At 40.4% G+C, this 56,591-nt stretch carries 46 protein-coding genes; 30 read left to right on the forward strand and 16 right to left on the reverse strand.

Features of this window, described 5'->3' with window-relative positions:
* The 3 genes from IQ31_RS22890 to IQ31_RS22900 all read right to left on the reverse strand — a co-directional run.
* Positions 1–654 (reverse strand): hypothetical protein (locus IQ31_RS22890; RefSeq protein ID WP_208734353.1); only part of this gene is annotated, 654 nt, incomplete at its 3' end.
* 119 nt (positions 655–773) lie between these two features.
* Complete coding sequence (locus IQ31_RS22895) at positions 774–1,499, reverse strand: YebC/PmpR family DNA-binding transcriptional regulator (RefSeq protein ID WP_075994546.1); 726 nt, start codon at positions 1,497–1,499, stop codon at positions 774–776.
* Positions 1,500–1,501: 2 nt separating this feature from the next.
* Positions 1,502–2,449, reverse strand: a complete 948-nt coding sequence (locus IQ31_RS22900; protein WP_145330317.1) for an NAD-dependent epimerase/dehydratase family protein — start codon at positions 2,447–2,449, stop codon at positions 1,502–1,504.
* 576 nt (positions 2,450–3,025) lie between these two features.
* On the opposite strand from IQ31_RS22900, the gene IQ31_RS22905 reads away from it, so the two are divergent.
* Complete coding sequence (locus tag IQ31_RS22905) at positions 3,026–4,015, forward strand: aspartate-semialdehyde dehydrogenase (protein WP_088163260.1); 990 nt, start codon at positions 3,026–3,028, stop codon at positions 4,013–4,015.
* Positions 4,016–4,138: 123 nt separating this feature from the next.
* On the opposite strand, the gene def is transcribed toward IQ31_RS22905, so the two are convergent.
* Positions 4,139–5,365 (reverse strand): peptide deformylase, encoded by a 1,227-nt coding sequence (gene def, locus IQ31_RS22910; protein WP_145330319.1) that lies wholly within the window; start codon positions 5,363–5,365, stop codon positions 4,139–4,141.
* Positions 5,366–5,687: 322 nt separating this feature from the next.
* On the opposite strand from def, the gene ruvX reads away from it, so the two are divergent.
* On the forward strand, positions 5,688–6,101 hold the full coding sequence (gene ruvX / locus IQ31_RS22915; RefSeq protein WP_070561409.1) for a Holliday junction resolvase RuvX: 414 nt from the start codon (positions 5,688–5,690) through the stop codon (positions 6,099–6,101).
* A gap of 48 nt (positions 6,102–6,149) precedes the next feature.
* Positions 6,150–6,578, forward strand: a complete 429-nt coding sequence (gene ybeY / locus IQ31_RS22920) for an rRNA maturation RNase YbeY (protein ID WP_075994544.1) — start codon at positions 6,150–6,152, stop codon at positions 6,576–6,578.
* Positions 6,579–6,719: 141 nt separating this feature from the next.
* On the opposite strand, the gene IQ31_RS22925 is transcribed toward ybeY, so the two are convergent.
* Complete coding sequence (locus IQ31_RS22925; RefSeq protein WP_075994543.1) at positions 6,720–7,139, reverse strand: nucleoside-diphosphate kinase; 420 nt, start codon at positions 7,137–7,139, stop codon at positions 6,720–6,722.
* A 279-nt stretch (positions 7,140–7,418) separates the two neighbouring features.
* On the opposite strand from IQ31_RS22925, the gene IQ31_RS22930 reads away from it, so the two are divergent.
* From IQ31_RS22930 to galK, 5 genes are all read left to right on the forward strand, one after another.
* A complete protein-coding gene (locus IQ31_RS22930; RefSeq protein ID WP_088163256.1) occupies positions 7,419–8,267 on the forward strand; it encodes a 4-hydroxy-3-methylbut-2-enyl diphosphate reductase in 849 nt (282 codons plus the stop codon).
* 81 nt (positions 8,268–8,348) lie between these two features.
* Positions 8,349–9,383, forward strand: coding sequence for a ferrochelatase (gene hemH, locus IQ31_RS22935; protein WP_088163255.1), 1,035 nt, complete (start codon positions 8,349–8,351; stop codon positions 9,381–9,383).
* Between the two features lie 12 nt (positions 9,384–9,395).
* Positions 9,396–10,670, forward strand: coding sequence for a metallophosphoesterase (locus tag IQ31_RS22940; RefSeq protein ID WP_088163254.1), 1,275 nt, complete (start codon positions 9,396–9,398; stop codon positions 10,668–10,670).
* 68 nt (positions 10,671–10,738) lie between these two features.
* A complete protein-coding gene (locus IQ31_RS22945) occupies positions 10,739–11,788 on the forward strand; it encodes a UDP-glucose--hexose-1-phosphate uridylyltransferase (RefSeq protein WP_145330321.1) in 1,050 nt (349 codons plus the stop codon).
* 1 nt (position 11,789) lies between these two features.
* The gene (galK, locus tag IQ31_RS22950) at positions 11,790–12,941 is read left to right on the forward strand and encodes a galactokinase (protein WP_145330323.1); all 1,152 of its coding nucleotides are present in this window, start codon (positions 11,790–11,792) and stop codon (positions 12,939–12,941) included.
* Positions 12,942–13,030: 89 nt separating this feature from the next.
* Here galK and IQ31_RS22955 read toward each other — a convergent pair whose 3' ends face one another.
* The 5 genes from IQ31_RS22955 to IQ31_RS22975 form a co-directional block, all read right to left on the reverse strand.
* The gene (locus IQ31_RS22955; protein ID WP_145330326.1) at positions 13,031–14,221 is read right to left on the reverse strand and encodes a trans-sulfuration enzyme family protein; all 1,191 of its coding nucleotides are present in this window, start codon (positions 14,219–14,221) and stop codon (positions 13,031–13,033) included.
* A 201-nt stretch (positions 14,222–14,422) separates the two neighbouring features.
* Positions 14,423–17,758, reverse strand: coding sequence for a transcription-repair coupling factor (gene mfd, locus IQ31_RS22960; RefSeq protein ID WP_145330328.1), 3,336 nt, complete (start codon positions 17,756–17,758; stop codon positions 14,423–14,425).
* A gap of 292 nt (positions 17,759–18,050) precedes the next feature.
* On the reverse strand, positions 18,051–18,635 hold the full coding sequence (locus IQ31_RS22965; protein ID WP_075994535.1) for a hypothetical protein: 585 nt from the start codon (positions 18,633–18,635) through the stop codon (positions 18,051–18,053).
* A gap of 137 nt (positions 18,636–18,772) precedes the next feature.
* Positions 18,773–20,065 carry an HAD-IB family phosphatase gene (locus tag IQ31_RS22970; RefSeq protein WP_088163251.1) on the reverse strand — a complete coding sequence of 431 codons (1,293 nt, stop codon included), beginning with the start codon at positions 20,063–20,065 and terminating at the stop codon, positions 18,773–18,775.
* 109 nt (positions 20,066–20,174) lie between these two features.
* A complete protein-coding gene (locus tag IQ31_RS22975; RefSeq protein WP_145330330.1) occupies positions 20,175–21,146 on the reverse strand; it encodes an NAD-dependent epimerase/dehydratase family protein in 972 nt (323 codons plus the stop codon).
* A 189-nt stretch (positions 21,147–21,335) separates the two neighbouring features.
* Between IQ31_RS22975 and IQ31_RS22980 the strand changes: the two genes are divergently transcribed.
* Together IQ31_RS22980 and IQ31_RS22985 are read left to right on the forward strand one after the other, a co-directional pair.
* Positions 21,336–22,523 carry a formimidoylglutamase gene (locus IQ31_RS22980; protein WP_120335149.1) on the forward strand — a complete coding sequence of 396 codons (1,188 nt, stop codon included), beginning with the start codon at positions 21,336–21,338 and terminating at the stop codon, positions 22,521–22,523.
* A gap of 204 nt (positions 22,524–22,727) precedes the next feature.
* On the forward strand, positions 22,728–24,050 hold the full coding sequence (locus IQ31_RS22985) for a DNA recombination protein RmuC (protein WP_145330332.1): 1,323 nt from the start codon (positions 22,728–22,730) through the stop codon (positions 24,048–24,050).
* A gap of 90 nt (positions 24,051–24,140) precedes the next feature.
* On the opposite strand, the gene IQ31_RS22990 is transcribed toward IQ31_RS22985, so the two are convergent.
* A complete protein-coding gene (locus tag IQ31_RS22990; protein WP_075994530.1) occupies positions 24,141–25,217 on the reverse strand; it encodes a DUF4407 domain-containing protein in 1,077 nt (358 codons plus the stop codon).
* A gap of 170 nt (positions 25,218–25,387) precedes the next feature.
* On the opposite strand from IQ31_RS22990, the gene IQ31_RS22995 reads away from it, so the two are divergent.
* Together IQ31_RS22995 and IQ31_RS28005 are read left to right on the forward strand one after the other, a co-directional pair.
* Positions 25,388–27,499 (forward strand): M3 family metallopeptidase, encoded by a 2,112-nt coding sequence (locus tag IQ31_RS22995; protein ID WP_075994529.1) that lies wholly within the window; start codon positions 25,388–25,390, stop codon positions 27,497–27,499.
* 256 nt (positions 27,500–27,755) lie between these two features.
* A complete protein-coding gene (locus IQ31_RS28005; protein ID WP_228280105.1) occupies positions 27,756–27,947 on the forward strand; it encodes a hypothetical protein in 192 nt (63 codons plus the stop codon).
* A gap of 139 nt (positions 27,948–28,086) precedes the next feature.
* On the opposite strand, the gene IQ31_RS23005 is transcribed toward IQ31_RS28005, so the two are convergent.
* Entirely contained in the window at positions 28,087–28,560 is a 474-nt protein-coding gene (locus IQ31_RS23005) for a UDP binding domain-containing protein (protein WP_244294565.1), read from the reverse strand.
* An 80-nt stretch (positions 28,561–28,640) separates the two neighbouring features.
* Between IQ31_RS23005 and dnaG the strand changes: the two genes are divergently transcribed.
* Genes dnaG through IQ31_RS23020 form a run of 3 tightly spaced genes read left to right on the forward strand, consistent with a single transcriptional unit; the run spans position 28,641 to position 32,068 of the window.
* Positions 28,641–30,644 carry a DNA primase gene (gene dnaG / locus IQ31_RS23010; RefSeq protein ID WP_145330334.1) on the forward strand — a complete coding sequence of 668 codons (2,004 nt, stop codon included), beginning with the start codon at positions 28,641–28,643 and terminating at the stop codon, positions 30,642–30,644.
* Between the two features lie 8 nt (positions 30,645–30,652).
* On the forward strand, positions 30,653–31,009 hold the full coding sequence (locus IQ31_RS23015; protein WP_145330336.1) for a YraN family protein: 357 nt from the start codon (positions 30,653–30,655) through the stop codon (positions 31,007–31,009).
* A gap of 30 nt (positions 31,010–31,039) precedes the next feature.
* Positions 31,040–32,068 carry a glutaminyl-peptide cyclotransferase gene (locus IQ31_RS23020; RefSeq protein ID WP_075994525.1) on the forward strand — a complete coding sequence of 343 codons (1,029 nt, stop codon included), beginning with the start codon at positions 31,040–31,042 and terminating at the stop codon, positions 32,066–32,068.
* A 486-nt stretch (positions 32,069–32,554) separates the two neighbouring features.
* Here IQ31_RS23020 and IQ31_RS23025 read toward each other — a convergent pair whose 3' ends face one another.
* Positions 32,555–33,562: a Kelch repeat-containing protein gene (locus tag IQ31_RS23025; RefSeq protein ID WP_145330338.1), complete on the reverse strand. Its 1,008-nt coding sequence runs from the start codon at positions 33,560–33,562 to the stop codon at positions 32,555–32,557.
* A 3-nt stretch (positions 33,563–33,565) separates the two neighbouring features.
* A complete protein-coding gene (locus IQ31_RS23030) occupies positions 33,566–34,933 on the reverse strand; it encodes a DUF4270 family protein (RefSeq protein ID WP_145330340.1) in 1,368 nt (455 codons plus the stop codon).
* A 119-nt stretch (positions 34,934–35,052) separates the two neighbouring features.
* Here IQ31_RS23030 and IQ31_RS23035 point away from each other — a divergent pair, with 119 nt between their 5' ends.
* Both IQ31_RS23035 and IQ31_RS23040 read left to right on the forward strand, forming a co-directional pair.
* Entirely contained in the window at positions 35,053–36,489 is a 1,437-nt protein-coding gene (locus IQ31_RS23035) for a sensor histidine kinase (RefSeq protein ID WP_145330342.1), read from the forward strand.
* Between the two features lie 63 nt (positions 36,490–36,552).
* A complete protein-coding gene (locus IQ31_RS23040) occupies positions 36,553–37,227 on the forward strand; it encodes a response regulator transcription factor (protein ID WP_145330344.1) in 675 nt (224 codons plus the stop codon).
* Between the two features lie 41 nt (positions 37,228–37,268).
* Here the strand turns inward: IQ31_RS23040 and IQ31_RS23045 are convergent, their stop codons facing one another.
* Positions 37,269–40,010 carry a TonB-dependent receptor gene (locus IQ31_RS23045; RefSeq protein ID WP_145330346.1) on the reverse strand — a complete coding sequence of 914 codons (2,742 nt, stop codon included), beginning with the start codon at positions 40,008–40,010 and terminating at the stop codon, positions 37,269–37,271.
* 217 nt (positions 40,011–40,227) lie between these two features.
* Here IQ31_RS23045 and IQ31_RS23050 point away from each other — a divergent pair, with 217 nt between their 5' ends.
* Positions 40,228–40,770, forward strand: coding sequence for a TetR/AcrR family transcriptional regulator (locus IQ31_RS23050; protein WP_145330348.1), 543 nt, complete (start codon positions 40,228–40,230; stop codon positions 40,768–40,770).
* A 540-nt stretch (positions 40,771–41,310) separates the two neighbouring features.
* Positions 41,311–43,017 carry a glycoside hydrolase family 3 protein gene (locus tag IQ31_RS23055; protein WP_145330350.1) on the forward strand — a complete coding sequence of 569 codons (1,707 nt, stop codon included), beginning with the start codon at positions 41,311–41,313 and terminating at the stop codon, positions 43,015–43,017.
* A gap of 92 nt (positions 43,018–43,109) precedes the next feature.
* On the opposite strand, the gene IQ31_RS23060 is transcribed toward IQ31_RS23055, so the two are convergent.
* Positions 43,110–44,657 (reverse strand): glycoside hydrolase family 10-like protein, encoded by a 1,548-nt coding sequence (locus tag IQ31_RS23060; RefSeq protein WP_145330352.1) that lies wholly within the window; start codon positions 44,655–44,657, stop codon positions 43,110–43,112.
* Between the two features lie 215 nt (positions 44,658–44,872).
* Between IQ31_RS23060 and IQ31_RS23065 the strand changes: the two genes are divergently transcribed.
* From IQ31_RS23065 to IQ31_RS23110, 11 genes are all read left to right on the forward strand, one after another.
* A complete protein-coding gene (locus tag IQ31_RS23065; RefSeq protein ID WP_145330354.1) occupies positions 44,873–46,300 on the forward strand; it encodes an L-serine ammonia-lyase in 1,428 nt (475 codons plus the stop codon).
* 76 nt (positions 46,301–46,376) lie between these two features.
* Positions 46,377–47,189, forward strand: a complete 813-nt coding sequence (locus tag IQ31_RS23070; protein WP_145330356.1) for an MBL fold metallo-hydrolase — start codon at positions 46,377–46,379, stop codon at positions 47,187–47,189.
* Positions 47,190–47,249: 60 nt separating this feature from the next.
* Positions 47,250–47,423: a hypothetical protein gene (locus tag IQ31_RS27440; RefSeq protein ID WP_158638959.1), complete on the forward strand. Its 174-nt coding sequence runs from the start codon at positions 47,250–47,252 to the stop codon at positions 47,421–47,423.
* Between the two features lie 154 nt (positions 47,424–47,577).
* Positions 47,578–48,294: a DUF4198 domain-containing protein gene (locus tag IQ31_RS23075; protein WP_145330358.1), complete on the forward strand. Its 717-nt coding sequence runs from the start codon at positions 47,578–47,580 to the stop codon at positions 48,292–48,294.
* 133 nt (positions 48,295–48,427) lie between these two features.
* A complete protein-coding gene (locus IQ31_RS23080; protein WP_145330360.1) occupies positions 48,428–50,833 on the forward strand; it encodes a TonB-dependent siderophore receptor in 2,406 nt (801 codons plus the stop codon).
* 29 nt (positions 50,834–50,862) lie between these two features.
* On the forward strand, positions 50,863–51,195 hold the full coding sequence (locus IQ31_RS23085) for a hypothetical protein (RefSeq protein WP_145330362.1): 333 nt from the start codon (positions 50,863–50,865) through the stop codon (positions 51,193–51,195).
* A gap of 10 nt (positions 51,196–51,205) precedes the next feature.
* Positions 51,206–51,484 carry a hypothetical protein gene (locus IQ31_RS23090; RefSeq protein ID WP_145330364.1) on the forward strand — a complete coding sequence of 93 codons (279 nt, stop codon included), beginning with the start codon at positions 51,206–51,208 and terminating at the stop codon, positions 51,482–51,484.
* A 6-nt stretch (positions 51,485–51,490) separates the two neighbouring features.
* The gene (locus tag IQ31_RS23095; protein WP_145330366.1) at positions 51,491–53,134 is read left to right on the forward strand and encodes a PepSY-associated TM helix domain-containing protein; all 1,644 of its coding nucleotides are present in this window, start codon (positions 51,491–51,493) and stop codon (positions 53,132–53,134) included.
* A 434-nt stretch (positions 53,135–53,568) separates the two neighbouring features.
* A complete protein-coding gene (locus tag IQ31_RS23100; RefSeq protein ID WP_145330368.1) occupies positions 53,569–54,351 on the forward strand; it encodes a hypothetical protein in 783 nt (260 codons plus the stop codon).
* A 137-nt stretch (positions 54,352–54,488) separates the two neighbouring features.
* Positions 54,489–54,905 (forward strand): ATP-binding protein, encoded by a 417-nt coding sequence (locus IQ31_RS23105; RefSeq protein WP_145330370.1) that lies wholly within the window; start codon positions 54,489–54,491, stop codon positions 54,903–54,905.
* A 38-nt stretch (positions 54,906–54,943) separates the two neighbouring features.
* Positions 54,944–56,569: an ISL3 family transposase gene (locus IQ31_RS23110; protein WP_145328944.1), complete on the forward strand. Its 1,626-nt coding sequence runs from the start codon at positions 54,944–54,946 to the stop codon at positions 56,567–56,569.
* Positions 56,570–56,591: the final 22 nt, after the last annotated feature.

Here is a 56,591-nt window from a genome sequence, read left to right on the forward strand (position 1 = left end):
AGTTTCCGTTTTGGTTACTCCAGCTTTGAACCTTGGTTTGAAGCCCGTCGGTTTTGGAGCAGAGTTTGTTGTCTCGTCGGTCTTTTCGTCGGATGCCGATGTGCTTGCGGCAGCGTCAGGAGCTTTGGTTACTCCAGCTTTGAACCTCGGTTTGAAGCTCGTCGGTTTTGGAGCGGCTGTTGTTGCTTCGTCGGTTTTTTCTTCGGATGCAGATGTGCTTGCGGCCACATCAGGAGCTTTGGTTACACCAGCTTTGAACCTTGGTTTGAATCCTGTGGGTATTGAATCAGGAGTGGATTCCGCTGAATCAGTTATTTCCTTTTTGGATGTTGCCTTGACTTCATCTTCTACGGCCGTAGGAGGTGCCTTGAATCGCGGTTTAAAGCCTGCTGGTTTTGCCGTATGAATACTGGAGGTCTCGGATGCTGTATCAGCGATAACCTGCTTTACAATAGGTTTTGCAATGACAGTTTCCTCCTCTGCTAGATGGAAACTTTTTCGGAGCTTGTTGAACCAAAACTTTTTACTGTGGTCAAAACTCTTTTCCCCCATAGCAGAATAATGTGCTTTGAACTCTTCAAATAAAGGTCCATCTGCAGCTTGTAAAGCTTTTAAATCAATTTTCTTTTTTATGAAAAATTCTTCAAAAGTCATCCTGTTATGAGTTTAATATAGTCTATTACAAATGTAGTAATTTTTCTGACGCAGCTGGGAGGCCTAAAATAAAAAAGAGCGACTAGCGCTCTTTTTTATTGTTTTATAGGTTCAATAGCTTAAGCCATGTTATGGTAAACTGCTTGAACATCGTCATCTTCTTCGATTTTATCGATCATCTTCAACACATCAGCAGCTTGTTCTTCTGTAATATCTGAATGCGATAAAGCAATACGTTCCAATTTCGCAGATGTTACTTCAATTCCCTTTTCTTCGAGTAATTTTTGCATATTACCAAAGTCTTCGAAGGAAGTTTGAACGACAGCAATATCATTGCCTTCTTCATCAGCTTCTACGTACAATTCTTCTAAGCCTCCATCGATCAACTCTAATTCAAGCTCTTCTAGGTCCAGTTCGTCTGTTGCAGCAAAACGGAAAATGGATTTACGATTGAAAATAAAATCCAATGATCCTGTTTTCCCCAATGAACCACCTGCTTTTGTAAAATAGCTACGGATGTTTCCTACGGTGCGGTTGGTATTATCTGTTGCAGTTTCAATTAAAACAGGTACACCATGCGGGCCATAGCCTTCGTATACATACTCTTCGTAACCTTTTGAATCTTTTTCTGAAGCACGTTTGATTGCGGCTTCGATACGATCCTTGGGCATATTTACTGCCTTGGCATTGTGTATTGCAGTACGAAGTCTCGAGTTAGTTTCAGGGTGAGGGCCGCTTTCTTTAACCGCCATGGCGATTTCTTTACCTAAACGTGTAAATTGAACGGCCATTTTGGCCCAGCGTTTGAATTTCCGCTCTTTTCTGAATTCGAAAGCTCTTCCCATTGTTATATTTTGTTTTTAAGATTTTCAATCATGTCGACTGTCATCTTCTGGATGTCAAATTCCGGCGTCCAGTTCCAGTCTTTTCTTGCATAAGAATCATCTAGACTAGCAGGCCATGAATCGGCAATCTGTTGTCTTGGATCGTTCTCGATGTAAGAGATTGCAAAATTAGGAAGAATTTTTTTAATTTCTTGTGCAAGTTCTTTTGGAGTAAATGTAATACCACCAAGGTTATAACTGTGGCGAATGCTTAAGCTTTCTTTCGGTGCATCCATTAATTCGAGTGTACCACGGATGGCATCCTCCATATATAACATGGGTAATGCTGTGTTTTCAGATAAGAAACAGGCGTATGTCCCGGTTTTCAATGCTTCATAAAAAATATCGACTGCATAATCTGTCGTTCCACCTCCTGGTTCAGTTTTCCAGGAAATGATACCCGGATAACGGACACTACGAATATCCAGGCCACGGTGTTCTTGATACCATTCAATAAGACGCTCACCTGCAAGCTTGCTGATGCCATAAATCGTGTTGGGATCCATGACGCAATATTGTTCGGTATTTGTTTTCGGAGAGTGTGGCCCAAAAACAGCAATAGAGCTTGGCCAGAATATCTTGGAGACTTTATAGTTCACGGCTAGATCAAGAACATTCAATAAACCATTCATATTCAATTCCCAAGCCTTTTCAGGGTATTTCTCGCCTGTAGCCGAAAGCATGGCAGCTAGTAGATATACTTGAGTAGGTTTGTATTGTTGAAATAATGTCTCGAGTCCATTTTTGTCAAGAACATTAGCGATTTCGAAATTCTCGTCAGGGCTTTTAATCTGCGGTTCTCTAATGTCAGTGGTTACAACATTCTCTGCACCAAATTTTTTGCGCAAGGCAATAGCTAATTCTGTGCCGATCTGGCCATTTGCACCAATGATAATAATGCTTTCTTTCATTTGTAAGTTTTATTTTATGAAGCTCCCGCTTTCACTATATTGAGGATCTATACTCAAGAATATAAATGAATCGCTTCGCTCGTTTCTTCCTATCGATATAATAGGATCTAGCCTGACATAATTTACGTTTCATCATGTAATGAAAAATGAAATTTCAACCATGGCGGTTTATGATGCAAATATAAAGGCTTTTCAGTATCTATCAACTTTGTGGCCTTTTAGGAAGTAGGGAAAAAATGCTAATTTTTAGACTCTTGGGACTGTTTTTATGAGATTTTAAACTGTTTCAATCGTTTGTTCTTTTTTTTTGAATAAGCAGCGAAAATTTTTATTTTTTTTGAATTGCTTTAATCCTGATTTTTAGCAATAGTTATGAGATGCACGGATTCCTTTTTTAGCAATTATGGAGGAAAAATTCTTAATGTTGTGATATTTTTAGCAGAGGGAGTAATATTTTGTTATTTTAATAGTGGAATTAGGGAATATTTTTTAAATTTGAAGAATTCATTCTTCGAGAATCAACTAAAAACAAAATCAAATAACAATTTTATATACACAATTTAAACACAGACAAAAATGAAAGTGGCAGTAGTCGGCGCAACAGGCCTTGTAGGTACTGAGATGCTAACCGTGTTGGCGGCGCGAAATTTCCCAGTAACAGAATTAATTCCAGTAGCTTCAGAGCGTAGTAAGGGTAAGGAAATTGAATTCAAGGGAAAGAAGTATAAGGTGGTTACACCATCTGAGGCTATTGCTTTGAAACCTGATGTTGCGTTATTTTCTGCGGGTGGTGATACCTCGAAAGAATTCGCCCCTAAATTTGCTGAAGCTGGAATTACAGTGATCGACAATTCTTCGGCATGGCGTATGGACCCAACGAAAAAGTTGGTTGTTCCAGAAGTAAATGGCGATGTGTTATCTGCTGAAGACAAAATTATTGCAAACCCGAATTGTTCAACCATACAAATGGTGGTGGCTTTAAAGCCATTACATGATAAATATAAAATCAAACGTGTTGTAGTTTCTACTTACCAATCTGTAACAGGTACTGGTGTTAAGGCCGTTAACCAGTTAATGGATGAGCGTGCCGGAAAAGATGGTGAAAAAGCTTATCCTTATCAGATTGATTTGAACGTTATTCCGCATATTGATGTTTTCCAAGAAAATGGATACACGAAAGAGGAAATGAAGATGATTTTGGAAACAAATAAAATCATGCGTGATGACTCTATTAAAGTAACTGCAACGACAGTGCGTATTCCGGTTATGGGAGGACACTCTGAATCATTGAATATTGAATTTGAAAATGACTTTGATTTGAATGATGTACGTGCAGCTTTAGCGGCGCAAAGTGGCTGTATTGTTGTTGATGACCCTGCGTCACTACAATATCCAATGCCAAAGGATGCGCACGGCAGAGATGAGGTTTTTGTAGGACGTATCCGTCGTGATGAATCTCAACCAAATACCCTTAACATGTGGGTAGTAGCAGATAACTTACGTAAAGGCGCTGCAACAAATGCAGTTCAGGTAGCGGAGTTATTGGCCGAAAAAGGATTGATCTAACTCAAGTAGATTCCATAATAAATATTGAGCCCCCACGAATTCGTTCATGGGGGCTCTTTTTGTCCTATCGTCAAATCACAATTTATATACTTATGATTTGACCCTTGATACAGGGGCTAGAAATTATGGCGTCAACGTTGTGGGTTGGATAGAAAATTCAATCTTGTCATTCAACGGCGCATAGGCTTCTTTGCTTTGCTCTTCCAGTCGATCTGGAAATAGAATGCCGAAAAGATGATCCGTTTCGTGCTGAAAAATAACCGCAGTAAAACCCTCGATATTTTCTTCGATAACTTTACCTTCTTTATTGATGTATTGTAAGCGGATAGCATAACTCCGTAATACATCCTCTTTACGATTAGGGATAGAAAGACAGCCTTCGGCGCCTTTACGTTTCAGTTTGGAGCGCCATAGAATTTTAGGATTTACATAAAATTCAAATGGTTGATCTGGTTTGTCAAATCGCTGTACCCAGATTAGATTTTTATTTATACCGATTTGTGGCGCTGCGATGCCTACACCGGGGTGATTGGGATCACGTACAGTCGCGAACATTCTTTTGGAAAGTGACTCAATCAATGGGTCGTTGTATTTGACATCACTGCTTGTAGCTTTTAAAACTTTCAGATCTTTATCGTCTGTTGTTTGCAATACGCGAAGAATTGCATTTTCATCTCCTGATAAAATGATTTTCTTGTCGGCAGCACTGAACTCCTGTCCTGCATTAAGGTTGACTGGTCTTTCATTCTTTGACTTATGAAATGCTTTTTCTCCGGCCATAATTTTTGTTTCTAAATTGTTCTCAACTGGTGGGACTGGGCAACGGTAGCCATTGCTATAAGCGCAATACGGATTATAGGCTTTGTTAAAGTCTATCTCAACATTGTTTCCTTTAATGTCGTCTGTTGATAAATCAATATACCGGCCCCCACTATAGCTTTCCTGACCATTTGTTAAATCTAAAAATGGTAAAAATAAATGGTTTTTGTATGCTGGATTTTGAAATAATGCGACACTTTGGTAGACATTTAACGTATGTTGCTTTCCATGAAGAGTAAAGGTAATGATGGCGTAACGTTTGTACTCGTTGCTTGTGCCATCGTAGGTTGGCATGCGGAATACCGGTTCGTTAAATAAAACTTCAATTTTGGCGTTGACTTTATAGCCCGCATCTACGGGAAAGTAATCCAAAAACGCTACTTGATCTGATTTCAATGGACCATATTGTTCTTTCGCCAATTCAGTGGCTTTTTTTTCACGAAGAGCGATAATTTGTTGCTCATATTTACTTTGAGCATGCGTATTTAAGCATAAGGCCAAAAGGAAACTGGCAATAAGTGTTTTTTTCATTTGTTTAAATATTTATTCTTCCGATTTCGCACAGCCAAATGCTGCATCGCCTTTGGTGTTGCCTTGATCAATGTGCCTATAGGGCAATTCTATTGGCCCGCTATGATCAGATCGAATTCGGTGATCTATTGCCTCAAAAAGCAAGTTGGCTTGTCGTTGTTAAATAGTCTATCAAAGTTATAGTTTTTTTTGGTTAAAAGATCAAAATTAAAAGATCAAAAACGAGAAGAGGATGTATTAGAAAGCGGAGTCCAATTGAAATATTAAATCTTCCTGTGTAATACTCAGGACTACTTTGTATTTTTGTGAAAAATATATATCCATGAGATTGATGGCCTTTGATTACGGTACAAAACGAATAGGGGTTGCGGTGACCGATCCAATGCAAATTATTGCTACAGCATTGACGACAGTACATCCGCAGGATATCTGGACATACTTAGCTGATTATTTACAGACAGAACAGGTGGAAACCTTTGTTGTAGGCAAGCCACGGCAGCTGGATGGGACAGACTCTGAATCCGCACAGCATGTTGTCGGTTTTATTCGGAAACTGAAGAAGACTTACCCCACGATTGCTGTCGCCGAAATAGATGAGCGTTTTACTTCTAAAATGGCTTCTGCAGCGATTGCACAAAGTGGGAAAAAAAAGAAGGACCGTCAACAAAAAGGACTGATTGATACCGTGTCTGCAACGATCATTTTGCAAAGCTACATGGATAGCCGTAATTTTTAGATGCACATCGACTGATAAGTCAAACAAAAATGAATAAAAAATAGAAGGATGAAGAGCATATTATTTTTTACCGAGGATACGGATTTCAAATTAAAGGAAAAAGGAAAGATTCGTCAATGGATTGCTGATGCCATCAAATCCGAAGGATTTAAACGTGTGGGCGAATTGAGCTTTATCCTTTGCTCGGATGCCTACTTACTAGAGATCAATAAGCAGTATTTAAATCACGATACCTATACTGATATCGTTACCTTTGATTCTTCCGAATATGATGACACCATCGCTGGCGATATTTTTATCAGCGTGGAACGTATTCAGGAGAATGCTGAGAAATTTAAGGTTGATGTGCGTGATGAGCTTCATCGGGTTATTATTCATGGCGTCATGCACCTGTGTGGCTATCCGGATAAAAAGCCGGCAGATAAAGCCAAGATGACCGCCAAGGAAGATGAGTATCTAGGTAAAAGAAACTTTTAACATACTCCATCTTACGCTTATTAAGGCCAACAGTTCGGTGAACCGGTTGCGGGTTCTACTTTACTCGAGAGTGAGAAGGAAACAACATAAAAAAAGCGCTTTACAATTTGTAAAGCGCTTTTTTTATGTTGTTTCTAACGACTAGAATCTTTCAAATTGAGAGAAGAAGAAGTTTCCTTCGATAGCAGCATTCTCATCTGAATCCGATCCATGGATAGCGTTTGCGTCAATAGATTTAGCATATTTGTTACGGATTGTACCTTCAGCTGCATCAGCAGGATTAGTCGCGCCGATCAACGTACGGAAATCTTCAACAGCATTATCTTTTTCCAAGATTGCAGCAACGATAGGACCTGAAGTCATAAATTTTACCAACTCACCATAGAAAGGACGCTCTTTGTGTACTGCATAGAATGCACCAGCCGTCTCTTGAGAAAGTTGGATGTATTTCATTGCAATGATTTTAAAACCACCAGCAATGATATCGTTTAAGATTGCACCGATGTGACCGTTCGCTACTGCGTCAGGTTTGATCATCGTAAAAGTTCTGTTAGTTGCCATTATTTTAATTTTTTTGCAAAATTAGATAAATTGCTTTTCATATGCAATATCATTACGCTTCATATAGACACAATTATTGATAAGCCAACTGGCTGATGCAACCCTTATCGCTAAATCTTATACGCCTCGAAAATATGTTTATATTGAAATAGACGTTTCGCATGCTCCTAATCAGCTGTTTTTTCTAGATATGTAACAAGGCTTTGTATCCGGCCGTTTATAGAAAAGTAAAAAAACAATTGATCTAAGTTCAATACGAATATGTAACTTTGTGATATTATGGCATTAAATCTAACAGTAGACATCGATAAAGATTCAGGCTTTTGCTTTGGAGTGGTATACGCTATTGATATGGCGGAGGAGATCTTGGAGGAAGAGGGATATCTTTATTGTTTGGGAGATATTGTTCATAATGATGAGGAAGTTGCTCGATTGAAAGCAAAAGGCTTACGTATTATCGATCATGCCGCTCTGCCAACGTTAAGCAATGAAAAGGTATTGATCCGTGCCCACGGTGAAGCCCCAGAGACTTATCGTGTTGCTTTGGAAAATAACATAACCTTGATAGATGCCTCTTGTCCAGTGGTGCTCAAACTGCAGAACCGTATAAAAACTTCGTTCGATCAAGAGGAGAAAATTCTAATCTTTGGTAAGCATGGACATGCTGAAGTGATCGGTTTGCAGGGGCAGACAAATAATGAAGCGTTAGTTTTTCAGGATATTACCGAATTGGATCAGGTCGAATTGCCCGCCTCATTTACGCTATATAGCCAAACAACAAAAAGTGTAGATAAATTTTATGCGATCAAAGATGAACTGATCAAGCGCGGGTATGAAGTAAAGGCCAATGATACCATCTGTCGACAAGTTTCCAATCGATACGAAGATCTTGGCGCTTTTGCCAGACAATACGATAAAATCGTCTTTGTATCGGGCAAGAAATCCTCCAATGGAAAGGTGCTGTTTGAAGTTTGTCAAAACGCCAATCCCGCTAGTTATTTTATTTCTGATCCAGCAGAATTAGATGCTTCGGTCTTTGCTGAAAACGATCGTATTGGTATCTGTGGCGCTACTTCTACGCCAATGTGGTTGATGAAAGACGTAAAAGCAAGTTTAGAAGCATTATAAGCACAATTACCCGTCACAGATATTTCATAATTCCGCGGTTTAGATCCCGAGTGCATTCTTTTTTGCGTAGCTTTGTAAGCTATGAGCAATAAAGGCAAAAAAGGTATTCTTTTAGTACAATTGGGTACACCTGATAGTCCCACTACTCCAGATGTAAAAAAGTATTTAACGGAGTTCTTAATGGATCCACGCGTCATTGATATTCCTTATTTTCAACGAACCTTATTGGTAAAGGGAATCATTGCACGTACCCGTGCTCCCAAATCTGCAAAAGTATACGAAACGATCTGGGATAAAGAAACGGGATCACCTTTGATGCATTACAGTATTTTGCAACGTGATCTGCTTCAAGAAGCATTGGGGGAAGAATACCATGTCGAATTAGCGATGCGTTACCAAAACCCATCGATTGAGGCTGCATTGAAAAATATGGAAGGTCTATTTTTGGAGTCCATTCGCGTAATCCCTTTATTTCCACAGTACGCTTCAGCAACATCGGGCTCGGTTATTGATCGTGTCATGGAGCTAATCCGCAAATGGAATTATCTACCGGAAATCAGTTTCGTAAGCAATTTCTGTACTGACGATTTGATGGCAGAAACTTATGCAGATCATGCCCGCAGGCACGATTTGGAAAGCTTTGACCATTTTGTTTTTAGCTATCATGGCCTTCCTGTGCGGCAGCTAGGCAAAGTGGATCCGACAGGTCAACTTAAATGTCCCGAAGCAGGCTGTGATTCCTGTAAAACGACAGCCAATTCATACTGCTATCTCTCGCAATGTTATGCAACTACACGGACGATAGCTGCAAAGCTTGGTTTAAAAAAAGAACAATATTCGCTTTGCTTTCAATCCCGGTTAGGTAAAGAGCCCTGGATACAGCCGTATACCTCGGATTTGTTGCACGACCTTGCCGCGAAAGGTTATAAGAAGTTATTAATTTTCAGTCCTGCTTTTGTAGCGGATTGTATCGAGACCATTGATGAAATTGGCGTGGAATATGCTAATGAATTTAAGCACTTAGGTGGAGAAGAGGTTTGTTTGGTAGAAAGTCTTAATGATGATCCCAAATGGATCGAGTCTTTAAAACAATTGGCACTCAATGCCAAAAACTAAAATAGGTAAATGATGTTGTTCGTAAACGCGTGTGTATTACTCATATTGGATTTTTATATTTTCTTTGCCCTTCGCGCAACGAAGATCAAATTTCCCAAAACAAAAGTATTTTCCATCCTCTGGTGGTCTTATTCTGTTTTACTGCTATTGGGAGTTTTTATCTCAGCACAATATAGTATTCCTTTAATCGTACGGTCGGTTATTTTAGTCGCCTTTTTTCTGACTGCCGCATCAAAGATATTTTTCTTTTTGATTTTGTTGATTGATGATATCCGACGCGGTGGTGTGTGGTTAAAACGGCTGTTTACAAAAAAGAGATCTATTGAGGATTTAGTTGAAGATGCCGGAGACCCTTTACCGGAGAATCCGGTGAAAGGGATTAGCCGATCCGAGTTTTTGACCAAAGCTGGTATTCTAGTTGGTGCCTCACCCTTGATACCATTGAGCTGGGGTATTATTTCAGGAGCCTATGACTATCGTGTAAGGAGAGTGCCCTTGTATTTGCCAAATTTGCCTAAAGCATTCCATGGAATGACCATCGCGCAGATTTCAGATGTGCACTCGGGATCTTTCTACAATAAAAAGGCTGTCAACGGTGGTATTGATATGCTTTTAAAGGAAAAAGCTGATGTGACTTTTTTTACCGGTGATATTGTGAATGCCCAAGCTTCTGAAATGCGCGGCTATCAAGATATTTTTGCTCGTGTGAAATCTGATTTAGGTGTGTTTTCTACATTAGGTAACCACGACTATGGTGACTATTATTATGGTAAAGAAGATTCTCCTGCAAAACGCAAGAACCTCAAGGATGTGATCGATGTTCATAAAATCATGGGCTGGGATCTGTTAATGGATGAAAATCGTAAGATTAAGGTTGACGGTGAAGAGCTTTGTATTGTCGGGGTTCAGAATTGGGGGACAGGTCGTTTTCCGAAACATGGTGATATCAAGAAAGCGTTAATGGGTACCGAAGAGCAACCTGTTAAGTTGCTGTTATCTCACGACCCCTCGCATTGGCGGGCTCAGGTATTGGATACCGACGTGGATGTGATGTTTGCCGGACATACCCACGGTATGCAATTTGGCGTAAGATCCGAGATGTTGCAATGGAGTCCAGTACAATATATCTATAAGGAATGGGCAGGGCTATATCGTGAACAACAGAACAAACGATTATATGTGAATGTCGGCTATGGTTTTTTGGGTTATCCAGGACGCGTTGGAATTCTGCCTGAAATTACCATATTCGAATTGCTAAAAGCGCATGACCCAAAGTTTAAAGCCTAAAAAATCCCCTTTGACTTTTGAGTTAATATAGCTATAATTGTGTATTCTGTACACCAGTTATACATAACATGCAATCAACTTTAAACTTTGGGGACTCTCCCCACACACGTGTTAATATTCTTACCGGGGAAAAAGTACTTGTGTCTCCGCATCGTAGTAAAAGACCATGGCAAGGGCAAGTGGAGGATCTCCCCGGGGATAATAGACCCGAATATGATCCACAATGCTATTTGTGTCCGACAAATAAACGAGCAGATGGTGATGTCAATCCAGATTATAAAGAAAGTTTTGTCTTCGTGAACGATTTCTCGGCTTTATTAAAAGATACAAGCCAACAGGAATTTAATGAGGATGAATTATTTGTCGCAGAGACCGAAAGAGGGATCTGTAAGGTAATTGCATTCACACCACGCCACGATCTTACACTACCCGAAATGGATCAGGCCGCAATCAAATCGGTGGTTGATCTTTGGCAAAAGGAATTTGTCGAACTCTCCAAGGTTGACTGGATTAAATACATTCAAATTTTCGAAAATAAAGGCGCGATTATGGGCTGTAGTAACCCACATCCCCACGGACAGATCTGGTCACAAAATCATTTGCCAGTAGAAATCCAAAAAGAATGCGTTCAGCAACAGCTATATTTCAACAAATATCAACGTACAATCCTGTCAGACTATGTTAAAGCGGAGTTGAGAAAAGAGGAACGCATTATTGACGAAAATGATTCTTTTGTTTCTCTAGTCCCTTTTTGGGCTGCCTGGCCTTACGAAACGATGATTGTCAGCAAACGATCTATCCAAAACATTGCCGGGTTTGACGAGAAGGAGAAGACGGATTTTGCCGCTATCCTCAAGTTATTGACGACGCGATATGACAATCTCTTCAAAACATCCTTTCCCTATTCTGCAGGAATGCATCAGGCCCCGGTAAATGATGGTGATCACCCAGAGTGGCATTGGCATATGCACTTCTATCCACCATTGTTACGTTCTGCTACCGTTAAAAAGTTTATGGTGGGTTATGAGATGCTAGCAAATCCACAACGTGATATCACACCGGAAGTTGCCGCAGAACAGTTGCGAAATTGTTCGACAGTACATTATAAAGCTAAATAAGATGATAACAAAAGATACAATTGTAAACAAATTTAAAGAACTCTACCAGGAGGAACCTCTTGTCGTTACTTCCCCCGGACGGATTAATATTATTGGAGAACATACGGATTATAACGATGGATTTGTATTGCCTGCTGCAATTGATAAAGCAATATACGTTGCTGTAAGTAAGCGATCGGATGATAACATTGTGCTTTATGCGGAAGATTATAAAGAACGTCATGAGGTAAAACTAGCAGATATTGCAATCTCAGAAAAACATTGGCCAAACTATATTCTCGGTGTAGTTGATCAGTATCAGAAACGTGGGGCAACGCTAGGTGGATTCAACCTGTATATCGATGGCGATGTACCATTGGGGGCCGGATTATCGTCTTCAGCGGCCGTTGAGTGTGCCGTTACCTTGGCGCTCAGCGAACTGTTCGATTTACAGGTCGAACGACTTGATATTCCACAGATTGCACAAAAGGCCGAACATACCTATGCTGGTGTGATGTGTGGTATTATGGATCAGTTTGCTTCAGCTTTTGGTAAAGAGAAAAATGTCATCAAACTGGATTGCCGTAGTTTGGGTTTCGAGTATGTGCCACTTGATCTTAAGGGTTATGAAGTTGTGTTATTGAATACAAACGTAAAACATTCATTAGCTTCTACAGCTTACAATACACGTCGTGAACAATGCGAACAGGCGTCTGCATGGGTACAGGAAAAATACCCGGAAGTCAAGAACCTACGTGATGTAACCATAGCGATGCTTGATGAATTGGTGAAAGATAAAGATGCCGATATTTATGCGAAAGCTAGTTTTGTGGTCCGTGAAAATGAACGCGTAGAGAAATCTTGTGATGCACTACGTTCAGGAGATGTTGTTCAGCTTGGACAGTATATTTTTCAGAGCCATGAGGGGTTAAGTAAAGTGTATGAAGTCAGTTGCCCGGAACTGGATTATTTAGTGGATTACGTCAAGCAATTTCCTGAGGTGATCGGTGCCCGAATGATGGGCGGCGGTTTCGGTGGCTGTACGATCAATATCGTCAAAGAAGGTGTATTACCTTCAATTTTACCAACACTCGAAAAAGAATACAAACAGAAATTTGATAAAGAACTTTCGGTTATTCAGGTCAGGATTGCCGATGGTACCCGCGTACTTTGATAAAAAAGTAGGTACAGTAAGGGGAATAGCATGTTCATGCTATTCCCCTTATTTTTTGTCTTTTTTGATAACGACTTACTACACAAGTCCTAGTTAAGCTGGTCTAATGCCTGTTTTAAGTCGGCGATTAGATCATCGGCATGTTCGATTCCAACAGAGATGCGCAACATGCCTAGCGTGATTCCGGAAGCTTCTTTCTGTTCCTTCGTATGATGACCGCCCCACATACTCGCGGGGTGTACAATAAGCGATTCGACCCCTCCCAAACTGGCCGCGTTGATAAATATATGCAGCCCATTGATGAGTTTCTGTGCATTTAAAAATGCCTCTTCTTCATCTTTACCGTTGACATCGATGCAAAGCATACCGGAGAAACCGTTCATTTGTTGGGCCGCGAGCTCATGTTGTGGGTGATTGGGTAATCCAGGATAACTGACTTTTTTTATTTTTGGATGTTGATCCAGAAATTCGGCTAGCTTCAGCGCATTTGTATTGATCTGTTTGACGCGTAGACTTAATGTTTTCAATCCCCGTAATAGTAACCAGGAATCAAGCGGTGCAAGTGATGCTCCCAAAGCGACGGATCGTTTCCATACGCTGGCGATATAGTGCTGCGTACCGCAGACGATACCCGCGGTGAGGTCGCTGTGTCCGCCCAAATATTTCGTGGCGCTGTGGACAACGACGTCTATTCCAAAATCTGTCGGTGTTTGGTTGATAGGGGAGGCAAATGTATTATCGACCATACTCTGGATTCCATGTTTTCTGGCAAGCTCTCCGAGTGCTTTTAAATCGCTAATGTTGAGGTTTGGATTCGATGGAGTCTCTATATAAATCAGTTTGGTATTTGTTTGAATAGCCTTTTCAAAAGCTGAAACATCTGTTTGATCCACAGCCGTAACCGTGATGCCATAATCTGTTAGGAACTCTTTAAAGAAAATAGCTGTTCCGGAATAATGTGCATGTTGGGCGACAATATGATCGCCCGATCTAACGATGGCCAATATGGCTGTACTGATCGCTGCCATACCTGTTGCAAATACAAGTGCATCCTCCGTTTTTTCCAATTTTGCTAGGATGGACGCTACTTGGCTATTCGTTGGGTTGCCATGGCGATGATAAAAATAAGGATGTTTCGGTTCGGTAGCAGCCTTGATGTATTCCGTTGGGTCAGGATCTGCAATGTATGTGGATGTCTGATAGATTGGAGTAGTTACTGCAGATGTCTGGTTGAATTGCTGTCCTTCATGGACGAGTATCGTTTCGGTATTGGTAGCCATACTAATAATATTGATTGATGCTTGTATCGCCTTAAGAATCCATAACTCGATCTTGTCGAATCTTTGATCGTAAGGAACCCTTAGCTCGTTTGAAAGCACTGTTGGTGCTAACAGCTCGAAGAAGGTTTGTCTTGTATATCAAATATAAATAAAATCTACTCAATATGTAGATTTTATTTATATCGGATGCATCAATATATCTTACAACATTTCTCTCAGCAGGCTCAATGCATACCCAATGGTATTCACATTGTTTAATGCTAAACGAAGCTGGCCTTTGACTTCTTTGAGGTTGCTGATCTCCGGATGGCTTTGTACAAAGGACAGTACTCGGCCGAATTGATCAGATTCAAAGTAGCTCGACTTGGGGTTATTGACAAAATAACCTTTCAGTGTATGCTTTTTATAGGCTATTTTTTCGAATCCGATCGTTTTGCCAAACCACTGTAAACGGAGTGTATTGAATAATTCAAAGACTTCTCGTGGGATAGGGCCAAAGCGATCTTCAAGTTCTTTTTCAAACGCTGCCAATTGCTGCTCGTTTTCCAATTTAGAGAGTTCCGTATACAGATTATATCGTTCAGTGATATTGGTTACATATTCATCCGGGATCAATACCTCGAGGTCGGTGTCAATCTGTGTAAAGGACACATATTTTCGTTCTTTCTCATCAGCGAATACTGCTGAAAACTCATCCTCTTTCAGTTCCTGAATAGCTTCGTCCAAGATTTTATGATACATCTCGAAACCGATCTCGGCAATAAATCCCGACTGTTCGCCACCTAATAGGTTTCCCGAGCCACGTATATCCAAATCGCGCATGGCAACATTAAATCCAGAGCCGAGTTCAGAGAATTCTTCTATCGCAGAAAGTCGTTTATAGGCTTCCGACGTTAAAGTCGACAATGGTGGACTCAGTAGATAACAGAAGGCCTTTTTATTAGAGCGACCGACCCGACCCCGCATTTGGTGCAGGTCACTCAGTCCGAACATATGTGCATGATTAATAATAATCGTATTCGCGTTTGGAATATCAAGACCCGCTTCAATAATTGTTGTTGCGATTAAGACATCGAAATCGTGATTGATAAACTTAAGCATCACATCCTCGAGCTCATCACCCTCCAATTGGCCATGTGCAACACCGACCCGTGCTCCTGGAACCAGCTTGCGAATCAAATTGCCCAGCTGCGGAAGATCTGCGACCCGATTATGGATAAAGAATACCTGTCCACCACGATCAAGTTCGTAACTGACGGCCTCTCCGATCAGTGTTTCATTGAAAACGTGGAGTTCGGTCTGTACAGGCTGCCGGTTGGGTGGTGGGGTCGAGATGATACTCAGATCGCGGGCGCCCATCAATGAAAAGTGCAATGTTCTTGGAATTGGCGTTGCTGTCAATGTCAGTGAGTCTACATTCGCACGCATGACCTTCAATTTTTCCTTTACTGCAACCCCAAACTTTTGTTCCTCATCAATAATCATTAGACCAAGATCTTTGAACTTGACATCTTTGCTAACAAGGCGATGGGTGCCAATGATAATGTCTATTTTTCCTTCAGCGAGCCTGGCTAAGGTATCTTTGATCTGTTTGCTCGTTTTGAAACGATTAATATAGTCGATCGTGCATGGAAGGCCCTTTAGGCGCTCCGAAAATGTCCGGTAGTGCTGTAATGCAAGAATTGTCGTCGGTACCAGGACAGCAACTTGTTTACTGTCTGCTACAGCTTTGAAGGCTGCACGGATGGCAACCTCCGTTTTTCCGAAGCCAACATCCCCACAGATCAATCGGTCCATCGGATGCGGCGATTCCATATCCTTTTTTACATCGGCAGTAGCCTTTTCCTGATCAGGTGTATCCTCATAGATAAAGGAGGCCTCCAGTTCATTCTGTAAGTAGCTATCCGGTGAGAACGCATTTCCATGCTGGGCCTTTCGTTTGGCATAAAGCATGATCAGGTCGCGCGCAATATCCTTAACTTTTTTCTTGGTCGTCTTTTTGAGTTTGTCCCAAGCATCGGTACCCAGTTTATTCATTTTGGGAACAGTACCCTCTTTTCCGGAATATTTGGAGATACGGTTTAAGGAGTTGATGTTCACATACAAAAGATCGTTGTCTGCATAGATCAGGCGGATCATTTCCTGAGATTTACCGTTGACGTCCACTTTTTCCAAACCACCGTAGCGGCCGACACCGTGGTCAATATGGGTAATGAAGTCACCAGGTTTAAGATCCCGTAGATCTTTGAGCGTAATTGCCTGCGAACGCTCGTAAGCCTTCTTGCGTTTATATTTATAATAGCGGTCAAATATTTGGTGATCAGTATAACAAGCAAACTTTAAACTGTCGTCTCTAAAACCTTCGCGTAAAGCTTTATGAATTGGAATAAAGGTCGCTGATTTATCGAGATCTTCTAGAATCGTATAGATACGTTCGACCTGTTTGGTTGAATCTGAAAAGATCAGATTCTGGATCCGCTGGCCCTCATTCTCCTTGAAATTATGGATTAAGAGATTAAAATCCTTATTGAACGAAGGTTGCGGGTGGATATCGAACTTGAGTGTTACCTCAGCTTTATAAAAGAACTGTTTGCCGAATTCGATGATAGGGAACTCAAAGAATAAGGCATTGAGATTCTTCTCATCTGTAAACTCATAGGCTGGGTTATGCCATTCGGGATTATCCTTTTTCTGCTTATCTGTTAGCCCCGCCCATAATTTTTCCGCTTTTTTTAACCCATCTTTTACAATATCTAACGTAAATTGAGCGTCTTTGATCCAGATCGTAGCGTCCTGATCTACATATTCCAATAAGGAAATGTGTTGGGATGTCAGGAATTTCGCTTGGACATTCGGTACAATGGTTACTTTGTGGATTTTTTTGACAGACAGCTGGGACTCAATGTCAAATGTACGTATGCTTTCGATGTCATCGCCAAAGAATTCAATACGGTATGGGAGGTCATTCGAAAAAGAGAAGATATCTACAATGCCACCGCGTATCGCAAATTGCCCCGGTTCATACACAAAGTCTACACGTTCGAAATCATATTCGATCAAAAATTCGTTGATGAAATCAATACTTAGAGCGGTGTTTTCTGTTATTTCCAACGTATTTTTATCCAGATCGTTGCGGTTGATCACTTTCTCAGCAATAGCCTCCGGATAAGTCACAACCATTTTCGGTAATTCCGAAGTATGGTTGAGTGAACTTAAAGTCTCCGCACGTTGCAATACATTGGCAGAGTCAGTTTGTGTAAAATCAAAAGCTTTGCGATAAGACGAAGGGAAAAAAAGAACTTGCTTATCCAACAGGCTTTCCAGATCACTTAAAAAATAAGAAGCGTCTTCATGAGTTGGTAAAATAAAGACCATTGGACGTTCCTGTAAGTTGTAAGAAGATACGGCTATGAACGCATCCGAAGATCCAATAAGCCCTTTCAGCTGAATCTTTGGGTTTTTGGATTGTATAGCCTTGGTAAGCGACTGGACAGATTCGCTTTGGCTGTATTTTTCTAATATTTCTTGAATTCCCACGAGCAAAAATTTCGAATAATTGCGAATTTAACGAAATAGTATCAAGTATTGGGTATGAAGTACTAAATTTTTTGGTAAAAAAATGGCTGAATCCCTCATTAAGAAGGGCATGACTTTGGAGAACTCAAAAGCTATAACAGATTGATCTGTGCAGGAGTTTATTTCGCGAGGTAAAAGGTGTAGGCAAAAGCGAGCAACACCAATAATGTGGCCAAGTAAATTAATTTATATTGCTCGTAAGCTGTAACATGAAAGGATCCAATTTTAACGCGGTTTTTGCTATTTCTCATGACTAATTTAGGTCGAGGTCAATCTTCTGTTCACTAATATAGCTTTTAAGTGTTGTATTACCAAAAGCATCCAGTGTATTTTGAAAATCTTCCCGATAGTCAAACTGAAAGTCCTCATGAAGTTTACTGTATTTACCCACCGCATGCTTTATGCGCCCTGTTATATATTTATGCAATTTGTGGGCGGCAGACTGATAGGAGGAGTCGAAAAGCCTGTCGTAATCAGCAATGGTTCTCTTCAGGATATAGCATCTAAATTCTACTTCACTGATTTTGTCCTTGGTGACTTTTTCGTGTTCATTCACTAAACCGCTTGCTTGTTTCACCAGCTTGCTAAGTGCAATAAAATGACTGTGTTGTGGCGTATTGCCAATTTGACTTAAACCAATATCGAACAATTGCGCCAGTTGCTTTCGTAGTTTTTCAATACGTTCCTCTAAATCGTCCGCATTTTCCAGTAATTGGAAATGCAATTGTTTGATCAGCATTTTGTCCTTGCTTATCAGGCGTACAAGGAGTTTGTCTTTTTCCTTCTGAGGTAGGTCAAGTACAGCTTTTTTTAATTCGGCATCTTGATGTAAGGACATAATCTATGTTTTAGTATAAAAAGAGTTGTTGAGCGAAAAGTCAGGCACACTGCAAGTGTGCCTGAATAAATTTCTCGTTTTATAAGCCGGAATTTAAGCAGGCAATAGCTGCCGCCCATATTTACCGCCGCTTGCTATTAATACAATATTCTGAACTTAATTGTATTGTCGATCTGTTTGAGTTGTTTCAATAGATCTTTATCATATTCACCTTGTATATCGGTTACAGCATAGCCAATATCACTTTTTGTCATCAGAAATTGGGCAACGATATTGATGTTATTTTGGGCATAGACCTTATTGATCTGCGCCATAATTCCGGGAACGTTTTGGTGGATATGCAATAATCTCGTTACCTGTTTTACTTTTGGTAAAATCAGATTTGGGAAGTTGCGACTTAAATAAGTATCACCATTGTTGATAAAATCGGCCATCCGGCGAGGTATAAACTCGGAATTTTTCTTTTTATTTTTCTTATCATCAAAAACGACAATACCTTTAGCATTGCAGATATCCTTATTGATATGCCCTCTGATATCACCCAAATATCCGATCGTTTTTAATTTGTCAGCATGTTGGAGTTGCTCATCACTGATATCGATATTGTCCCCCAATAGAAGCATCCCTACATCTTTCACATACTTTTCTTCGAAGGTATCTTTTGTGCGGATAGAAAAACCGTCTCTTTTTAAGATATGAGCCGCTATTTCTGGTACATCACCCACGATCAAACAAAGGATACGGTTTTTAGGATAGGATATTGCACGGGGCAGATCATTTACATATAGGAACTCATCAAAACTAGGTGTGATGAAGTCTGCTTTCTCAGTGACACTTTTACGTTGGATATTCTCTGTAAATGCAAAGAATTTTTCAATTAATCCCGATTCTTTCAGTTGAAAATCTGAATAACCGTCACCAATGCCAAATAGTCTTCCTTCAATATTTAACTGTTTTAATAATTGCACTTTTCCACCTTCATTTGATAATGGATTCTCTTCATCAAAACCGATGATATTACCTTCTTCATCAAATCTGAATGTATTGGCATAGATATTTTCAGTCTTGATATGATATGGTGTAACAACAGGAGTAATAAACTCCTTAAAACCTCCTGAAACAATCCATGCGGTGTCGGCGTGTTTTTTGAAAAATTCACGATTTCGGGAAAAAGAGGTTGAAACCTTTTTCTTAAGATGTGAAACAAGTTTATCCAGATGAGATTTATTGGCATTTAAGAGTTTTACGCGACCAGCCAAAGCCTCACGGAAAGATAGTTTACCCTCCATGGCAAGATTGGTGTACCGCTCAATTTCGTGATAGATAGATTCGCGATCCGGATGGTTCTCAAGGGAGATCCGTGCAAGTTCATCAAGTGCCTCTACTTGCGTAAATGTACTATCAAAATCAATGATGTAATAGTTTTTCATCTTGTTATTTTTTTATGAAACGATCGTGAGCAATAGCGCTGAATGCTGATCTCCGATATCGGTAGGTTTCCGACGGTTTCAAGGTTTGGTTGTTTGTTATGTTATAGTTTTACTGTTTGTTATATAAATCTGCAATTTCCTTTAGCGTTTGTTCCAAAGGTCGATAACTGTGGTTTAGAAGTTCCTGGATTTTAGCGTTGGAATACTGCAATTTGGCACTTGAAGCTGCCGCTGTTTCCTTTGTCAATGTCGTATCCGATTTTTTAAATACGGAAAGCATGCTGGAAACAGTAGAGGCAATTTGGAGTAAGGTTTCAGAAACTTCGATTGTCGGTTCAGGCCTATTCATTAATACACTTGCCACGCTCAGCAGATCCTTGTTGCTTATATTGAGATGATTGATGATATAGCGCTCAGCCGTAATATCATCTCTTTCCATCAATTGAATCATGATCGCAGCAACGTCTTCAACGTCAACAACGCCGACACTTCCTTTCGGGTAAAATCGTAGACCTTTATTGATCATCGAAAAAATAGCTCCAGAGCCTTTCTCGTTTGCCGAAGCACCTAAAATTACTGAGGGGTTGACAATAACTGCACTTAAACCTTCGGTGATGCCACGCCAGACCTCCATCTCCGCCTGATATTTTGATAACGAATAGTTCGATGTCAATGAATTGTGTTCCCAATGGTCTTTCTCGGAAACCGGAAGGTTGTCTCGATTTGTCCCTAAAGCTGCGATCGAGCTGACATGAAGTAGGCGAATACCCTTTTCAAGGCAAAGATTGACCAGATTTGTCGTTCCTTCCACGTTCACTTTAAAGAGTGCCTTAGCGTCTTTCTTTTGGTAGGAAACCAATGCTGCACAATGGAATACTTTAGTAACCCCATCAAGAGCATCTTCTAATTCAAAATAATTGTTGATATCAGCGTCGATCCATTGAACCAACGAAGACGATAACAACGAGGCCGGAATAGTCGATTGAGCTCTTTTGATGGCAATGACGTCAATTCCTTGGTCTATCAACTGTCTGATTAGTGTAGACCCTAAAAAACCTGTTCCTCCAGTTATTAATATCACTTGATAAAGATACTGTTAAAAATAATGTTTTCAAAAGTTAGTTAATAAATGGATATTTGTGTGAATTGCATCCTGAAAACCTTCATGCTTTCGCGGGTATCAAACGCCATGAAAGCCAAGGTAGATTCTTTCAGTCCAATTAAAACAGTCGTTTTCAGAACAAATAGGAAATTTTACAAATTATAGCTTATGTCATCACTGTCCGTATTCTTTAGCCCGATTTCAATTACAGGTTTTGCTCCTGAGCATGGGTTCTTGAGTTCTCAACTAGGAAACATTATTCAAGCCTATGAAATAGATTTTCCGAGCTGGGAAGTGGATAAACAGCCTCAATTGGCTATTGTCGGTGTGGAGGAAGACCGTGCATCCATGAATAATAACGGAACGGATAAGGCGCCGGATGCAGTACGAAAACATCTCTATGCGCTATATCAGGGCGATTATAAGATGAATATCGTTGATTTGGGAAATATCAAAGCCGGCAATACAATTCAAGATACCTATATCGCTTTAAAATCTGTCGTCGAGGAACTGGTCAAAGAAAATATTCTTCCGATTATCATTGGTGGTGGACAGGACCTTACCTATGCACAATATTTGGGGTATCAAAACTTAGAGCGAAAGATAGAGCTGGCAATTATAGATGCTCGTTTTGACCTTGATGAGGAAAATGCTGAAAATGTAAGCCTGAATTCCCGATCTTATGTGAACCATATTATCTTGCACCAGCCAGACTATTTATTCAATTTAAATGCCATAGCCTATCAAACCTATCTCGTAAGTAAAGAGTCTATCAATATGTATGATAAACTATTTTTTAATGCAACACGAGTCGGTATGATTGCCGGTAAAATGGACCAATCAGAGCCTTTGATCCGAGCAGCGGATTTAATTAGTTTTGACATAGGAGCCATTCGGGCCTCTGAAGCACCTGGAAATGCCAATGCAATGCCCAATGGTTTATTTGGCGATGAAGCTTGTCAACTCGCCCGCTATGCCGGGATGTCGGATAAATGTTCTTCCATCGGTTTTTATGAATTCAATCCAACATTTGATCCAATGGAGCAGACGGCTATGTTGGTCTCCCAAATGATCTGGTGCTTTATTGATGGTTACTATAACCGCAAACAAGATACGCCACTGTACCCCAAATCATCTTATATCATTTATCGCACGACACTGGAAAATGAAGAGCATGAATTGGTCTTTGTGAAAAGTAAAAAATCAGACCGCTGGTGGATTCAAGTGCCTTATTTTGGATCTAAATCAGTCAATGAACGCTATTACCTCGTGCCTTGCCGTTATGAAGACTACCAATTGGCTGTTTCAGGTGAAATGCCTGATCTATGGTGGAAAACACACCAAAAGTTACAATAATGTACCACTAAGTGGGGCATTGGTATTACGCCTTACCATAGAGAAGTGTGTAATACATCGTGCAAACTGATAACAGATTGGAGTTATCTGTTTTTTAGTCGTGCCGATTCATTAAGATTGAGACGTTATAGGTTTAGTTAAATGCAGTGATGGCAAAATAGACCTGCTCAGGTAAGCATACACCATCTTCAGAAAATACAAATCATGGAAATATTTTTCTTTGCGGGAATCGTATTGTTATTGGTCATTTTGATCGTATTGGTACTAAAAAAGAATACCGATACCAGTACCGGTCCCGCGTACAATAAAGAGGTTGAAACACTAAAAATTGAACTTGCTAGATCGCAACAGCGGGAACAAAGTTTGCTGGAAGAACGTCTTATGCTAAAAAATGAATTGGATAAGGAACGGGAGAATCTTCTGGTCGCAGAGCGGTCTTTAGAGAGTACACGTTCTTTTTATGAGGCGCAGCTCGATAAATTTCAGGAACAGAAGAATGAAATCGCAGAGATTAAACGACAATTCAACAATGAGTTTCAGGTTATTGCCAATAAAATATTGGAAGAGAAGACACAAAAGTTTACAGAGACCAATCATCGTTCCCTGGGCTTGATCTTGGATCCATTGAAGGAAAAAATCAAATTGTTTGAAGAGAAAGTCGATAAAAATTACAATCAAGAGGCCGCGGAAAGAAATTCTTTAAAGGGAGTTGTCCTTCAGCTGGTCGAACAGAGTCTTAAAATTAAAGACGAAGCCAATAGCTTAACCAAGGCATTAAAAGGGGATACCAAAAAGCAGGGCAATTGGGGTGAGGTAATTTTAGAGCGGGTTTTGGAGCGTTCGGGACTTATGCGCGATCGCGAATTTAGATTACAGGTCTCTTTGATGGATGCCGAAGGAAGAAGAATGCAACCCGACGCGATTATCGACCTTCCTGAAGATAAACATCTGATTGTAGATTCAAAAGTTTCGCTGATTGCCTACGAACGTTGGGTCAATGCTGAGACGGATGAGGACCGCGCAATTTTCGCAAAACAACATGTACAGTCTGTGGAAAATCACGTGAAAGAACTTTCCGCAAAAAACTATCACGAGTTATATGGTATAGAATCGCCAGAATTTGTATTGCTGTTTATGCCGATTGAATCTGCATTGAGTATGTCCGTCGCTGAAAAACCGGATCTATTCAGCGATGCTTGGGATCGTAAGGTTGTCATCGTTAGCCCTTCGACATTGTTGGCGACATTGCGTACTATCGCCAGTATCTGGAAGCAGGAACGTCAGACCAGGAATGTAATTGAAATAGCGAAAGAAGCAGGGAGCCTTTACGATAAGTTTGTGAGCTTTCTGAACGATATGGAACAGGTGCAAAATCAGTTGGAGCGCGCATTAAAAAGCCATGAAGATGCAACTAAAAAGCTCTCTACAGGCGCTGGGAACGTGATCGGAAAAGTGGAGAAATTAAAACGTTTAGGAGCCAAAGCAAATAAACAGATCGATTCCAAATTTTTAGATGCGGAAGATTAACAAAAACGGGCTTGCCGAAAGGTAAGCCCGTTTTTAATTTTTAACCGTGCAAAGCAAAGCCTGTTCTGCTAACTTATGCTAAAAGTTTTGCTAAAGCTCTTTCATCCGCTTATTGATGGAAACATCCACATACGTATCCTTTAAACGATCTACAGCTTCTTTTTGAACAGTGACATTGCTGTCTGATTCGTAATCATGAATAGTCCTTTGGTTTTGGACTTCGTTGTCATAAGGATCCTTTCCTGCCAAGAGCTTGACGATTACCGGAAGACATTCGAGGAAGACAAAAAGCAGCGCAATAAAAAACACAGCATTTGCATTGGATTCGTTGACCTTTCCATTGGCATCGTACCTTAGATTGCCCAGAGCAGAGTTGCGGTCTGCAAAACCAGCGACATTGACAGCGCTGTCCAAAGAAGCGTTGGATAAGACTTTTTGGTCCAATATCCCTTCAAATTTCTGTTTCTGACGTATTGCGTTTTGTTGGGTCGTTATCTTGTTCCGTAAAGTGTCCAAATAGCCCTCTTTTTTCTTCAGCTCTTCTTCTTTCATTTTGGCATAAGGGCCATAGCCCATGACACCGGATGTTTCAGTTGTTTTGTTACCGAATATCTCGTAATTCAATTTTGTACGGTCATTTTTAATACTGGCTTCTAATGAATCACGTTCGACCGTAATCGCTTTTAAAAGCGAAACTTCATTGGCATATTTCTTATTGAACGTACTGTTGAGCGTGTCGATTTTAGCGCGTTGATCGGCGAGAAAACGTACACGGAGGTTTTCTCGAATCTCTTTATCGAAGATTTTTAACTCCAACGGCCTAGAGATAACCAAACCAATCAAAATTGCCAATAAAATTCGAGGAAGAGCCTGCATAAGCTGCATAAGGCCGCTTTTTGATTTATTTATACTGAGTACAATATAGCGATCCATATTGAATATCGCTAAACCCCAAATGATGCCAAATACAATGGCCAAAAGCCAGTCAAATGCCCCTCCACTAAATACGAAATACATGGCATAGCCACCCGAAAGGCTGGCAAACAATCCCGTAAAAAAAATAGTAGCACCTATGGCTGTGTACTTACTATGCTCTTCCGGATATTTTTCAAGAGTTTCTTGATGTACCCCCGCACATCTCCAAAAGAAACGGTTAATATCGCTCATTAAAATATTTTTACCCAAATTGACAGATTATTTTTAACAAGGTTTATGAATAAGTTTTTGTTTTACAATACGATGACTGTTTTTATGTTCCTCTGCAACCCCTTTCCAAGAAGGCGGACCATTTGCCTAATTTTATTATCTTTGAAAAAAATCAGGAATAATCAGATAATATGAAGAAAAGACAACTTTTGCCATTTTTTGCGATAGTGGCAACTGCATTTGTTGGTTGTGAGGAAAAAAAAGTGATGACAGATAATCCTCTTTTATTGGCTTACGAAACCCCATTTAATGTACCACCTTTTGACAAGATTAAAACAGAGCATTTTAGGCCAGCTTTTGATGAAGCGATAAAAGTACACAATTTGGAAATTGACACGATAGTCAACAATTCGGATAAAGCAACATTTCAAAATACGATAGTCGCCCTGGAAAATGCAGGTGGATTATTGAAGAATGTATCTACTGTATTTTATAATCTAAATAGTGCCAATACAAATGACAGTATTCAGGCGATAGCAAAAGATTTGGCTCCCATCTTATCGAGTCATTCTGATGAAATTTCGATGAATACCAAACTATTTGACCGTATCAAAACAGTTTGGAGCAGTCGAAATACACTTGGATTAGACGAACAGGACAATAAACTGTTGGAGGAAACCTATAAGAGTTTTGTACGTTCCGGAGCGAATTTAAAGGATGCTGATAAGGAAAAAATGAAAAAAATTAATGCTGAGCTTTCAACATTAACAACGCAATTCGGACAAAATTTGCTTGCTGAAACCAATGCTTATACACTGGTCGTTGATTCTGCTAGCCAATTGGAAGGCTTGCCTGAATCGTTGAAAACGGCAGCAGCTGAAGAAGCCATAGCAAAAGGAAAGAAGGATAAGTGGGTGTTTACTTTACAGAATCCTTCCATTATGCCCTTTCTTCAATATGCAAAAAATCGTGAACTGAGAAAGCAACTTTGGGAGGCTTATCAGCTACGCGGTAATCAAGATAACACCAACGATAACAAGGCGATCATTCAAAAAATTGTAAACCTACGCCTTCAAAAAGCAAAATTATTGGGTTATTCTTCACATGCGGCCTATGTACTAGAGGAATCAATGGCGAAGAATCCGACCAATGTCTATGCACTGTTAAATAAACTTTGGACTCCAGCGCTCGCTAAAGCAAAGGGTGAAGAAGCAGATATAGCAAAGGAAATAAAGGCTGAAGGAGGTAATTTTGCTGTGGCGCCTTACGATTGGAGATATTATACAGAAATTATTCGCAAAAAACGTTTCGCATTGAATGAGGACGAAATTAAACCTTATTTGAGTCTTCCTGCAGTTCGTGAAGGTGCGTTTGCTGTAGCCAATAAATTATATGGTTTGACGTTCGTAGCCTTAAACAATGTACCAACTTACCATAAAGATGTGGAAGTGTATGAAGTTAAAGACAAAGACGGTTCACATTTAGGTCTGCTATATGCCGATTTCTTCCCACGTGAGTCAAAACGAGGGGGAGCCTGGATGACTTCTTACCGTAACCAGTCGACAAAAGATGGCAAACGTGTTGCACCAGTAATTTCCATCGTATGCAATTTCACAAAACCAGTGGGAAAAAATCCTGCCTTGTTGACATTTGATGAAGCGACTACTTTATTCCATGAGTTTGGACATGCTCTGCATGGTCTTCTTTCCAATGTGAGATACCGCTCTATGGCCGGAACTTCTGTACCCCGTGACTTTGTTGAATTACCTTCACAAGTGATGGAAAATTGGGCAGCAGATCCTGAGGTGTTAAGAACATATGCTAAGCATTATAAGACCAAAGAAGCAATGCCAGATTCATTGATTCAAAAAATGGAAAAGGCCGGTACCTTTGATCAAGGATTTGCAACGGTTGAATACCTTTCTGCCGCGTTGTTAGACATGGATTATCATGCTACCACAAAAGAAATTTCAAAAGACATTAATGGCTTTGAAAAAACAGCAATGAAAAAGATAGGTATTATTGATGCTATTATTCCGCGCTATAGAAGTACATATTTTCAACATATCTTCGCTGGTGGATATTCTGCAGGTTATTATGCCTATATCTGGTCTGAAGTATTGGATTCAGATGCCTTCGCAGCTTTCAAGGAAAAATCATTGTATGATCAAGTGACAGCGGATTCTTTCCGTAAAAATATCCTTGAAAAAGGAGGTACTGATGATCCTGCTAAAATGTACCGTACATTTAGAGGTGCAGATCCAGATCCAAAATATCTATTGAAAAAGAGAGGTTTGAACTAATGCTCTCTAATTAAAAAAAGGCGATATAGAAATATATCGCCTTTTTTTTGTTCAGGTACTTGTTATTCTAAAAACTATTCTTACATTTGAATATTATTTATAATGAGTCTAAATAAATGTAGATAGTATGTGTGACACAAAAATTCTAAGCCAAAGAGGAGATACCCATATTAGTGTTTGCCATAAGTGTCAAACATATTATATCTGGCAACAAAGTTTTGTACTGACATTTACGAGGAATAAATTCTTCGATTTCTTGAATATTACGAAAAGTAATGGTGATGAGCTCTTTTTTAGCACATTCCCAGATGGTGAATTTCGGTTGATTATGAAAACACCTTATCCAGATATCGTATTTTCATTTGATGAAGAACAATGGCAGAATTTCAGGGATGCACTCCAAGAATCTTATTACATGAATGAGTTTTATGGAATGCTGAATAATTAAGATAAAAAGTCCTGTTGCATCGCTTGTGTTTCATCTCTCTTTCCTTACGCGTTGACAACAGGCACAAACAAAACCCTCAGTTATAGTCGCATACACTTATGCGACTATATGCTGAGGGTTCTTTTTAGCTATATATTGATTACTCGCCTATCGCGTAATATTTAAAATCAAGGTCTTCAAGTTCCTTACGGTTCAATAGTTTACGGCCATCGAACACAAATGCAGGTTTTTTCATATGCTCCTTAATTTTGGCCCAATCATAATGCTTAAATTCATCCCATTCAGTCAATACTGCAATTGCATGTGCATCATTGCAAGCCTCATAGGCGGTATTGACAACCTTTACCAAAGCTCGGTTTTCTTCCGAAGAGCGCGTATTCAGATAATCTAGGTCGGCATAGATGCGTTCAGCAGACACTTTGGGGGCATAGACCGTGATTTCAGCTTGTTCACTCAATAGATAATCTGCAACATAAATCGCTGCAGATTCACGCGTATCATTGATGTCTTTTTTGAATGCCCAGCCTAAGAATGCAATCTTTTTGCCTGATACAGTATTATACAATGTTTGGATAATGTTATCTGCAAATCGCTGTTTTTGATAATCATTCATCAAAATCACTTGATCCCAATACCATTTCGTAGTGGAGATACAAAAGATTTATTCTAATTTTACATTAAAAAAGAAACGGTTTGATAAAGCAGGAAGTTATTGATAAAGTACTGGAAACAGCACGGATAGAAGAGGTGGTGGGGGACTTCGTTGATTTAAAGAAACGGGGAACTTCTCTGATTGGAAATTGTCCTTTTCACCATGAAAAGACGCCCTCCTTCCACGTTTCAGTTGCAAAGGGTATCTATAAGTGTTTTGGTTGTGGTGTTGGTGGAGATTCCCTTAAATTCGTCATGGAACTGGAAAAGTTCTCTTACCCGGAAGCGATCCGTTATTTAGCCGATAAATATTCGATTCAAATTGAAGAAATCGAGCGTTCTCCGGCCCAGCTTGCTGCGCAGGATAAACGGGAAAGTCTATATGTCCTAAGTGCTTGGGCCAGTAAATTCTTTGCCGAACAACTCTTAAAAACTGAAATGGGTCAAGTCATCGGACTCAACTATTTCAAGGAGCGTGGCTACCGGGAGGATATCATCAAAAAATTTGAATTGGGCTATTCGCCTGAAGAATGGACTGCATTGGTCGATAAAGCACAGGTAGCTGGTTTTCACCCAGATTATTTGGCTGCAAGTGGTTTGGCTATTGAACGTGATGATAAATCTTTATATGATCGTTTCCGTGGCCGGGTCATGTTTCCGATTCATAACCTGACAGGGCGTGTAATTGGCTTTGGTGGTCGGACACTAAAGACGGATAAAAAGGTCGCCAAATATGTAAACTCTCCCGAAAGCGAAATCTACCATAAATCCGATGTGCTGTATGGATTGAATTTTGCCAAAAAAGCAATTATGGAAGAGGATAATTGCTACTTGGTAGAGGGCTATGCCGATGTTCTTTCGGTACATCAAGCTGGAGTCGAAAATGTTGTTTCCTCCTCGGGAACGTCTTTGACAACAGGTCAGATCAAGCTTATTTCCAGATTTACAAAGAATGTGACCATACTTTATGATGGGGATGAAGCAGGGATCAAAGCCTCCCTACGCGGTACAGATATGCTGCTCGAAGAAGGCTTAAACGTTAAAGTGCTGCTTTTTCCCGACGGTAATGATCCCGACTCTTATGTTCAAAAGTTTGGTGCCACGGCTTTTAAAGATTATGTCAAATCCAATCAGCAGGACTTTATTTTCTACAAAACGAATATTCTGCTTCGCGATGCCAATAACGATCCAATAAAAAGGGCTTCGGTAATCCGTGATGTCGTCGAGAGTATTGCATTGATTCCCGATGAAATTAAGGTTTCTGTTTTTATCCGGGAATGTAGCAGCCTTTTGGATATCGAAGAGCGCATTCTATTGGCTGAACTCAACAAGATTAGGCTCAATAGAGCAAAGAAGGCGGATAAGGATGCCGCTCGTAAACCGCAGAGCCCGCCGCCTAATGCAGGGATGCCACCTTTTGGGATGGATGGTCCACCTCCGGATTTCTTCATGACAGATGATGAAAGAGGGGGAGTAGCTCCTATGGAGAATGTCGAACAACCGGTACAACTGACTTCGGAAATTCTTCAGGAACGAGAGATTGTCCGTATTCTAATCAACTATGGGGATTATCTGGCAACCTGGGAAGGTGATGGGGATATTCCCGTTGCAGGACTGCTACTGGGAAATATCAGCGACATCGAATTTAAGGATAAAGCTGCGGCCTATATTTTAAAAGTCTATAGAGATGCTGCAGAAAAATACGAAATTCCAGATGCCAAGCAGTTTTATTCGAATTCGGATACAACTATATCCGATTTGGCGATTAATAGTGTTGCCAGCAAATATTCGCTCAGCGAAAATTGGAATGACGATAAGCGTAAAATTTATGTAACGCAAGAATATGAGCATTTAAAACAACTCGTTGTTACAGCGATTTATCGGATTAAGAAACGTAAGATTGAGGCGGAAATGCATCATATTCGTGAAGAAATGAAACATGAACAAGATGTGGCAAACCTAGAAGTCCTTATTTTTAAATATCAGAAACTTAAAGAAGCCGAACGGCTCTTGGGAGGCTTTCTGGGAAATACGATTGTTAAGTAATACTTGATATGGCCAAGCATCTTGAAACGGGCGAATGGGGTGAGCAAATGGCCATGGAATACCTCGTGGAGCAAGGCTATAAAATAGTGTTAAGAAATTGGCGATTTAAGAATTTAGAAGTAGATTTGATTGTCGTGGACAGGGATACCTTGGTATTCGTTGAAGTAAAAACACGGTCGGGAACGGATTTCGGCGAACCCTACGAATTTGTAGATCGCAAAAAACAGCGATTGCTAATTCGTGCAGCACAGGCTTATATCCTTAAAACAGGTTATGTCGGTGAAGTCAGATTTGATGTTGTCGCAATAACAAGATCCCCCAAAACAGTACTCAACCATATCAAAGATGCGTTTTGGGATAGCTAAGGATACGTACTTATAAATAATTATACATAGATGAGAAAAATCACTTATTTTATGGCAATTGCAGCGCTAGCTTTTGCTTCTTGTAAGTCAAAAAAATCAAGTTTGGAATTTGCATCCCCTGGAGCAAATCAAGCTGTTTTAAAAGGTGCTCAAGTCCAGTTGAAATTGAAATTTGAATCAGTATCAATGGACTCTGTCGCTTATTTTGTCGATGATAAACATGTGGGGTCATCAACTGATACTACGGCAATTACGGTAGATACCAAAGACATGGCCTATGGTACACGTAATATTTCCGCTTTGGTATACAATGCTGGAAAACCCGATTCTGTTTCAAGTACATTTTATGTTGTACCTGAAAATGCGAAGAACTATGGTTTTGAGGTTGTCAACAAATACCCGCACGATACAACAGCTTTCACACAAGGGCTACAGTTTGCTGATGGTATTCTCTACGAATCTAATGGCCGTTATGGTGAGTCAAACTTGAGAAAGGTCGACCTAAAAACAGGTAAAGTACTCAAGGAAATCAAATTTGATGAAAAGACTTTTGCCGAAGGAATGACATTGGTAGGTAATAAGTTATTTATGTTAACGTGGCAACAAGGAGAAGGATATGTCTTTGATAAAAACTCTTTTGTAAAGGAAAGTTCCTTTAAATATGAAAATAGTAAAGAAGGTTGGGGCTTGACCTACGACGGGCAGCATTTGATAAAGTCTGATGGATCCAATAAATTATTCTTTTTAGATGCAACGACCGGTAAGGAGCTAAACGCTATCGGAGTTTACGATGAAGCTGGACCAGTGGATGAACTTAATGAACTGGAATATATAGACGGTAAAGTCTACGCAAATGTCTATCAAAAAGATGTTATTGTTATAATCAATCCGCAAACAGGAGCGGTAGAAGGACGGATTAATCTTGTGGGTATCTATGAGCATACTTCCGCTTATGACAATGAATTGAATGGAATTGCTTACGACCAAGCTGGAAAGCGTCTCTTTATAACAGGGAAGTTATGGAATACATTATTCGAGATCAAGACAGTTGAAAAATAAACGAACTTCAGATCTTGAACCTTCTTTGTGAGGGCGACAGTATTGCACATTCGAATAAAATGGAAACCTTGTCAGAATTATCTGACAAGGTTTTTTATTGCGTCCCCTCCCCATTCTTCTTTGAAGTATGGATGTTATCGTGTGAGGTTTTCAATTCCATCTTTTTTATAATTGCGGCCCGGGGCTGAGACAGATCGCTTTTAAAACTATATCAGAAGTTTTTAAAACTGCATGGAGAGAATGAAACATTATGACGAGCAGATCTCTCGTCAGGTGCGCTTCAATTAATGAAGAACAAGGGAGTTGTCCTATATTAGTGAATAGCAGCTGGATGTATGCTATTATTGATGACTGATTTCGCTACAACGAACAGCCATAAAAGGGAACTAGAAATCTTTTTTAACCAATAGAAACAAAATATTTGAAGCAAAAAAAAGGAATGAAGTTTCAAACTTCATTCCTTTCTTTATATTGATTTTATTTCGATTAATAAATCGGAGTAAACATCCAAGTATCGTCAAAACGAGTGGAACCATTAAGCCCAGTTGTAATATAACCGTTTCCGTCAATACTAAAACCTACAGCATCTTGGCGCGAAGAGCCTTGAAATACCTGATTGTCATTGTCCCAATAATCGCCATTCGGATAATATTTCCATATAGAATTTGTTACTGATCCAGCTGACCCTCCAACGACGAATGCATAACCATTGATGACAAAAGAGGATGCGTTAGATCGTGCTAAATTGTATGTATAGCTATCGTCATCTCTATTTATATCATTGAGTTTGGTCCATTTGCTCCCGTCAAATTTGTAGAAATCTTTTGGATATGATCCATTTGATAGTCCTCCTCCTACATAAGCGATATTATTGATAACGAATGCAAAAGCACCTTTTCTCTTTGCTGTAAATGGAGCGTCTTCTACATCTTCCCATGTGTTTTTAGCAGGATCATATTTGTAAAACTCATTTGTAGCGGTAGTACCACCGGCAGTAGTTGTTTCGCCGGTACCTACATATGCGACTCCATTAAGTGTAAAGGCAACGGCAGTATTGACAGCGATTGGAAGACTGGCAATTTGTTCCCAGGTGTCTGAAGTTGGATTATATTTATAGAAATCTTTTAAGTTGTTTGTCCCGTCATTACCAGCACCAACATAACCAATGTTGTTAATGGTAAATCCAACAGCACCATTTCTCGCTACACCAGGAAATGCCGTCTTTTCACTCCATGTATTAGCCGTTGCATTATATGCATAGGTGTTTTGGATACGAAATGGGGTTCCATTGGTGCGGCTTGCTAATCCAGTTGTAACATAAGCTATTTTGTCAATTACAAAGCTGGCTGCTGCTGAAGTTTGAGGTCCTTTGTAAGCAGCTTTTTGAAACCACTCATCATCATCATCATCATCGTCACTTTTGCTACAAGAAGAGAGCGTGGTAGCTGTCAATACAAAAGCTAATAAAACGAGTAGCCAATTTTTCTTGTTCATAAATTATTGAAATTTAGTATAAAGGATGTTTAATTTAATTCTTGGATTATTATCACTATCTCTTGCCAAAATCAACCGATTTCCAGTTGAAAATAATTCTGTTGTTGGTAAAGATAGGTATAAAGAAGTATTTCTGTATGCTGTTGTCTTAAAATTAGTCAAATATTGAATCAGATTAAACGTATATGTACTATTTGACCCTGTATTGTTGCCCGAAACTAACGTTGCAGTTTGACTTTCTGTCGAGTAAGGTGAAGTTAAAATACTTGCAGGGTTACCGTTAGGACTTGCTATCATCATAATTAAACTTTGCGGTTGAGCAAAAATCGTTGAATAAGGGTTTTCTGCCTCTATAACGAGTTCCGCCTTATTGATTGCTACTGTTTCATCATTGACTAAATCCAATAACGTAGGAAAGCTAATCTTCGCTACAACACCAGTTGATCCTTCCAAAAAGGTATAACCCTCGGTCTGTCCACTGGCAATGTTGGGGTTTTGCAAGGTCATTGAAGCGAATTTGGTATTCGACCGATCTGTCTCAATCTGATTATATTGGTAACTTTTATCGGCCATAGAGAAATATTGCTTTCCATTTTTTGTGACCCCTTCACTATTTACATACGAATAATGCAATTGGAGGAATATAGTGTCTTTAAAGCCGATTAGTGTCGTATTTTGATTATCAGGGACCAATGCCAAACCTTTAAAATATTCTTGGAAGTCCGTGTTATTTTGAATTCGGCTATCATTATTTTGAACCATAGTAAACAATTCTTTGGCCAATGTATTATTTATCTTGAAATAAATAGAGTCCAAAGACATAATTTTAGGAGCGAAGGAAAGTTCTGCAAATGGTGCACTTTCATAAGCAAATTTTTGTTTACTAAATAGGGCTGCTGAACTGACAAATACAGGACGTTCATCTGCAGGCTTAGTCAGGTCAATCTGCGTTGGTGTAATTTCTTCTGTGATGCGATGAACACTAATCTTTTGAATTTGCGTCGTATCTCCGTAATAATATTTATTGGGATTTAAAACTAATATTGCCGAATCCAAAACCGCATCGTCAGGTAAACTGGCATTACTGATCGTGCCAACCCCCAAACGCATATAAGAGGTGGATGTCATACTTCCCGTAATCGAATTGCTGTTCTTTCCGACAAGGATGGTCCCCGTAGAAGAAGTCGGGATGTCATCCATTAGATGAGTAGAAACATCGACCGAAAATGTGTCAATTGGTACTAAACCAATTGTTTCATCTCTTGAACTACCCAATGAGAGAGAAATGTCTTTATTACAACCCACAAAAGCAGCTAATGTAAAAAGTGGGAGTAAAAATTGAATACTACGTCTCTTAAAGTTTTTAATCATATTAATTTTTGAATAGTGCAAAAGTAATCAATGCGGACTGTTAATCAGTGTTATATTTTGTTAAATATGGTTAATTACCTCAGCGATTGCAAATTTAGTAATTTAAATTTGTTTTAGTTATGGGTAGAAGATTTAAATTATTGATCAGTTTGATCGTTATAATAGGGGCAGGAATCACTGTAGTACTTGGGATTTGGCTTTATGGAAGTTATACCAATCGCCGCGACCTGTTTCTATCTACTGCTGAGCGTTCGCTCTTTAATGCTGTCCAAGAAGCATACCAGACACGCAATGGTGATAGGCAGTTAGACGGGCCCGAAGCGGAGCGAAATCGGATGTTGGAGGATGTAAAACGCGAGCTTTCAACCTTAGTGCCCGCTGCTGAACTGGATAAGGCTTTGCAACGTGTAAGCGCCGAACGGCCTAAAATCGAACACTTTGATCGCGAAAACCATAATAGACGGGAAAAAATGTTCCCCAAAGACCGTGAAGGCCAAGGCGCTATTATTCCGCCCTTTCTATTCCGCGACTTTGAGATGAACAAAGCCAATCTGGATTTGATCGAAAGAAAATTCAAAGAATCGATGAACAGTAAGAGCATATCAGTGCCATTTGAACTGGCGATTGTCGCGATTCCGCATGATCAAATCAAAGAAATACGTCAGAAGTACCGTGAAGCGAATCTCGCCTGGACTAGACCCGTGATGGTCAACCCACAAAAAAATGAATTTCTTGTGATCAAATTTCAAGAGGATTGGAAGTATCTATTGTATAGCTTAAGCTGGCAGCTGTTGATCTCACTGCTCTTGATTGGGCTGCTGCTAGGTACATTCTTCTATTTGATGAAAACCATTTTCAACCAAAATAAGATGGCCGAACTGCGGAAGAACTTTGTCGATAACATGACGCATGAACTTAAAACACCGGTGTCTACTGTGATGGCAGCGATAGAAGCAATACAGCTTTATGGGGTACAGGACGATAAGGAAAAGATGAACCGTTATCTGAATATCTCTAAAAAAGAACTGGAACACCTGTCCAATATGATTGAAAAAGTGCTCCAGATGGATATTGATGCAACAAGGGGAATTGTTTTGCAACGTTCTGATTTCGATCTTGTCGCCATGGTAAAGGGAGCGATTGAAGTTGCTCAGTTAAATAAAGCAAAGAAAGTAGACTTTAAGCTAATAGCGCATCCGAATGAAATCAGGATCAATGGCGACGAAGCCCACCTAAAGAATGTGATCAATAATTTACTGGAAAATGCAATAAAATATGCTGGACAGGAAGTTTATATTGAGGTGGAGGTGAAAGAAATGCAGGAAAATGTCCATATTCGTATTACAGATAATGGCAAAGGGATTTCTCCGGAATACCATAATCAGATTTTTGATATGTTCTTTCGGGTTCCCTCTGGTAATCTGCACGATGTCAAAGGTTTTGGGTTGGGACTTGCCTATGTCAAGCAGGTGGTAAAAAGACACGATGGTAAGATTACTGTGGACAGCGAGCTGGAAAAAGGAAGTACCTTTAGTATCCGCTTGCCCTATAAATAGATTTTTCTTGGCTTCCAGCAAAGAAAAATAGGATAGTTATATTTTTGATTGAATCACAGTGTTATGATTGAAATTTTATATGTAGAAGATGAGCCTAGTCTCGGAATGATCGTTGCCGATAGCCTAGAAGCCAATGGGTTTAATGTTACCCATTGCAGCAATGGGTATGAAGCCCTGGAAGCATTTACAGCGGCGCGGCCGGATATTTTGGTCGTGGATGTCATGATGCCCGTCATGGATGGCTTTACATTAGCGACAAAGATAAGGGAGTCAGACACGCAGGTACCCATTATCTTCTTGACGGCCAAAGTGCAGACAGAGGATGTTGTAAGAGGATTTCGTTTAGGTGGCGATGATTATGTCAAAAAGCCATTTAAGATCGAAGAGCTCGTTGTACGGATAGAGTCTCTATTAAAAAATAGCCCCAAGATGCTGTTCGGTCAAAAGCTGCTGATTGGAGATTATAGCCTGGATAGTTTAAAACATCAGTTGACTTATCAAGGTGAGGTGCTCAAGCTCTCTTTCCGGGAAAGTGAACTGCTGCGGAAGCTATATGAACAGAAAGATAAAGTTATTCCACGCGAGGATATCATGCGGGCTTATTGGAGTCATGATAAGTATTTCACAGGACGAAGCTTGGATGTGTTCATCAGCCGGATACGGAAATACCTCAGTCAGGATGACCGGATCAAGATTATCAATGTCAGAGGAGTAGGCTATATGCTTACCGTCGATTGAGCGACGGTGTTCCACGTGGATTGACATCAAGAACACTGAGGCTAACGACGATTTTTCATGCCCGATTTTCCTCCGAGCCCACGAATATGATAGGTGAAACTTAAAATCGCATAGCGCGTTATAGCGTTGGATTGCGAAACGCGTACCCAAAGGTCATTGACTTGCTGATTGATATTTTTATTGTCATTAAATAGATCAAATACCGTAAGATTGATTTCGGCATTCCTGCGCTTAAATAGTTTTTTCCCCACAGAAACATTCCATAACAAACTTGTTGTGCTCGGTGAATTCAGGATGCTACCATTGTATAGGTAGTTGAACGTTGAATTGAGTGTCCAGGTTTTTAACAAGGTCAAAGCAATAGAATTACCGATGGTATGCTTATAGACCGAATAATTGGATTTCTCGGTCGCTGAATTCTTCGAAAATGCTATATTTCCATTATAATCCAACCCAATGATAATGTCTTTACTGAATGCAGTATTGATGCCGACGCGCTGACTCATCCCATATGTTTGCGCGTTGACCTCTTCCAGATTCAGCAAGGTGTAATTCTGGTTGAAATACATATTGTTGTTGAGGTTGAAGTTGAGTTTCAACGGTTCAAAGCGATACCCGAGACTGTTCTGCCATTTCAGGTTGTAAACCCCATTGAAATTTTCAGGCCTGATATATTGTCCTCCAGGGCCCAATACGACGTCCTCCGTGATTGTAAATGCCGAATCTGTGGTGAAAATGGTATTAGAGATTTTATGTTGAATAAAATCCGCTGTAAAATCTGAAGTGAAGCTTCTGCCTGTGCCTTTATTGATCGATCTGAATTGCACGACAAGGTTGTGGTCATACTCCTGTTTGAGATTTGGGTTTCCAGAGCTGATACGAAGTGGGTTTTGATTGTCTATAAAATCCTGCAATTGCTCGATTGAAGGTGTATTTGTCTTTGCATTATACCGAAATTCAATCCGCGTGTCCTTATTGAAATTATACTGGAAGTTTAGATTAGGCAGCAGACTGCTAAAGTGGCTTTTTGTTGTCAGCGTATTGGGAAATAATTTGTCATTGACTTGTGCTGCAGTCTGATAATCTAAGCCGATTTGAAATCTTATACTGTCTTTTTTGTTAAATAAGTAGGAGAGACCACCGCTATGATAAACAAAATCGTTGCGAAATTCATTGGAAAGACGGTTTTTTAATTCGCCTAACTGACCGGTTTCGGCTAGGAATTCATAGGTCTTCCGGTCCGAATAACGTGCGGTATTCCGAAAAGTATAATTCCCCTGTAAGCGGGAGTATTTACCCAGCATCTCTGTATAAGCCACCTTGGAGCGAAAACCATTATTATCACCAATGGAATAATTTCTGTTGTTGACGGTGTCGATCCGATTGAATAGACCATCTTTATAATACGAGTTTAGTGCAAAATTCTCTGCATGGCTTTTGTTGCTGCTAAAGGAACCATTGATATTAAAACTGATCGTACGGCCCGGTTTGTTGAGCCTCCGCATGTAAGTAAGGTCTCCGCCCCAGTTGAAATTTTCGCCAAAGCTCTTATTCCTTCGGTCAGAACTATTCAGCATCTCGGTAAGATTTAATAAGGTATTGCCTATGGAACTTGTAATCCTATCGTTGCTCTGGTAGGAAAAATTAGGTTGAAAGTCCAGTTTCTGAATCGAATCTATTTTCCAGTTCGCACGGGCCGACAGCGCATGATTGTTGCTGTACGTACTGTTTAATTGCTCCTGGTTGTTGATTTGGTTGGCCCGATTGCCTGCTGTATATTCTGTTTTGTTTTGGCTGAGGATATTATTGTCCGTATAGTTGTAGGTATAATTTGCATTGAAGTCCATCCGGTCATCAAAAAAGCGGTCCAAATAGTTGAACCCCGCATTGAAACGTGTCGTCACCCCCTGTCCGGTACGGCCTCTAGTATTTCCGCGGGGCGCAAAACCATTGGGCTGATTGACGTTGTTGGTATTGATGTCAATTGAATATTGCCGTTTGGGATTCATTTTGGTTACCTGTGTATTGATGGCGTATTTTCGGTCGGGACCAGCGCCTCCTGAGAGCTTGCCAAAATAGGATTTTCTTTTGTCGGGCTTAGTGACAATATTGATCACTTTCATGCGTTTACCATCGTCAAAGCCGCTAAATTTAGCTTGTTCCGTTTTGTCATCGATGATTTGTATCTTGGATATAACATCGGCTGGAAGGTTCTTCAAAGCGACCTTTGGATCTGTGCTAAAAAACTCACGGCCGTCGATAATAATCTTGTTGACGGGCTCCCCTTGAGCTTTAACATTGCCATCATCATCAATTTCAACTCCGGGGATCTGCTTCACCAATTCGTCGGCATCTGCAAAATCTTGTGTCACGTATTTCTTGGTGTCAAATTCAAGCGTATCTCCTTTAACCTGTATACTGCTTGAAGAAATATTGATCTCATCCAATACAATCTCTGCACTATTGAGTTTAAATGTTAGGTCAATTGTTTGACCGCTGAGTTTTACCCGCCGAAGATCCATGGTATAGCCCATTGGTTGTGCCGTGACCAGATAATCACCGTTGGAAAGTGCTGCGCTGCTGAATTTGCCCAAAACGTCTGTAGGTACCTGAGATTTACTGGAATCTTTTACCGCGATAATGGTGATGCTTGCCCCCCTAATGGGCTGTGAAGTTGCCTGATCAAGCAATTTGCCTGTAATATACTGTTGGGCCAGGGCACAGGTTCCTAATAACGATAAGGTCATAAATAGGAGCAATGTGAACCATAGATTGATCTTCATAGGTTGAGGTGCAAATGCGTTTTAATGTACTGTTGACGGTTATATAATTTTATTTCCCAAAAATATGGTACTATTTGTTACGAATTATTATCATTTTAGTTACAATAACCCCAAGTGAATGGAAAGATTAGATATATTTGCAGTAGAATTAGAAATCAACTGAACAAAACCGTATAGAGGTGTGGTGGTATACGGATATAGATTAAAAGAATAGAAGATGAAAGAAAGTGTTTTGAGTAGAAAAGAGCGTATTATGAAAGAAGCATTGTTGCTTTTCTCAGATCAAGGCTATACAAATACCTCTACCAAAACGATTGCCCAAAATGCTGGGGTCTCCGAAGCATTAATCTTTAAACATTTCGGAAATAAAGATGCACTGCTGGTTTATTTGATTAAATCAGGTTATCGTAAGGTCCTTACACATCACCGTGGTATGATGACTTATCGTGAACCGAAGGAATTTCTGCGGACAATGATCAATCTACCCAACAAATTGGTTACCGCCGAACCATTATTTTGGAAATTGCAGGAACGTTTGTCGCATCACCCCTTTTCCAAACAGCAGCACGAGCAGTTTATGAAACCCGTTCAGCCTATTATCCATCGTGCTTTTCAAGATCTGCACTATGAAAATCCAGATCTTGAAACACAATTTCTCTTGTTGATTATCGACAAGCTATGGAAAAAGGAAGCTATTGGTGAATTGGAGAATGTGATGGAATTGACGTTATTTCTAGAAAAAAAATATAATCTGATCTAGAGGCAAGGGTTAAATTATTCTATTTTCTGCAACTTGTTTCCGCCTTGATCTATCGCTGCTATAAAAAAAGAGGTAGCCTGATCGCATTTACCTGATAAGCATTTCATGCAATCCCTAGCGATTTCCTGATATTTTCGATACGTTCTAGGCCGCAAAATAAGCTGTTCATAGTGGATACCAACTTCGGCTTTAAGACGTTCTTCTTACGCAGATAAAACGGTGCTTGGTCGGAGCTTCTTCGGTTCCAACCGAAGAAGCTCCGACCAAGCACCGAACAAGTACCGAAGGAGCACCGACTAAATGCCGCAAAAGACCCCAATTTGGTAGCCTGTTTTACCCGGAAAATTTGGTGTAAAACAATAGATCTGATGGACGTCTAGCTTATCCTTTCCAATTTGTGAAGCTTCGTAGCCTTGTACGATGTATTTAAATGCTGTTTTATGCGTGTTTATATGAAATTGTTGCAAAAACAATTTCATAATGTCCAAAATAATAACGTTCTTAGTATTTCTATTTTAAATACATTATACAAACTAATTTATGTTCAAAAAACTCGGTCTGGGAATATTGGCATTAGTCGGCACAATTTCTTTTTTGAAAGCTCAGGACAAAAAAGATTTTGTGAAATACATCAACTCCCAGCATGAATGGGTCGATGCGGTATTCAATACTTTGACGCCAAAAGAAAAAGTCGCTCAGTTATTTTTGGTTAGGGCACATACAAATCTGGGTCAGAAGTATATTGATTCGGTAGCTCAGGTGATACAAGACGAACATTTGGGAGGTCTGGTTGTTTTTCAGGGCGGTCCCGTACGTCATGTCGACATGTTCAACCGTTATCAATCCCTGTCCAAGGTGCCTTTGATGATGACTTTCGATGGCGAGTGGGGATTAGGTATGCGTATGCCGGATTCAACATTGTCTTTCCCCTATCAGATGACTTTAGGAGCCGTTCAAGATAATCAGTTGATCTATCGCATGGGACGCGAGGTTGCGCTGGATTTTCAACGCATAGGCATGCATTTCAATTTTGCCCCCGACGTGGATATCAACAATAACCCTAAAAATCCGGTAATCGGTATCCGTTCCTTTGGTGATAATAAATATAATGTAACCCAGAAAGCAAAAGCGTATATGGAGGGTATGGTGGATGGCGGTATATTGGCTTCCATCAAGCATTTCCCGGGACATGGTGATACAGATGTGGATTCACATTACGATCTACCGCAGCTCCCTTTTGATAAAAAGCGTCTGGATACCTTGGAAATGTATCCGTTCAAAGAGCTTATTAAAGCCGGAGCTCCCGCTGTTATGGTGGCACATATGAATATTCCGAGTTTAGATGATACACCTAATATGCCATCATCTATCTCTAAAAAGGTAGTTACTGACCTTTTGCGCAATGAACTTGGCTTTAAAGGACTGACAGTCACGGACGCGATGGATATGAAAGGTGTCAAGAAGTTTTTTCCAAATGGAGAGGCCGATGTACAGGCGATTATCGCAGGACATGACTTACTTGAAGTGTCGGAAAACAGCAAACGGGCAATCGATTTGATCTTAAAGGCGATTGAAGAGGGACGCATCGCACAGGCGGATATTGATGCGCGCGTTAAAAGAGTACTTGCTGCCAAATTGTGGTTGGGTTTAGACAAATACCAAGCGACTGCACAGCAGAATTTATACAATGATCTACATCGTGCCTCGGCGGTTCAGCTTATTGACGAACTGTCAAATGCAGCGATCACGGCATTGAACTCTACCGAAAAATTAAAATCGTTCAAAAAGGATTTGCCTACGGCTATTATTAATGTCGGAATTACGGCTAATCAGACTTTCCAGAATGAATTGGCGAGTGCGCTGACCAATGAAACACAGTATTTCGTCACAGACAGCATGAGTAAAGATGATATTAAGCGTATTACCAAAGAAATCAAGAAAAATAAACAGTTTATTATCGCTGTGCATGATACGAGACTTCGCCCACGTCCGACAATGGTATTGAATAAAGATGTTCAAGGGCTTATGAAGAAATTTGCAAAGAAATCGATCTTGACTTTATTTACCAACGTTTATGCTGTGGATGGTTTTGAAGCAACGAAAAAAGCAAAAACAATCTTGCTGGCTTATCAAAATGATGATTTCATGCAGAAAGCAGCAGTAAAAACGATTTTGGGGCAAAATACACCGAAAGGAAAACTTCCTGTTACGATCAACAAAAAATTTAAATACGGACAGGGGAAATAACGTATTATAAAATCACACAAACACCGTACCTCTTTCAAAAATGGCCTTGCTATACGAGTAAAGCTGTTTTGAAAGAGGTCTTTTTTTTAGTGTTAAATTTCTTCGTTTGCTGTCCTGCTATCTGAGGGAATACTTTCGTTTTTCATGCGATCAATAGCCGTCACCACATATTTATAGTGTTGATGCTGTTTGATGTCGTCATCGGTATATTGAAGCTTATCTCCATCGAAGGTGATAAAGATGATTTTGCCCGGATCTTTGATGTTTACTTTTTCATCGAGGTTGAACCGATAGATCACATAGCCATAAGCAGACTCTCCGTCTGTGGCCGCATCTGGTTTTTGCCAAAATAAGGTGTTCATTTTACCATTGGCCGAATTTTTAACCAGTAGACCGAAGGGTGCATTGGGTGGGATACTATCTAACCAAGGCATTGTAGGGGGTAAAGCTGGTGTACGATACAGATCATTTCGCATAGAATCCTGCAGCCCAACGAGATTGTCTGTGAGTGATTTGGAACTGAAATAAATACTTCCCTCCACATCGTGTTCCTCCCTCAGGTGACGTACCTGTCTTGGTATTTGACTCCGGTCTGTCCAGCCGATCTTATTTTCGGTAACGCGATAAGCACCGTGACCTACATAAAAATGCCGGCCGTAAGTGTGTTTCTGCCACCAGTCAACTAAGATCTCGTATGCTGCTGCGCGATTTTTGAAAGGAAAGTAGATCTGGGGATTGATATAATCTATCCAACCTTCCTGCATCCATTTGACACCATCGGCATACAGCTCCCGGTAAGCACTCAGGCCACGGGTATCTGAGCCATCACTATTATTGTCTTTGTTGTCCCAAACGCCACAAGGGCTAATACCGTATTTGACATAAGGTTTTACCTTTTTGATGGCAATACCAAGATCGTGCACCAGCAGATTGACATTGTTGCGTCGCCAGTCGTCTATTTTCTCGATCCCATTATTATATTGACCAAAAGTAATCTGATCCGGTACCGGTGTATTTCTGCTATCTGGATAGGGATAAAAATAATCATCGAAATGAATGCCATCTACATCATAGTTTTTGACGACATCCATGATGACATCAATAATGTATTTGCGAACTTGTGGAATCCCCGGATTGAAGAGCTTCTTGCCGGCATAGGTGAAGAACCACTCGGGGTGGCGCTTGGTGATGTGGTCATCCGAAAAATGGGCAGGATTTAATGTTGTTGATGCGCGGTACGGATTGAACCAGGCATGCAGTTCCATCCCTCTTTTATGCGCTTCTGTGATCGCAAACTCTAAGGGGTCATAAAATGGTGAAGGTGGTACCCCCTGTTTTCCCGTTAGGTATCTACTCCAGGGCTCCCTGCCCTTCGCGTAGAACGCATCGGCAGCAGGACGTACCTGCAGAATAATCGCATTTAAGCCCGCACTACGGTGCTGGTCCAGTAAATCAATAAACTCCTGTTTTTGCTGTGCGACATTATTGCCCGCCTTGACAGAGGGCCAGTCGATATTACCTATGGTTGCCACCCATACACCGCGAAATTCCCGTTTAGGGAGCTGCTGGGAATACGTTCTAATCGAAAATAAACAAATAACAATGGTAAAAAGAGAATATAAATATGTTTTTCCCGTCATTCTATAAATTATAGCCAACAAAGATAGGGAAGCATTTCTTACTTTTTCCCTAAAAAATGTAAGATGTTTGTTGGATACTTGTTAAAAGAACCTGAGCTTGGTTTTGAAATTGATAATAATGCAAATGCAGGTAACATTGTACTTTATTTGTGCTAATTTAGATGCGGTTTTCACAAAAGCATTGGCTTGATTGGTTAACCGCAATAAAAGAGATTATGAGCAAAGAACAAATATCCGTTTTTGATATGTTTAAAATTGGTATCGGACCCTCGAGTTCGCATACCTTAGGACCTTGGCGTGCAGCCCAGCAATTTACCGCTGTTCTCAAGTCAAAAGGGGTATTGAATGAGGTTGAACAAGTCAAAATTTTGCTTTATGGTTCTTTGGCCAAAACTGGCGCAGGGCACGGTACCGATATTGCTGTTCTACTGGGACTAAGCGGCGATGATCCAGTTACCTTTGATGTTAATAGAGTGACACCCAAAGTGGAGCATATCAAGGCTGTTGGTGAACTTGAAATTGCTGGCGAACGAGTGATTCCATTTTCCTATCAGGAAGATCTCTTGTTTCTATACGCTGAAAGTCTACCTTTTCATCCCAATGCCGTTACTTTTCAGGCTTTCCTGTCCGGAGGTAAGGCAATTACCGAAACGTATTATTCTATAGGCGGCGGTTTTGTGGTGCAGGAAAATGATACGGAAAGTGTGTTGTCGGAGGTAGACCTCCCATTTCCTGTTGATACCGCACAAGAACTTTTGCATTGGACGATGAAAACCGGATTGAAAATCTCGGAGCTGGTTCTTGAAAATGAATGTGCATGGCGTGAAGAAAGTGAAACCGTAGCCGGTGTATTGAATATTTATAAAACTATACATGAATGTATCTACCGGGGCTGTCATACCGGTGGAACATTGCCCGGAGGATTAAATGTCGAACGGAGAGCAGCCAAACTAAATAAAAAGCTCATGCAGGGACGTAGTTATCAGGATTATGCGTCCTGGGTAGCGGCTATTCGCGAGGGCGGCCAAAACTTTCAATATATTCTCGATTGGGTAAGTTGTTTTGCCCTTGCCGTCAATGAGGAGAATGCGTCTTTCGGACGGGTGGTTACAGCACCTACCAATGGAGCCTCAGGTGTTATCCCGGCAGTATTGCAATATTATATTACGTTCCACGATGGAATGCGTGAAAATAAAATTATCCAATTTATTCTTACCGCATCTGAAATCGGATCGATATTTAAGAAAAATGCAACCATTTCTGCAGCAATGGGTGGCTGTCAGGCCGAGATTGGCGTTTCATCCGCCATGGCCGCCGGCGCATTGACAGAGGTTTTGGGCGGATCACAGCGTCAGGTGCTGATGGCTGCCGAGATTGCCATGGAACATCACCTCGGATTAACATGCGATCCAATCGGTGGACTGGTGCAAATTCCTTGTATCGAGCGTAACACAATGGGGGCTATTAAAGCCATTACTGCGGCACAATTGGCATTGCAATCGAATCCGGATAAAGCCAAGGTGAGTTTGGATACCGTCGTTAAAACCATGTGGGAGACAGCTTTGGATATGAATGCTAAATATAAAGAAACAGCAGACGGTGGACTGGCTGTGAATATTCCATTGAGTTTGCCCGAATGTTAATGACTGTCTGAGTTTTCTTGTTTTTCGTATCTTTGTCGCAGTAAAACAGATATATTCTTACAAATAGAATCCACGAATGAAATATTGTGCAATTGCCTCCGGAAGTAATGGAAACTGCTATTATATTGCTAAAGATGATTCGGCAATTTTGATCGATGCTGGAATCAATAGTAAACATATCCACCTCCGGATGTACAACCTGGGTATTTTACCTACCCAGATTAAGGCGATTTTCATTACCCATGAGCATTCTGATCACATCAGAGGCTTATCTGTATTTGCTAAAAAGTATAATCTTCCTGTCTATATCACCAAAGGCAGTTATGAGGGAACCAGATTGCATCTTCCATCCCATTTGGTCCATATAATCTCTCCGGACGAAGTCGTTGAAATCGGAGGGCTCAAAGTTTACGGTATTCCCAAATATCACGATGCCAAAGAACCCTGTAGTTTTCTGGTTTCAGACGGAATATATAATATTGGAGTACTTACGGATATTGGGCGACCTTGCGAAAACGTACAGCATGTTATTCAACATTCGGATGTATTACTCCTGGAATCAAATTATGATGAGGAGATGTTGCGTACCGGGCGATATTCCTATTTTCTGAAAAATAGGATCAGCAGTGGTTGGGGACACCTTTCAAATCGGGTTGCCGTCGAACTGTTTAACGCCTATAAAACCGATCGCCTTAAACATCTTATCCTCACTCACCTCTCCGGTGAAAATAATACGGTTGATCTCGTACAGCAAACTTTCGAACCGCATTGCGAACGTATCCAGCTTCATGTAGCGACACGCTATCAGGAAACTGAATTATTCGACCTGAAGCATGTGCTAGAGACTCCTGTAGCAGCTTTTTCCATTCCTTCTGCACTTTCTTCTTAACTGATAGCTCATTTTCTGTTCGCAGTACTTGCTTAAACAAAAGCGTAAGAATACTGTAAAATGAAAAATATAGTTGATTTAAAAAGATTTCCTGTTATATTTGCTTTGTTTTTAATCAGTCTAAATAATGCCTTGTGTGCGTATTTGGACAAAAAGAAACAAAAACGCCATGCAATAGACGGCAATCTATCACATGGCGTAAATCTACATACAGCGGCAACTGGATGTAGATGACTGAAGCAGCACGCTGTGTCAGTTACTCCCGATATAGGATATGGAAGAACTTGCAAGATAACGAAATTTATTATTTTATTCGTTGTTGAGATCGCTCAAACCTGCAGATTCTCCCATAATAAGTTGAAGAAAACTAAACATCAATCAACATATTATGAAAATTTTAATTTCATTTTTTACATTTCTTACGGTATTACTGTGTAGTCATACCGGTCATGCACACGCGCTCTGGATTGAAACATCTTCTTATGGAACACTTAACCAAGCCCATGAAGTAAAAGTATATTACGGTGAGTTTGCAACCAATGAAAGAGATCAGGTCGACAAATGGTACTCCGACGTGAAGGACTTCTCATTAATGTTGCATGCGCCAGGAAAGGAACCCGTCAAGCTTCAGTTGACGAATAAAGGTGATCACTTTAGCGGTTCATTTCAACCGACAGCAGCCGGAACCTATTTCCTATCTATTGTTAAAGCACCGAAAGATCTAGGCGGTAAAACAAAATATGAGTTTTCTTCCCTAGTCCCTGTTCTTGTCGGAAAGCCTGCAGCACTTGATTATAACAGTGTGAGAAATCCATTGCAGATTGAATTGCTTGTTACAGCTAATGCAAAAAAAGGCCAGAGTTTACAGGCAAAGATTACCAGTTTGGGCAAAATTGTTCCCCATGCCAAAGTTTCTGTTTTTTCGGCTACTGGTTGGGGAAAAGAGTTTGTGGCGGACGAGAATGGTGTACTTACATTTGATGCGATCTGGTCTGGTCCTTATGTTTTGGAAGCAAGCACCTTTGCTGAGACAGCCGGCGAACATGAAGGAAAACCCTATGCTTCAGCCTGGCAGGGCAGTACGACTTTCATTACTGTAAAATAAACGCAGATAAGACGCATACCGAATAATAAAGGCTACATCTGCAAAAAGGGCTCGTTTGAAACAAGGGAAACACCAATGGATCCTTGCAAAAAAAAGAATATCTACTATAAAAAACATCTACTATACTACATTCATGAACAAAACTATATCTTTTCTAGCCATTCCGATGATTAGTTCGTTTTTTGCTGTTGCACAGGCGCAGACGAACAAGGTAATTGAAGGATTTCTTATCAATGAAAAATCTGAGCCTATCACAGGCGCGACAGTAAAACTAACAAATACAGGTGTGACCACCAGCACCGATAGTGAGGGGCATTTCGCTTTTCATAAGCTTGCATCCAAAGTTTATCATATCGAGATAAAAGCGATTGGGTACGGGAAGCATACGATGGAAGTGAACGTAAAAGATGAGGCGACAAACTTGGGCCCCATCATCTTAAAAGACCAGTCCCAAGCCATCGACGAGGTCGCTGTTTATGGTAAATACTATGAGCATTATAAGTTTGACAGTATATCTGGATCGTTACGTCTTAAAACACCAATCTTGGAGTTACCTCAAAATATACAGGTTATTTCTTCTGATTTAATGGCCGATCAACAGGTTTTCGACATTGTTGATGGTATTACACGTAATATCAGTGGGGCTACACGCCAAGGGCACTGGGACAATCAATATGCTAATATCCGCATGCGTGGCTCTAAGATCCCCGCATTTCGTAACGGGATGAATATCGAAGCATCCTGGGGGCCTACAGCCGAAGATGCGAGTATGATCGAACGGATTGAATTTGTAAAAGGACCTGCAGGATTTATGCTTGCCAATGGTGAACCGGGGGGATTTTATAATGTCGTGACCAAGAAGCCTACGGGAAATACCAAGGGATCTGCAACGTTCAATATGGGAAGTTTTAGTACGTATCGTGCCGCGGTTGATTTTGATGGCAAATTGCGGAAAGATGGAAAGCTATTGTACCGGCTAAATATGGCTGCTCAGCAGAAAGATTTCTTTACAAAATATAATTACAATAATAGGGTTGTTATTGCTCCTGTCGTAACCTATAAGCTGGACTCATTGACAAGTCTAACTTTTGAATACACCTACCAAGGTTCTACTTATTTAGCCAATGGGAATTATACCTTTTCACCAAAAGGATTTGCCGATCCCGATATCGCTAATGATTTTTTCTACGGTGACCCATCCATGGAGCCTGGTAAATTAAAAGACCATAGTGCTTATGTCTATTTGGATCACAAATTAAATGAGAAGTGGAAATTGCATGCGCAAATGGCGTATTTTAACTTTGATATGAAAGCGACGAGTACTTGGTTGAATTATATGAAAGCCAATGGTGATATGCCACGTAATTATAGCATAGCGGATGAACATGGTGAAAATCGCTTCGGTCAAATCTCCTTAAATGGTGAAGAATATACAGGGAGCGTGCGCCATCGTATCTTAGTAGGGGCAGATTATGGTAACAAGAAGTTCTGGGGTGATTTTAGACCAATCTTGGACTCTATTCCTTCTGTTCCACTCAATGTTTATGCTCCTAAGTATGGTATTGACGGTAGTGTGTTCCCGACTTTAGATCGTTCACAATCTGTAAAAGTACGTGCCGGTGGAAGCAACTATGTGACTTCAACAAGTTATATGTCCTTTTATGCGCATGATGAGATGGCTTTTCTGGAAGAAAAACTGCGCCTTTCCTTGGGATTGCGTTATACTATTGCAGAGACAGTTGGTAAAACAGCTGCTGCAGACAGGACCGATAAAGCATTTACGCCACGCGTAGGATTAAGTTATTCCATAGACAAATCAACAAGTGTGTATGGATTATTTGACCAGTCTTTTGTGCCGCAAGCGGGGACCGATTGGGAAGGAAATACTTTTAAGCCGGTAAGAGGTAATGATTTGGAAGCCGGTATTAAGAAGGAATGGGGCAGTGGAAAATGGATTTCTACATTGAGTGCATATCAGATTAAACGTAAGAATGCTTTAGTTGACGATGTTGAACACTCAACAAGCACAGTGAAATTTCAGACCCAGCTTGGTGAGACAACATCTAAAGGAATAGAGTTTGATATCACGGGTGAAATAGTCAAGGGATTAAATGTGAATGCCAACTATGCATTGACAGATTCCAAAATATCGAAAGATACAAAAGAAGAAAATATCGGAAATATCACACCGAATACGGCGAAGCATACCGCCAATGCTTGGGTAACCTATCGCCTGCAACAGGGGGCATTGAAAGGTCTAGGCCTCACAGGTAGCGTTCAAGGTATGTTTGACCGTGCTATTGGTACAACAAAAGAAAGTAACTTTAAGAATTATATAAGAACGGATGGTGGTATCAGCTATCAAAGTGGAAAATATAGTATTTCTTTGATGGTGAATAACTTGTTGGATAACCGGAAACTGTTGACGGCAGGTTCTACAGGTGCGGCTAATAGTAAAATTGAAGGAAGTGTCAATTATTACACCTATATCGTAGAAGCTAGACGTAATTTCCGCATGGGGGTTACCTATAAATTTTAAATAAACGATCTCGATAAATTATAGAATCGATGTATAGTACATTACTAGTCGTTATACTCTTTGGAGCATACCTTTTTTACAACACGAGCAAAAAGGTGAAATTTGGCCCTAGGCCACAATGGCTGGAAAACCTGTGCGCACAAACTAAGTTTGTGCGCACTTTGAGCATGTTGCTGCTGCTCTTTCCATTTGGCGCTGTTCTCTATATGCAAGGATTTGGCGCGGGCTTTTTTGCTTTTTTTGCCTATTTCATGTGCATGATGTGTCTTGTGGTCCTATTGAATCCTTATCGCTATTTCAAATTATACCCAATTTTGGGATTGTATGTATTTAGCCTTTGTGTTGAGTTATTGATTTCCTAACCGATTAAATATGCCTGCTAATAAAAAATACCTCAGTACGCCCTTTCAGCGGTTCCTGAAAATTACAGCCGGATTTATCGGTGGTTATGTTGTCATGCTCTCTTTTCATGTTTTGGTCACACATATTTTTGAGAAGAAGGATGTTGTTGTCACAGCTTGCTTCACGGGCTATCTCCTATGGGCAGTACTGCTCTTGTTTGCTTTTCTTGCGAAGAACGGATGGAAAATATGGGGACTATACTTACTCTTGGCTGCAGTTTTTTCGCTGCCTTATTTTTTCAAAATGTAAATGACCATGAATAACCGAAATTATAATATCTATTTCAATACACATACCATTAGTGGCATTATCATTTGCGCTATCCTTTATGTGATATTTTTTGCGGGTTCATTTGCATTTTTTAGGAATGAAATCGCTGCCTGGCAGAATAATACGTCCTATAAGACCTATCGCGAAGATCATCAAAACTTTGATCGCTTGCTTGATTCACTCAAAGGACAAACAAATTTGCATGGACGTGATATTACCTTTTATATGCACCGAGAAGGAACCTCTGCTTATGTGGGGCTTAGTGCATCCAATGACAGTCTCCTAAATAAAGAAAATTTAGCGAAGGTAACGCCAGAACAAAAAGCAGCAAAAAAGAATGGCCGCAGAAGAGGTGGCGATGATGACTCGAAAAACTTTACCTATAATTTTGCAAATAAAAAGTCAGGTGACTATACACAGAATTATGATATGGGGGAGTTTTTATTCCGCCTACATTTCATGGCTCAGCTCAATCAGGTGCCCATTAGGGTGGGCATAGCCCCATTTGGTTATCTTATTGCGGGCATTACCGCTTTTATTTTCCTATTTGCCCTTATTACAGGATTATTGTTGCACTGGGACAAGATCGTCTCAAATTTCTTTGTGTTCAGACCCTTCAGTAAATGGAAAACGGTATGGACCGATATGCATACGGCATTGGGTGTTATTGGTTTTCCGTTTCAATTTATCTTTGCGGTAACAGGTACGTTTTTGATCATTAATTCTGTCCTGGCTTTGCCGCTGAGCAAGTTGCTGTACGATGGTGATCAACAAAAAATGTATCAGGAGATGGGGGTTAGCGCCGACACCGATTTTCCTTATACCTACAAACCTTTAAAGGCAGACATTAAAATTGCTCCATTTTTGGATCTGGCAAAATATAAATGGCCTGAATCCGATTTCCAGCGTATTACGGTTAAAAACTATGCGGATTCCAATATGCATGTTGTCATGGAGCTGGAGCCGCATTTTAACAAGAGCTTTGCTGGATCGGGGCTATTGTCTGTGCGAGCAGTCGACAATAAAGTGGTTGCCGAAAAATCCCCAATCAGTGATGCTACTTATGCCGATGGTGTCCGCAGTCTTTTATACCGCCTGCATTATGGCGACTATGGCGGCTACCCGCTTAAGGTGGTGTACTTTATTTTAGGGGTCATGGGTTGTCTGGTCATTATCTCGGGTATATTAATCTGGTTGGTTGCACGTGACAAAAACAATGTAATTCCACGGAAACGGAAATTCAATTTCTGGGCGGCAAATATTTTTACGGCAATATGTTTGACCATGCTGCCTGTTACAGCCCTGACGTTCATTGCGATTAAATTGAGCCCAGAGGTCAACCAGGACTTTATTTACCGTGTGTATTTCTATAGCTGGCTTGTATTTTCACTGTATTATATTATCAGAAGGAGCATCCGACGTACCAATCGTGAAACCTTGCTGGTCGGAAGCATCCTGGCATTTTTTATACCGCTAGTCAATGGTTTTATGACCGGAAACTGGATTTGGGATACATTTCACAACGGACAGCGGGATATTTTTGTCGTAGACTTTCTATGGCTGATGATCGGTATCATCGGTATAATCGCCTATAACAAGACTAAAAAATTCTTTGCGACTATTCGTTAACAAAGATTCTTTTCTCTCTGCGAAGTAAGTATACTTCGTTTCTTAATTCCAAGGGCGCCCACAAGGTGCCCTTGGAACGTATAGGCGGTGTGGTGGAAGTGCCGCCAAGGGCTGGTTTTGCAGTACATTCCGCCAACTTGGCTTTGCTAACTATAGTTGGTTTGTTGTATACTGTTCCCGTACAAGTGGGGACTGCTTCGGTATGTGTTTGCTTTTTTTCTGCCTTTTGTTTGCCTTGTTGGCGAAGAATGATCGAAGCAGAACTGGCTAAATAGCGAAGCAGTCCCGAAGCAATCCGCAGTCATAGCCGGCTCGTTCCCATATACCGTTGGCACTTGAGGGCACTTGAAGGGACTTTAGGGGATTTGAGGGCACTTGTGTTTGGTATAATAAGATTATTATTGTATTTTAGGTACTACCAATACCTTGATTTGATGTTCAATCTCTTTGAAAGTCCTAAAAATCCGAATAGAAAGAAAGGGGAAGGCTATAAAGTCAGCGAATTTAGTCAATCGGCCGGAGATGATTTTGCTCGCAATAACATTTTGGCCAGTCGTTTATATAAGACACTTAAGCCCATTCAGCCTTTTGCCTGCACTCGTTCGACCTATACTCGATTGCAAGTAGCGCTGTACAAAGCTGTCCGTAACGATCAGATACATGATTTAGGTAGCCTTAAACTGGGCTATGGTGATGTATCTCCCTTGAGAGGTTTTCGATTTTCCCTAAAGACCAGTTTGGGGCGATTCTTTGTCAATAAACCAGTCGCTTATTATAATGAAGATGAGAATAAGGTTGAAATAAGGAGTTCATTAAAAAGCATCTTGAAATTTGAGTCCATTCATGAGCGATTGGCCAAGTTGGTGATAAAGAAGTATTGTATCCTGATTCAGCTTGATGAGCCGAATGCTATTACGGTGATGAGCAGCAAAGATCTGGATTTGAAGCAGGGACATAGTTTGGAGGACCGTTCGGTATTCTTTCCATTGAAGGATAATATAAACGTACTGGTATTATGTTTGAGTACTGTCAGATGTTGGCTGAAAACACCTGATGAAGCTGAACAATTTTTGTCCAATGATACCACATTGATGACCGCAGAAGTAATCGATGTCATCTTGATACGAGATGGTAAGTGTATGTTTTTCCCAGAAAAAGAGGCAAATAAGATGTTGCCGCCCATCCAGCCAAGCGATGATGAACTCGATTGGGAATAATTGCGATGATCTATAGATTATTTGACCTGTCTATTTCTAATTTTTACGTTTTATAATATTTAAACTCACCAAAAAGTATTACTTTTGGTGAATAAACTCACCAAAAAGCATTACTTTTGGTGAATATAAAGTGGGTTATGATACAGCGATTAATCAAAAATAATTTAGAGCAAGCACTTTTTAAAGGAAAAACTATCCTATTAATTGGTCCGCGGCAAGTAGGTAAAACTACACTAATCAAAGAGATACTCTCTGGTGTCGATTATTTATTTTTGGATGGAGATGATCCCCTGATACGGACTTATCTCAACAGCCCTAATACAAAAGAGATTGAAACAATTATTGGTCAAGCTAAAGTTATATTTATTGATGAAGCACAAAGGATCGAAAATATAGGTTTAACGGCGAAAATTATACACGACCAATTTAAAGATGTCCAGCTTATCCTCAGCGGATCCTCGGCTCTTGAGCTAAAAACGAATACACATGAGCCATTGACAGGACGTAAGTGGATATACTGGAGCAAGCTGGTTCTTCCCCACTTTTGGTGGTAATACCATCATATTTGTCTTCAATTAGCGTTCATATTTTAATGAATGCATCAAAACTTGTTTTTTCGGACGATGGTGATAACTTCAGGATTATATCAGTAGATAACCAGCAAGATGTACTGGTAGTTTATGTGCAGAGTACTACCCAAAGTGCTGTCTGCCCAAACTGCTGCATCACTTCGAAAAGAATCCACAGCTATTACACCCGCAAGATCACAGACCTTCCTGTCTTCGGTAAAACTTCCAGAATTATTCTTCGCTCTCGTAAATTTTATTGTCATCAAGACGAATGTCCGTTCAAAATATTCACCGAGAGGTTCGAGAGTCATTTCAGGCCATATAAACGGAGGACTGAGCGTCTGGAAAGTAAGATCAGACAACTTGGGCTTCTTGCCGGAGGAAGGCCTGCTCAGCGGATTTGTACCATATTGTCGATACCCACGAGCGATACGACTATACTACGGTTGATTGAAAAATGCGATTTTTCACCAGCAAAAGGTGTAACCGCCATTGGCGTAGACGATTGGGCTTACAAAAAAAGGAAAAGTTACGGTAGTATTTTGGTCAATCTCCACACAGGGAAAGTGATAGATCTATTACCAGACCGTGAACAGGAGACATTGCGTAAATGGCTACAGGAACGTCCAGAGATTGAAGTAATGAGCCGGGATAGATACAGTAACTATCGAAAAGCTATTACTTTGGGTGCTCCCCAATCTATCCAGGTCACCGATCGTTGGCACTTGTTGAAAAATTTAAGTGAGGCGGTACAGAAAGTTTTGATCAGGCATTACAGCAAAGCCACAGCTTTGTTGGCCAATAAGCAGTTGCGGGTTGACGATCAACAAATAGCTGAAAATCAAAGCACACTATCTGAAAACAGAAGCTCTCCGGATTCAGCTCATGGCGGGATCCGCTTAAAGCGGTTTGAGCAACTGAAGGAATTACAGAAAAAAGGATATTCCATACGTGCCATGGCACGGCATCTGTGCATGCACAGACAAACCGTCAAAAACTATCTGGACATGGAGACCTTGCCCCGGAAATCTCAATGCAAGATTAATCCGCTTGAAAAATTCTTTACGCATATAAAAAAGCGTATGGAGGAAGAGCCGAGCATATTGATCACCACATTGTGGCAGGAGCTCAGAACCCAAGGATATAAAGGAGCCTATTCAACTTTCTCAGAAGGCTTGAAATTCTATGGGATCCGAGTGGGCAAAAAAGCTGGGTTCACTAAAGAATTACCGAATCATGGTGCAGCAACTTTTAAAACATCATCAGCGGCGATATGGTTTCTGTCAGATCAACAAAATCTGTGGGATGACCAACGGAATATCATCCGCGAATTATGCAAATCCTCCAAAGAGCTGAATAAGACTTTTATCCTAGTGCAATCCTTCCGTAAAATAATGGCTGAGAAGTCGGGCGATACAAAATTGAGGGAGTGGATCGAGAAATCAAGCACCTCGGGACTAAAAGAAATAGCATCATTCGCAAAAGGACTGCTCGCCGATTGCCCCGCTGTTGAAAATGCGCTCACCTTACCATGGAGTAATGGTCCCGTGGAAGGAAACGTGAACCGACTGAAAATGATTAAGAGGCAGATGTATGGTAGAGCGGGGTTTGACTTATTGAGGAAACGTGTAGTATACGCTCCGTCTTGACCACCAAAAGTGGGGAAGAACC

This window comes from Sphingobacterium siyangense, from assembly GCF_007830445.1.
Classification (GTDB): domain Bacteria; phylum Bacteroidota; class Bacteroidia; order Sphingobacteriales; family Sphingobacteriaceae; genus Sphingobacterium; species Sphingobacterium siyangense.

Coding starts and splice junctions, on each gene's coding strand:
- IQ31_RS22895 (WP_075994546.1), bottom strand. CDS start 1,499: ATGGGAAGAGCTTTCGAATTCAGAAAAGAGCGGAAATTCAAACGCTGG.
- IQ31_RS22900 (WP_145330317.1), bottom strand. CDS start 2,449: ATGAAAGAAAGCATTATTATCATTGGTGCAAATGGCCAGATCGGCACA.
- IQ31_RS22905 (WP_088163260.1), top strand. CDS start 3,026: ATGAAAGTGGCAGTAGTCGGCGCAACAGGCCTTGTAGGTACTGAGATG.
- def (WP_145330319.1), bottom strand. CDS start 5,365: ATGAAAAAAACACTTATTGCCAGTTTCCTTTTGGCCTTATGCTTAAAT.
- ruvX (WP_070561409.1), top strand. CDS start 5,688: ATGAGATTGATGGCCTTTGATTACGGTACAAAACGAATAGGGGTTGCG.
- ybeY (WP_075994544.1), top strand. CDS start 6,150: ATGAAGAGCATATTATTTTTTACCGAGGATACGGATTTCAAATTAAAG.
- IQ31_RS22925 (WP_075994543.1), bottom strand. CDS start 7,139: ATGGCAACTAACAGAACTTTTACGATGATCAAACCTGACGCAGTAGCG.
- IQ31_RS22930 (WP_088163256.1), top strand. CDS start 7,419: ATGGCATTAAATCTAACAGTAGACATCGATAAAGATTCAGGCTTTTGC.
- hemH (WP_088163255.1), top strand. CDS start 8,349: ATGAGCAATAAAGGCAAAAAAGGTATTCTTTTAGTACAATTGGGTACA.
- IQ31_RS22940 (WP_088163254.1), top strand. CDS start 9,396: ATGTTGTTCGTAAACGCGTGTGTATTACTCATATTGGATTTTTATATT.
- IQ31_RS22945 (WP_145330321.1), top strand. CDS start 10,739: ATGCAATCAACTTTAAACTTTGGGGACTCTCCCCACACACGTGTTAAT.
- galK (WP_145330323.1), top strand. CDS start 11,790: ATGATAACAAAAGATACAATTGTAAACAAATTTAAAGAACTCTACCAG.
- IQ31_RS22955 (WP_145330326.1), bottom strand. CDS start 14,221: ATGGCTACCAATACCGAAACGATACTCGTCCATGAAGGACAGCAATTC.
- IQ31_RS22965 (WP_075994535.1), bottom strand. CDS start 18,635: ATGTCCTTACATCAAGATGCCGAATTAAAAAAAGCTGTACTTGACCTA.
- IQ31_RS22970 (WP_088163251.1), bottom strand. CDS start 20,065: ATGAAAAACTATTACATCATTGATTTTGATAGTACATTTACGCAAGTA.
- IQ31_RS22980 (WP_120335149.1), top strand. CDS start 21,336: ATGTCATCACTGTCCGTATTCTTTAGCCCGATTTCAATTACAGGTTTT.
- IQ31_RS22985 (WP_145330332.1), top strand. CDS start 22,728: ATGGAAATATTTTTCTTTGCGGGAATCGTATTGTTATTGGTCATTTTG.
- IQ31_RS22990 (WP_075994530.1), bottom strand. CDS start 25,217: ATGAGCGATATTAACCGTTTCTTTTGGAGATGTGCGGGGGTACATCAA.
- IQ31_RS22995 (WP_075994529.1), top strand. CDS start 25,388: ATGAAGAAAAGACAACTTTTGCCATTTTTTGCGATAGTGGCAACTGCA.
- IQ31_RS23005 (WP_244294565.1), bottom strand. CDS start 28,560: ATGAATGATTATCAAAAACAGCGATTTGCAGATAACATTATCCAAACA.
- IQ31_RS23015 (WP_145330336.1), top strand. CDS start 30,653: ATGGCCAAGCATCTTGAAACGGGCGAATGGGGTGAGCAAATGGCCATG.
- IQ31_RS23020 (WP_075994525.1), top strand. CDS start 31,040: ATGAGAAAAATCACTTATTTTATGGCAATTGCAGCGCTAGCTTTTGCT.
- IQ31_RS23025 (WP_145330338.1), bottom strand. CDS start 33,562: ATGAACAAGAAAAATTGGCTACTCGTTTTATTAGCTTTTGTATTGACA.
- IQ31_RS23030 (WP_145330340.1), bottom strand. CDS start 34,933: ATGATTAAAAACTTTAAGAGACGTAGTATTCAATTTTTACTCCCACTT.
- IQ31_RS23035 (WP_145330342.1), top strand. CDS start 35,053: ATGGGTAGAAGATTTAAATTATTGATCAGTTTGATCGTTATAATAGGG.
- IQ31_RS23040 (WP_145330344.1), top strand. CDS start 36,553: ATGATTGAAATTTTATATGTAGAAGATGAGCCTAGTCTCGGAATGATC.
- IQ31_RS23045 (WP_145330346.1), bottom strand. CDS start 40,010: ATGAAGATCAATCTATGGTTCACATTGCTCCTATTTATGACCTTATCG.
- IQ31_RS23050 (WP_145330348.1), top strand. CDS start 40,228: ATGAAAGAAAGTGTTTTGAGTAGAAAAGAGCGTATTATGAAAGAAGCA.
- IQ31_RS23055 (WP_145330350.1), top strand. CDS start 41,311: ATGTTCAAAAAACTCGGTCTGGGAATATTGGCATTAGTCGGCACAATT.
- IQ31_RS23060 (WP_145330352.1), bottom strand. CDS start 44,657: ATGACGGGAAAAACATATTTATATTCTCTTTTTACCATTGTTATTTGT.
- IQ31_RS23065 (WP_145330354.1), top strand. CDS start 44,873: ATGAGCAAAGAACAAATATCCGTTTTTGATATGTTTAAAATTGGTATC.
- IQ31_RS23070 (WP_145330356.1), top strand. CDS start 46,377: ATGAAATATTGTGCAATTGCCTCCGGAAGTAATGGAAACTGCTATTAT.
- IQ31_RS27440 (WP_158638959.1), top strand. CDS start 47,250: ATGAAAAATATAGTTGATTTAAAAAGATTTCCTGTTATATTTGCTTTG.
- IQ31_RS23075 (WP_145330358.1), top strand. CDS start 47,578: ATGAAAATTTTAATTTCATTTTTTACATTTCTTACGGTATTACTGTGT.
- IQ31_RS23080 (WP_145330360.1), top strand. CDS start 48,428: ATGAACAAAACTATATCTTTTCTAGCCATTCCGATGATTAGTTCGTTT.
- IQ31_RS23085 (WP_145330362.1), top strand. CDS start 50,863: ATGTATAGTACATTACTAGTCGTTATACTCTTTGGAGCATACCTTTTT.
- IQ31_RS23090 (WP_145330364.1), top strand. CDS start 51,206: ATGCCTGCTAATAAAAAATACCTCAGTACGCCCTTTCAGCGGTTCCTG.
- IQ31_RS23095 (WP_145330366.1), top strand. CDS start 51,491: ATGAATAACCGAAATTATAATATCTATTTCAATACACATACCATTAGT.
- IQ31_RS23100 (WP_145330368.1), top strand. CDS start 53,569: ATGTTCAATCTCTTTGAAAGTCCTAAAAATCCGAATAGAAAGAAAGGG.
- IQ31_RS23105 (WP_145330370.1), top strand. CDS start 54,489: ATGATACAGCGATTAATCAAAAATAATTTAGAGCAAGCACTTTTTAAA.
- IQ31_RS23110 (WP_145328944.1), top strand. CDS start 54,944: ATGAATGCATCAAAACTTGTTTTTTCGGACGATGGTGATAACTTCAGG.